Source organism: Achromobacter sp. NPDC058515, assembly GCF_042721735.1.
In the GTDB taxonomy this organism is placed as follows: Bacteria; Pseudomonadota; Gammaproteobacteria; order Burkholderiales; family Burkholderiaceae_B; genus Achromobacter.
The window spans coordinates 543,195-596,370 of record NZ_JBHXNI010000002.1 but is presented as its reverse complement, the minus strand read 5'-3'; the positions used below and the strand labels follow the sequence as shown (position 1 = coordinate 596,370).

Sequence of the window (53,176 nt, the reverse complement as noted above, 5' to 3'; positions counted from 1 at the left end):
CTCACACGGGTGTCAGACACCTGGCTTGCAGACATCCTCCGCTGATGGGTGTCTGACACCCTTGAGGCGTTGCCGCAGGCTGACGGTTGTCTCACTCGGGTGTCTGACACCTGGCTTGCTAGCGAGCCTTGCCGCGCGCGGTTTTCTTGGCGGCGCCGGCGCGCGGCGCGTCCTTGGCCGGCGGCGCGGTCGCCGCGGCCATCTGTTCCATCCACATCAGCGCATCGGTGTACGACAGGAACTGCTGCAGGTACCCCGGCGACAGTTCGCGCATCAGCGACAGGGCGCGGTGCACGAGCTGGTTGGAGTTCAGCGGCCCCGCGTTCTTGTGCACCTGCTCTTGGGACTGGCGCACCTGGCGGTCGGCGCTGACCCGGGACCAGACGGCCCGGAAGTAATCGAGCATCTGCACTTCGGGGTAGCCGGCGCGCAGGCCCATCGCGTCGTCGCGGCCGGCCGGGCCATTGCCGTCCGCCGAGGCCGGGTTGGCGATGTCGTCGATCAGCGCGGCCAGCGGTCCGCGTTCGGGGGAGGCCGGCAGGCCGGCCGCGCCGGGCTGGGCCGCGGCGCTGTCCAGGTCGGCTTCATACGCCTGGATCAGCCTTGCCAGCTTTTCGTCCAGCAGTTGCCGGGGCTGGCCGCTGTACGCGGCGGCGCGCCGGTCCAGCGCGTCCATGAAATGGAAGCGGACGGGATTGACGCGGTCGGCGCCGCATTCGCGCCAGAGGTCCAGCGTCGCGCGCGCGTCCAGCAGTTCTCCGCGGGTGCCGTCACTGCTCACGCGGCTTTCCCATGTCGTTGGACGGCTTGGGGATGGGCGTGATTTCCACCCGGCGGTTCCTGGCCCGGCCTTCCTCGTCGGCGTTGGACGCCACCGGCTGCTCGGCGCCAAAGGCGGCCGCGAACACGGCTGAAGACGCGACGCCCTCGTCGATCAAGGCGCGGGTCACTGTCAAGGCGCGCTGGGCCGAGAGGTCCCAGTTGTCCGCAAAGCGGCGGTTGCCCTCGCGCACCTGCTGGTCGTCGGTGTAGCCGCTGACCATCAGGATCTCGTCGTGGGATTTCAGGTACGCGGACAGCGGCTCGATCAGGCTCTTCAGGATCTCGCGGCCTTCGGGCTGCAACTGATCGGAGTTCAGGGCGAACAGCACGCTGCCGCTGATGCCGATGCGGCCGTTGATCAGCGTCACGCGGCCGGCGGCCAGCGGGCCCGCCAGCGCCTGCTCCAGCGTTTCCCGCCGCTGCGTTTCCGCCTGGCGCTGCTTGACCTCTTCTTCCAGCTGGTTTGAAAGCTGCAACTGCACGGCCACCACGCTCACCAGGATCAGGACGAAGGCGCCCAGCAGCACCGACATCAGGTCGCCAAAGACAGCCCAGGCCGGCGCTGTCGGCTCCACGCCGCCGTCGATGTCCTCGCTCATGCCGCTTCCACTCCGGCCGCGGCGCGCTGGCTGGCGAGCTGCTGCAGGTTCTCGACGATCTGCTTCTGCGACATCATGCTCAGGTCAACCACCTCGCGGGCCTGCGCCACGTAGTAGGCAAGCTGCTCGTCGCCGCGCGCGATGGACTTGTCCAGCGCGGCTTCGATGCGCTGCAGGTGCGCCATCAGCTTGTCGTTGGACTCGCCGAAGGACTGCACCGCCACGCCGAAGGATTCGCCCAGGCTGGCCACTTCCACGGCGCTGCTGGTGACCAGCGCGGCCACGTCGGTCAGCTTGCCGGTTTCGGCGTCGACCTTGTCGGTGAATTGGGCGCCCACGCGCTCCAGCATGTCCGCCGACGACGCGACCAGCGCGTCCACGGCGGTGCGCTGCTCGGCGGCGGTGTGGTTCACGGCGTCCAGCAGGGTGCCCAGCGTTTCCAGCAGGCGGTTGCGTTCTTCCAGCATCTCGTTGTCGCGCACCATGCTGTCGGACAGCTTCTGGCGCAGCTCGCCGATGACTTCGGCGGCGGCGCGCGGGGCCTCGGACGCGGCCTGCACCAGGCGGCCGATCTCGGCGATGGTGTCGCTGGCATGCGCCTGCGTCTGGGACGTGATGTCCTGCGCCGTCAGGGCCAGCGTGTCGCAGATCTGCTGCTGCTGGCTGGCGGTGGTTGCGCCCGCCTGTTCCCATTCCGCGCGCAGCGCGTCGGCCATGGCGGCGAGCTTGCCGGTCCAGGCCGCCAGGCGCGTTTCGTCCTGGGCCGACAAGGCCGCTTGCAGGTCCGCATGCGACTGGTCCAGCGTCTGCAGCAGCGCCGCCGAATGTTGTCCGAAGGCGGCCGCCGCGGTTTCCAAAGCCTGGCGGTTGCCGGTGGCCAGTTGTTCGCCGACCTGTTCCTGGCGCGCTTGCGCGTCGGTCCAGGCTTGGGTGACGCTGCCGGCCGCGGTTTCCAGGCGGGTGGAGACGTTCTCCAGCAAGCCGGCTTGCGCCTGCGTCTGGGCCGTGATGTCGCGCGCGGTCTGGGCCAGCGTGTCGCTGATTTCCAGTTGGCGGATGGCGGCCTGCGTGCCGGCCTGTTCCCAGGCTTCGCCAAGCGTGGCGGCCATCGTTGCCAGCGTGCCGGTCCAGGCGGCCAGGCGTTCCTGGTCGCGCGAGGCCAATGCCGCCTGCAGGTCCGCGTGCGACTGGTCCAGCGTGCGCATCAGCGATTCGGCATGCTGTCCGAACGCCGCCGCGGCGGTTTCCAGGGCCTGCTGGTTGTCGCTGGCCAGCTTTTCGTTGGCGCTTTGCTGGCGCGACTGCGCGTCGGTCCAGGCCTGCGTGACGCTGCCGGCCGCGGTTTCCAGGCGGGCGGACACGTTGTCCAGCAGGCTGGCTTGCGCCTCGGTCTGGGCCGCGATGCCGCGGGCGGTCTCGGCCAGCGTGTCGCTGATTTCCTGCTGGCGGGCCACGGCATGCGTGCCGGCCTGCTCCCATTCCTGGCTCAGCCTGGCGGCCATCGCGCCCAGCGTGCCGGTCCAGGCGGCCAGGCGTTCCTCGTCGCGCGAGGCCAATGCCGCCTGCAGGTCCGCGTGCGACTGGTCCAGCGTGCGCAAGAGCGAGGCCGAGTGCTGCTCGAAGCTGGCGGCGGCCGCGGTCAGGGCTTGCAGGTTGTCGCCGGCCAGCTTCTCGCTGGCCTGCTCCTGGCGGGACAGCGCCTGCGTCCATTGATCCGACACGCCGTTGGCCGCGGCTTCCATGCGCGCCGACACGCCTTCCAGCAGGGCGGCTTGCGCCGCGGCCTGGGTAGTGATGTCGCGCACGGTCCGCGCCAGGGTTTCGCTGATTTCCTGCTGGCGGGCGGCGGCTTGCGCGCCCGACTGTTCCCATTCCTGGCGCAGCGTGGCGCCCATGGCGCCCAGCGTCTCGGTCCAGGCGGCCAGGCGCTGCTGGTCGCGCGACGCCAGTTCCGATTGCAGCGCCGTGTGCGATTGGTTCAGGGTGCGCAAGAGCGACGCCGAATGCTGCTCGAAGCTGGCGGCGGCGGCAGTCAGCGCCTGGAGGTTGTCGCCGGCCAGTTTTTCGCTGGCTTGCTCCTGGCGGGACAGCGCGTGGGTCCATGCCTCGGACAGGTTGCCGGAGGATGCTTCCAGGCGCGCGGAGACGCCGTCCAGCAGGGTGGACGAGCGCTGCTCGAAGGTTTGGGCGAACCGGTCCAGCGACGCGCGCAGGTCCTGGGTCATCGCTTCGCTGGCGCGCTGTTGGCCCGCCACCGCCTGGGCCCAGATGCCGGCGACGTTCGTGGTCGTGGCCTGCAGGCCCGTCGTCAGGCCGTCCAGCTGCTGCCGCACGGCCTGCGCCACGGTGTCCTGCAGGGTAGCGGTCTCGCGCGACAGGCTGGCCATCGTCGCTTCCACCACCGGCTGCAGGGCCTCGCCCGCCGAGCGCGCGCTATGCGCCACGCTTTCCTTCATGGACTGCTCCATGACGGACGCCAGGCGCGCGTAGGCCGCCTCGGCCTTGCCCTGGAACACGTCCTGGCTGGCCAGTTGGCGGTCGTTCAGCGTCTGGCTTTGCTGCTCCATGCTCTTCATCATGGCCTGCAGTTGGCCGACCAGCGTCGGCATGGCTTCGGCCTGGCGCTGCATGACTTCGGCCTGGCGCTGGAGCAGCTTGAAGGACTCCTCGCGCTGGTAGCTTTGCGAATAAACGCGCAAGGTGGTCGCGGCCTTGCTGTCCAGGAGTTGCGCCGCGTGGACGCGGTCGCGTCGGCACAGGGCGGCCAGCAGGCCCAGCATGGCGGACGTGGCCACCCCGGCGATCGAGGTGCCGAAGGCAAAGCCCAGGCCCTTCACGGGCGCGGCCAGGGATGCCCGGATGGCGCCCAGGTCCGTGGCGCTTTCCAGCGCCAGGCCGGTGCCGCGCAGCGTCACGACCATGCCCAGGAACGTGCCCAGCATGCCTAGCAGCACCAGGAGGCCCACCAGATAAGGGGCGAGCGCCGGCCCGGGCAGGCCCACGCGCTCGCCTTCGACGCGCAGGCGCGCCGCGTTGCGCAGGCCGGCGGGCAATTGGTCCAGCCAGGAACCCAGGCTGCCCGGCGCTTCGGACAGGCCGGACACGGCCCGCGTGAGCGATGAGGTGGCCTGCTGGTAGCGCAGCAGGTCCCATGCGCCCGCCAGATAGCAGACGCCGATCAGCAGCGTGACGGCCAGCGCCAGCGGGTTGGTGCCCGCATAGCCCGCGCCGATCCAGCCCACGACGGCCAGACCGGCCAGGAAAACAACGAAATTGATCAGATACTTGGACATAGTGTCCCGGTTAGCTGGCGCGAAGGGCGGCAAGCAGCCCTTCGACCGGTTGTAAACGAACATCCAATTCGGCAAGCAGGATGCTGCGCATGTCCTTGCGGAACGTGTCCAGCCATGCGCCCGCGGGCGCCGCCGCCGCGGGCGTTTCCTCGACGGGCGCCTCGGACCCGGCTGGCGCTTCGGCGCCGGCCTGCGCCTTCGCCAACGCCGCTTCCTCGGCCAGCCGCAGACGGTCAAAGTGACCCTGCAGCAACTTGGGAATCGCGCCCAGCAGGGCCCGTTCCTTGGGCAGCAGGGCGCGGTCCATGATGGCGTCCACCACCGCCAGGCGCGTCATTTCGCCATTTCTGGCCGCCACCATTCCGCGCAGCCGGCTGCGCAGATTGCCAATGCTGGTTTCCATCGTGTGCTGCAACGACAGATAGCGCTGACGAAAATTCGAGTAATCGGCGTCGGCCAGCGCCGCCGGCTTCTTCACCGGCGCCTGCCCCGGCGTCAGCCGCTTGGCGGCCGTGGCCGCGGTATCGCTGGCGATGGCGTCGGCCAGCGTGGTCCGGACGCGCGCGCACTCGCGCTCTTCGGCGCTGCTGAACATGCGCGCGCCGGGCGCAATCACCGGCGGGCTGGTGTTCAGGGCCGCGGACAGCGCGATCGCGTCCGTCCAGCCAAGCCACTGGCTCAGATGGTCAGAAAGCGATTGCCGGGATTCCTGGACATCGGCATCCGTCAGGCGAGTCAGCAAGCGAATGAGCGTCGGGCCGCTTAAACCTGTGCGCTGTGGGGCTTGCAACATACCACCAGAGTCAAAAAGGGGGGAGTTTACACGCTGCGGCGGCCCGACAGGGCGTGGGAAGGGGGGCGGACGGCGGGCTCGGGAGAAAAAAGGGGCCGCATCATCGCCGGCCGCGCAACACTGTGACGGCCGCCTTGGGGGGAACCGCCGCGACGCCGGCACGTCGAACCTTTCATGGACGCCCGCACCCCACTGCGCATTGCCCGACGCCTGCTCGTTCTTGCCGCGCTGGCCGCGATTGCCGTCTGGGCCTGGCCGCGGCTGCCCGACGCGGCCCGCGCGCCCTGGCACATGGCGCGGCTGGCCTGGCAGGAGGCGCCCGCCTATCTGCCGGTGCCGGTGCAAGGCATTGCGCCCTTTCGGCTGGCCGATACGTGGGGCGCGGCCCGAGCCGACGGACGCCGGCACGAGGGCATCGACATCTTCGCCGCGCGGGGCACGCCAGTGCTGTCCACCACCGAAGGCGTGGTCACGCGCGTCGGCGTCAACAATCTGGGCGGCCAGGTGGTGTGGGTGATGGGTCCGGGCCGCCAGATGCACTACTACGCGCACCTGGACGGCTACGCCGACATCCGCCGCGGCCAGCTGGTCGCGCCCGGCGACGTGCTCGGCTACGTGGGCAATACCGGCAACGCCAGCGGCACGCCGCCGCACTTGCACTACGGCATCTATGCCGCCGGCGGCGCGCTCAATCCCTATCCCTTGCTGAAGGCGTCCGCGCCGCTGTAGCCCGGCACCCGTCCGATGCCGGCCGTCACGGCATCGGAAGGCCAGGCGCATTGGTGTAGATTAGTTTTCTGACCAGGCGCCGGGAGTGACCCCGTGAGGGAATTTTCATGGATTTTCTGATCGCATCCGCGGCGCGCGCGCTGGCCGCTGGCGACCCGCTGGCTGCCCTGAACCACGTGGCGCTGCGCGACGACGCGGCGGCGCTGGCGCTGCGGGGCATCGCCATGGCGCAACTGGGCGACTTCCTTCGCGCCCGGACCTTGCTGCGCGCCGCGGCCCGCGCCTTCGGCCCGAAAGACGCCGCCGCCCGCGCCCGCTGCGTCGTCGCCGAAGCCGAGATCGCGCTTGCCTCGCGCGACCTGGGCTGGCCCGAAAAGGCGCTGGAGGCCGCGCGCGCCACGCTGCTCACGCGCGGCGACCTGGCCAACGCCGCGCACGCCCGCCAATTGCAGGCCCGCCGCCAGCTTCTGATCGGACGGCTGGACGAGGCCGAACGCGCGCTTGCCGGATTGGACCCGGACTCCTTGCCGCCCGCGTCCCGCGCCGTCCATGAATTGATCGCCGCCGGCATCGCCATGCGCCGGCTTCGCGCCAAGGCGGCGAGGGCGGCGCTGGCCCGCGCCGGCGCAGCCGCCCGCCAGGCCGGCATCCCGGCGCTGGCGGCGGAGGTGGAAACGGCGTCCCTGGCCCTCGAATCAACCGCGGCGCGGCTGATCGCGCGGGGCGACGAGCGGCCCTTGTCGCTTGCCGGCGTCGAATCCTTGCTCGCGTCCGGGACGCTGGTCGTGGACGCCTGCCGCCATGCCGTGCGCGGCGCGGACGCGGCGATTCCGCTTGCCAGCCGCCCGGTGCTGTTTGCGCTGGCGCGCGCGCTGGCCGAAGCCTGGCCCCAGGACGCGCCCCGGGAAACGCTCATCGCGCAGGCCTTTCGCACCCGGTACTTCGACGAAACGCACCGCGCGCGCCTGCGGGTCGAGATCGGCCGGCTGCGCGCCGCGATCCGCGCGCTGGCCGGCGTCAGCGCAACGAAGCGGGGCTTTGTGCTGGAGCCGGCCGCCGGCCGCCAGGTCGCCGTGCTGGCCCGGCCGGCAGAAGACCTGCAGGCGGACCACGAGGCCGTGCTCGCTTTTCTGGCCGACGGCGAATCGTGGTCCAGCTCGGCCCTGGCGCTGGCGCTCGGCGCCAGCCAGCGCACCGTGCAGCGGACGCTGGACGCGCTGTCCGCGGCCGGCAAGGTGCAGCCCCTGGGGCGCGGCCGCGCGCGCCGCTGGATGATGCCGCCGGTGCCCGGTTTCACGACAAGCTTGTTACTCCCGGCGATCCTGCCCGGCAATTAGCATGGACGAACCAACTCAAAGGACGCCACCATGAAACGAACGCAAGCGCAGATCATCCGGGAATATGGCCCTTTCCCGGGCATTGATACCGTGCACGGGCTCACGTATGACGGCAAGCAGGTGTGGTTTGCCACCGGAGACAGCCTCGTCGCCCTGGACCCGGCCACCGGCGCGACCTCCCGGTCGCTGAAGGTCGTCGCCAACGCGGGCACCGCGTTTGACGGCAAGCACCTCTACCAGATTGCCGACGGGCGCATCCAGAAGGTGGACCCGGAAAGCGGCAAGGTGCTGGCCACCATTCCCTCGCCCGGCGGCGGCAACGACTCCGGCCTGGCCTGGGCCGACGGCAGCCTGTGGGTGGGCGAGTACCGGCAGCGCAAGATCCACCAGATCGATCCCGGCACCGGGCGCGTGCTGCGCACCATCGCTTCCGACCGCTTTGTCACCGGCGTGACCTGGGTGGACGGACAACTCTGGCACGGCACCTGGGAGGAAGGCGAAAGCGAACTCAGGCGCGTGGAGCCGGCGACGGGTGAAGTGCTGGAAGCCGTCGAGATGCCCGCGGGCACCGGCGTGTCGGGGCTGGAGTCCGACGGCGCCGGGCAGTTCTTCTGCGGCGGCGGCGAAAGCGGCAAGGTGAGGGCGGTGCGGCGGCCGGGCTAGGAGGCGTTGCCAGAAGTTTTTGGGCAAGGGGCCTCCTGAACCCATCGCGGGCGCCCGAGGCTAGGCCATGACGGGGGCTGTGTAAACAGGGTCATGTCACTATGGCCATAACGCAACATTACATGGATATGAGAAGTATTTGCATTTAAACTTCGTGCCGATTTGTCGTTCCCGTTTCAATTCGGTAGGAAGCCACATGCAAGATCACCGGCCAGGCGGCCGCAGCCCATTTGTTCAACGTCGTTTCGTGCTGCGCCGCACGTCCGGTCTGGTTCTTCTGGCGTTTGCCTCGGGCGCAGCGATGGCGCAGGACGGCGGCGTCGCCACGCTGCCCACCGTGCAGGTGGTGGGCGATACCGCCAGCACCACCACGGAAGGCACGGGCTCCTATACGCCCCGCGCCACGACGGCCGGCACCGGCCTGTCGCTCTCGCTGCGCGAGACCCCGCAGTCGGTCACCGTCATGACCCGCCAGCGCATGGACGACGAAGACATGCGCTCGCTGGCCGATGTCATGGGCAGCACGCCGGGCATCTCCGTGCAGAACTTCGACAGCGAACGGTACTCCTTCAATTCGCGCGGCTTCAGCATCAGCAATTACATGTATGACGGCATCCCCACGTCGTTTGACGTGGGCTACGCGGCCGGCGAGTCGTCCATTGACCCCATCATCTACGACCGCGTGGAAATCGTGCGCGGCGCCACGGGCCTGATGACCGGCGCCGGCAATCCGTCGGCTTCCATCAACCTGGTGCGCAAGCATGCCGACAGCCGCGAGTTCAAGGCCGACATGAGCGTGAGCGCCGGAACGTGGGACACCTATCGCGCCACGGTCGACCTGTCCACGCCGCTCAATGCCGAGGGCAGCGTGCGCGGCCGCATCGTTTCCGCCTACCAGGACAACCATTCATTCCTCGACCACTACGAGAACCAGAAGAAGGTGTTCTACGGCGTGGTCGACGCGGACCTGACTTCGCGCACCACCATGAGCGTCGGGTTCAATTACCAGGACAACGATCCGCAGGGCAGCAGCTGGGGCGGGTTCCCGCTCTGGTACGCCGACGGCGGCCGCACCGACTGGCGGCGGTCGTTGAACACGGGCGCGAAATGGACGTCGTGGGGCAGCACGACGCAGGGCGCCTTCGCCAGCCTGGAACACCGCTTCGACAACGAATGGCGCATCCAGGCCGTGGGCTCCCATTCCAAGAACGAAATGGATGCCAAGCTGCTGTACCTGTACGGCTGGCCCGACCGCACGACGGGCGAAGGCATGGGCGCGTCGCCCGCGTGGTACCTGGGCGACCGCAAGCAGAACAGCCTGGATCTCAAGGCGTCCGGGCCGTTCACGATGTTCGGGCGCCGCCACGAAGCCGTCGTGGGCGCGAGCTTCAACCGCCAGGACGGCGATTTCGATTCCCGTTCGCCGCTGTCCGTCGCGGAGGTGGGCAATTTCCTGAACTGGAACGGCTCCTATCCCGAACCCGACTGGAGCGACACGTCCGTCACCGCCAGCCGCTACACCACCACGCAGACCGGCTGGTACGGCGCCTTGCGCCTGAACCTGGCCGATCCGCTCAAGCTCATCGTGGGCGGGCGCTACAGCACCTGGAAGACGAATTCGGTCGGCTTCGGCGGCGAGGGACGCTCGGAATTCGACAAGAACGCGTTCACGCCGTATGCCGGCCTGCTGTACGACATCAACGACACGTACACCGCCTACGTCAGCTACACCGGCATCTTCAACCCGCAGAGCTACCAGGACCGCAACGCCAACTGGCTTGATCCGCTGGAAGGCAAGTCCTACGAGGCGGGCATCAAGGGCGAGTTCCTGGAAGGGCGCCTGAACGCCAGCGCCGCCGTGTTCCAGATCGACCAGGACAACGTCGCACAGGCCGATCCCGGCCAGATGGTGCCCGGCACGACCAACCAGGCCTACACGGCGGCGCAGGGCACGCGCAGCCGCGGCTTCGACCTGGAGGTCTCGGGCGAGGTCACGCCGGGCTGGAACGTGGCCGCCGGCTGGTCCCACTGGACCGCAAGCGACGGCGCGGGCGATGCCATCCAGACCGACCAGCCGCGCAGCCTGGTGCGCGTGTTCACGACCTACCAGCTGCCCGGCGATTGGAACCGCCTGACCGTGGGCGGGGGCGTCAACTGGCAAAGCAATGTCTACACCATCGCCAGCGGCCCCAACGGCGACGAGCGCGTGGGGCAGGGCAGCTATGCCATCACCAACCTGATGGCCCGCTATCGCTTTAACCGCAGCCTGTCGGCGCAGTTGAACGTGAACAACGTGTTTGACCGCAAGTACTACAGCCAGATCGGCTTCTATAGCCAGGGGGCGTGGGCCGCCGGCAGAAGCGCCATGCTGACGATGCGCTATCAGTATTAAGGCCTGCGAATGACGCGCAGGCGGCCGCGCAATGCGGCCGCCAGGCCAGTACCGCTACTGGCCTAGTCCTTTCTCTAGGGTAATTCCTGACTAAAAGCTGATTGTCAGTACTTAGTCAGGAAGGTTTAATCACTGCACAGTTGCGCGTCGAGCGCACCAGGCGTTTCACCCGGAACCGGGAGCTCGCAGCAGGCGTTTCCATCCCGCTTCCACGCAGGAGTAGTAACTACAAGCTGGTCCGTGTAGTCCACCCAGGAGACAACAAGCCATGCAACACGTTACAAAACCCCGCCGCAAGTTCATCTCCGGCGCTGCCGTGGCCGGAGCCGCAGCGCTTGGATTTCCAGCGGTCACCCGCGCGCAGAACGCGCCCATCTCTTTCCGGTTCCAGAGCACCTGGCCCGCGACCGACATCTTCCACGAGTTCGCCCGCGACTATGCGGCCAAGGTCAACGAGATGGCCGGCGGCCAGCTGAAGATCGAGGTCCTGCCCGCCGGGGCCGTGGTCAAGGCGTTCGACCTGCTGGACGCGGTGTCTGCCGGGACGCTGGACGGCGGCCACGGCGTGGTGGCGTACTGGTATGGCAAGAACACGGCGGTGGCGCTGTGGGGCTCGGGGCCGTCGTTCGGGATGGACGCCAACATGCTGCTGGCCTGGCACCAGTACGGCGGCGGCAAGGAGCTGCTGGTCGAAATCCAGAAGGCCATGGGCGTGAACGTGGTGTCGCTGATGTACGGGCCGATGCCGACCCAGCCTTTCGGGTGGTTCAAGCGGCCGATCACGAAGGTGGAGGAGGTCAAGGGCGTGAAGTTCCGCACCGTGGGCCTGGCCATCGACATGTACACGGCGATGGGCGCGGCGGTGAACGCGCTGCCCGGCGGGGAAATCGTGCCGGCGCTGGACCGCGGGCTGCTGGACGGCGCCGAGTTCAACAATGCGTCGTCGGACCTGGCGCTGGGCTTTCAGGACGTCTCCAAGATCTGCATGCTGCAGAGCTTCCACCAGAGCGCGGAGCAGTTCGAGGTGCTGTTCAACAAGGCAAAGTACGACGCCTTGCCCGAACACCTGAAGCACATCCTGAGCTACGCGGCGCAGGCCGCCAGCGCGGATATGTCCTGGAAGGCGGCCAACCGCTATTCGCAGGACTACATCAAGCTGCAGAAGGACCACAACGTCAAGTTCTACAAGACGCCGGATGCGATCCTGCAGCAGCAGCTCAAGATCTGGGACGAGATGATCGCCAAGCGGTCGGCCGAGAACCCGCTGTTCAAGAAGGTGCTGGATTCGCAGCGGGCATTCGCCGAGCGGGTCGGGCGCTGGCACGGGGACACGTCGGTCAATTTCCGCATGGCCTACAACCACTACTTCTCGCGCAGCACCAAGCCGGCCTGACGCAATCCTCCGCCGTGCCCGCGCGCCGCCATGCCGGCGCGCGGCGCTCCTTGCGTCTTGACCTGGACCTTCGATGATCCGAATCGTACGCTTCATAGACCGCATCTCCACGTTCGTCGGGAAGACCTTTGCCTGGTTGATCGTGGCGCTGACGCTCCACGTTTGCTGGGAAGTCGCGGCCCGCTACATCCTGAACCAGCCCAGCGCCTGGGCTTTCGACCTTCAGATGATGTACTACGGCATCCTGTTCATGATGGCGGGCGCCTACACCCTGGCCAAGAACGGGCATGTGCGCGGGGACATCCTGTACGGCTTCCTGCCGCCGCGGGTGCAGGGCGGGCTGGACCTGGTTCTGTTCATCGTGTTTTTCTTTCCGGGAGTGATCGCGCTGGTGTGGGCGGGCTGGTACTACGCCGGCTACTCCATCGCCATCCGCGAGCACTCGTCGCTGATGGCCAACGGGCCGCCGATCTACCCCTTCAAGGCCTTCATCCCGATTGCCGGCGCCGTCCTGCTGCTGCAGGGCGTGGCCGAGGTCATGCGCTGCATTCTCTGCCTGCGGCAGGGCGCTTGGCCGTCGCGCGAAGAAGACGTCGAGGAAGTGGACGTCGACAAGCTCAAGGAGATGGTGCATGTGAAGGACGAAGACATCGCCCAGCTCGACCGCTATGTGAAACCCGAGGAGCCCCAGCGATGAAGATCCACAAGGCATTGTGGTTTGGCCTGTCGTGCATTGCGCTTGTGGTGCTGATGATTGCGTTCCTGACGCCGTGGGATGACCTCACCACCGGCCATATCGGCCTGCTGATGCTGGCGCTGATCGTCGTGGCCATCATGCTGGGCTTTCCGACCGCGTTCACGCTGATGGGCATGGGGGTGCTGTTCACCTTCCTGGCGTACTACATGCAGAGTTCCGATCCGGGCCGTTCGCTGGGGCAGACGCTGGACCTGATGGTGCAGCGCACGTACGCCACCATGACGAACGATTCGCTGATCTCGATTCCGCTGTTCGTCTTCATGGGCTATCTGGTCGAGCGCGCCAACCTGATCGAAAAGCTGTTCAGGTCGATGCACCTGGCGCTGGCGCGCCTGCCCGGCGCGCTGGCGGTAGCCACGCTGGCGACCTGCGCGATCTTCGCGACGGCAACGGGGATCGTCGGCGCGGTGGTGACGCTGATGGGCCTGCTGGCCATGCCCGCCATGCTGAAGGCGGGCTACAGCGTGCGCCTGACGGCCGGCTCCATCACGGCGGGCGGCTGCCTGGGGATCCTGCTGCCGCCGTCCGTGATGCTGATCGTCTATGGCGCGACCACGGGCGTGTCGGTGGTGCAGCTGTATGCGGGCGCGCTGTTCCCCGGCATCATGCTGGCCATTCTGTACATGGTCTACGTGATCATCGTGGCCAAGCTGCGCCCCGACATGGCGCCGCCGCTGCCCATGGAAGAGCGGGGCGTGCCGTTGTCGCCCGAGTCCGCCAAGCTTGCGGCCGGCCCGTACACGCGCGCCGTGTCCGGCATGCTGGCCGCCATGTTCAAGGGCAGGCGCAACCACGGCGTGCCGTTCGGATTCCTGCTGCGCAACCTGGTGATGGCGCTGGCGCCGCTGGCCGTTACCGTGCTGATGGTGGCGGTGGTGCATCATGCGCTGACGCGGCCGGCCGTGGTGTACGAGATTCCCGCCGAGCTTCGGCTGGGGGCGAGCGACTTCGATTCGGGACTGGCCGAGCCGCCCTCCGGCGGATTGGCCGAGCCTCCCTCGAACGAGCTGGCCGAACCGCCGTCGAGCGACCCCGCCGCCGCGCCCGGCGTGAGCGAACCGCCGGGAACGCCGGCCGCGCCGCCTGCCGCCGCGCCCGCACCCGCGGCGCCCGCGGCGGCGGACACCTCCATCGCCGCGCCAACCGGGTTCTGGATATTCGCCGGAATATGCGCCGTGATGCTGGCCGTGTTCTATGCGGCGCTGACCTGGGCGCGGCTGGAAATCTTCAAGATGCTGATGGCCTCGTTCTTCCCGCTGGCGGTGATGATCGCGGCGGTGCTGGGGTCGATCGGCTTCGGGCTGGCCACGCCCAGCGAGGCCGCCGCCATGGGCGCCATGGGCGGCGCGCTGCTGGCCCTGGCGTACCGGCGCCTGAACCTGCCGGTGCTGCGGGAATCGGTGTTCCTCACGGCCAAGACCAGCGCGATGGTGTGCTGGCTGTTCGTGGGGTCTTCGATCTTCTCGGCCGCTTTTGCGCTACTGGGCGGCCAGCGCATCATCGAGGAATGGGTGCTGTCGCTGGGACTGACGCAGATCCAGTTCCTGCTGCTGGCGCAGGTCATCATCTTCCTCTTGGGCTGGCCGCTGGAATGGACCGAGATCATCGTGATCTTCATGCCGATCTTCGTGCCGCTGCTGAACACCTTCGGCATCGACCCGCTGTTCTTCGGGCTGCTGGTGGCGCTGAACCTGCAGACGGCGTTCCTGTCTCCGCCGGTGGCCATGTCGGCCTTCTACCTGAAAGGCGTGTCCCCGCCGCACGTGAGCCTGAACCAGATCTTCCTGGGCATGATGCCGTTCATGGGGATCCAGGTGGTCGCGATCTTCCTGCTGTACATGTTCCCGGCGATCGGGATGTGGCTGCCGACGGTGCTGTACCGGTAGGGCTGCGCTTATCGTGGCGCGGGTTCATGTGGCCGCGGCAGCGCATAGACGGCGGTGCCGCGGCCATAGTGCTGCGCGTGCGCGCTGAAGGCGAAGCCCAGCTTTTCCAGGACGCGCGCCGACGCGTGGTTGTCGGGCCAGACCACGGCCACGAGTTCCGGCGCGTCCAGCCTTTGCCATGCGTAGTCGCATAGCTGCGCTGCGGCCCGGGTGGCGCAGCCCAGTCCCCAGGCGTCCCGGCACAGGCGATAGGCGAGCTGGATGCGGCCGGTGTCTTCAAGCGGCGTCAGGCTGACCCAGCCAACGGCTTTTCCGTCCGCGACGATGGCCCAGTGACCGATGTCCGTTTGCGGCTCGTTCAGCCACGCCAGCAATTCCCGCCGGCGCGCTTCGTCGGCGGGCTTCACGCCGGTGCTGTGGCGCATGACTTCGGGGTCGGACTCCATGGCAAGCATCATGGGCACGTCGGATTCCTGCAGGCGGCGCAGGGTCACGCGAGGGGAGGCAGTGGGCATGGGCGGCGGGGCTATCCGGAAGGGACCGGAATCGATGATACCGGGTTGGGGCCCGCGCTTGCGCGAAAATAGTTAGCCACCATACTATATGGCGGTCAATGATTCCCCGGACGCAATCTCATGCCCGACATGTCGCCCATGCTCGAACCCAAGCACCACGCTCTGCTGAACGAGGCCGACCGCCGCGGACTGGCGGCTACGGACGGGATCCGGCTGTGCTTCCAGGTGCTGGCGCTGGCCGGCGCCATCGACCGCGATTGCGCGGCGCGCCTGGCGCCAAGACAGTTGTCGGAAGCAAAGTTCGTGTTGCTGTTCCTGCTGCACGGCGAGGCGCAAGGGCTGTCCCCCCATGAGCTGGCCGAGCGGGCCGGCGTGACGCGGGCGACGGTCACGGGCCTGGTGGACGGGCTGCAGCGCGATGGCTTTGTGCTGCGCGAGGCCGGCCAGGAAGACCGCCGCAAGGTCGTCGTGACGCTGACCGGCAAAGGCAGGACGGCGGCGGCGAAGCTGTTCAAAGAGCACACTGCCTGGATCGGCTCGTTGTTCGCGGGCCTGAGCGGCGCGGATCAGCGGCAATTGGGCGAGTTGCTGACGCGGGTGTGGCGCGCCACCGATGCGGGGCGCGCGTCGACGACGGGAGCAGGGCGATGAGCAAGGCGATCGGCAAGAAGATCCCGGCCGCCGCAAAGCCGGCGGGGCGCGGGGTGAAAGACATCAGCGCCGCGCGTCTGGCGCAATTGAACGCGGGCGAGCCGGCCACCACGCTGACGGAGTGCCTGGCGGTGGACTTTGCGGCGCTGATGCGGGCGGTGGCGCCGAAGGTGGGCGCGGGAGGCCTGGCGCTGATGCAGGCGGAGGCCGCCACCGGAATCTCCAGGCGCATGGCGCTGGCGGCGCGGATTCTGCTGGACCGCCTGGGGCCCGAGGCGCTGGCGGGGATGCAGGCGCACGGGTCGGACACGGCGCGCGGCTGGGCCTGCTTCATGGTGGGCGCCATGCCGGGCCTTTCAGTAGAAGCGCGCCTGGACCTGATCCGCCCCTTGGCCGACGACGCGCATTTCGGCGTGCGCGAATGGGCCTGGCTGGCGGTCCGGCCGCAACTGGCGGCTGAACTGGAAACCTCGGTCAAGCGCCTGCGCCCCTGGACCAGGGATGCGTCGGAGCGGGTGCGGCGCTTTGCCAGCGAGTCCCTGCGCCCGCGCGGGGTGTGGTGCGCGCACATCGCGGCGCTGAAAGCCGATCCCGCGCTTGCGCTGCCGCTGCTGGAGCCGCTGCGGGCGGACCCCGCCGTCTATGTGCAGGACTCCGTGGCCAACTGGCTCAACGACGCCAGCAAGGACCGGCCCGACTGGGTGCGCGAGGTCTGCGCGCGATGGCTGGCGGGCAAGCCCGCGGCGGCAACCGAACGCATCTGCAAGCGCGCGCTGCGTTCGGTCGGCGCCTAGGAAGACCGGCGGTCCGGCCCGGGATCAATAGCTCAGCGGCGCGCCCGTGACGACTTCGTACAGGAAGCGGTCCAGCGTTTCCGTCAGGCCGTCGGGCCGGTCGAAGTACGGCGCCTTTTCCAGCTCGGGCAGCGTGGTTTCGATGTAGGCGTGGATCAGCGGATACCGAGGCCCGTGCTCGGCTTCGCCCGCCGCCATCTTGATGGCCAGCAAGTGGTTGATCTCGTCGCGCAACGCGGCGTCGGTGATCATCGCGTCGGCCAGGTCGGCAAAGCGCATCGGCGGAATGCCGCGTCCTGCGTCGATCCATTGCGCGGCCAGGATCGGCCGCAGGACATACAGATATTTCTTCGGGCGCACGGTGTCGCCCTGCAACGACTCCCTGAAGTTGCGTCCGGCCATCGCCACGTAGTGCCAGCGGCCCTTGGTGCTGGAGAAATACTCGGTGCGGAAGTGGCGCAGCCAGGCGCTGACGGCCTCGTCCTGGCTGTAGATCACGGGCGAATCCAGCCACTCGAACAGGGTGGGGTTGGAGGCGCGCAGCAGTTGCAGCGACTTGCGCAATTCCCAGCCGGACACGTCCAGTTCGTCGTCGATGGGAAGCTCGATGACGTCGCGCTGCGGGGCGACGCGCAAGTACCAGTCCAGCTTGTGCACATACAGGAAGCGCACGTCGTAATCGCTGTCGGGCGAGGGAAAGCCCCAGCCGCGGCTGCCGGATTCGCAGGCGAGCAGCACGCGGACGTCGTGGCGCCGCTCGATGCCTTGCAGGGTGGCCATGACGCGCTCGCGGATGGCGGGATCGATGGGATGGGCATGCAGGATGGAAGTCATGTGGGAATCCTAGCACTGCCCGCCCGCGTCGTCCTTCATAGCTGGCTCATCCCGCCGTCCACGATGATCTCCGTGCCCACGATGAAGGCGGATTCCCGCGCAGCCAGGTGCAGCACGGTGGCCGCGATTTCCTGCGGCGTGCCGAAGCGGCCCAGCGGCACCTGCGCCTGGATGCTGGCCGCGGTCTTCTTCAGCGTGTCGGCATCCAGGCCCAGCTTGTCGTAGATCGGCGTGGCGACCGGCCCGGGGCTGACGACGTTGACCCGGATGCCGCGTGGCAGCAGTTCGGCGGACAAGGTCTTGGCCAGCGAGATCAGGGCGGCCTTGCTGGCGGAATAGATGGAAGACGCCGGCATGCCGATATGGGCGTTGATGGAGCCGTTCAGCACGATGGACGCGCCGGCGTTCAGCAGGGGGTCCAGCGCCTGGAGCTGGAAGAATACGCCCTTGATGTTGGTGTTGAAGGTCTGGTCCCACAGGTCTTCGGTGGCCTCGGACAGCGTGGCGAACCGGGCGACGCCGGCGTTGATGAAGACGGCGTCCAGCCGCGCGCCGGCGGCATCGAGCGCGTCGGCCAGGGCGGCGGCCGCGCCGGGGGCGCCGACGACGTTCTGGATGGCCAGGGCGTTGGCGCCCAGCGTGGCGCGGGTCCTTGCCAGCGCGGCGGCGTCGCGGCCGGTGACGATGACGCGGGCGCCTTCGGCGGCGAAGGCCTCGGCCGCGGCCAGGCCGATGCCGCTGGTGCCGCCGGTGATAAGGACGGTTTTCTGTTCAAAGCGGTTCATGACGGATTCCTTTGGGGTGAGCGATCAGGTGTAGTCATGGTGCGCCTTGGCCGGCGCTTTGTCGTACGATCTTTCGGACGAACACGTTCGAAGGAATTGCACATGTTGAGCCCGAATGAACTGGCGCTGCTGGAGGCCATCCGCGACAGCGGCAGCCTGTCGCGCGCCGCGGCGAAGCTGGGCAAGGCGCCGTCCTCGGTGTCGCACGCCGCCAGGCAGCTGGAAGAACGGTTCGACGCCCTGCTGTTCGACCGCCGCCGCTACCGCCTGCAATTGACGCCGGCCGGCCAGTTGCTGGCCGGCGAGGCCGGGCGGCTGATGCAGGACGTGGCGCGCCTGACGCAGCGCGTGCGGCAGGTGGCCAGCGGCTGGGAGGACCGCCTGCACATCGTCAGCGACGAGATCCTGGAATTCGAACTGATGGCGCCGCTGATCCAGGACTTTGACAAGCTGGATTCCGGCGTGACCTTGCGCTTCACGCATGAGGTGCTGGGAGGCACATGGGAAGCGTTGCGCGAAGGCCGGGCGGACCTGATCGTGGGCGCGACGAACGAGCCGCAGGCCATGCCCAACCTGCAGTGGGCCGAATTGGGCGTCATGGAGTGGCTGTTCGCCGTGTCCCCGCGCCACCCGCTGGCCAAGGCCAAGGCGCCGCTGCGGCAAGACCAGATCCAGCAGCATCGCGCCGTGGTGGTGGCCGACACCGCGCGCGGGGCGGCGCTGCGGGGCTACGGCGGGGTGGGCGGACAGGCCACCCTGGCCGTGCCCAGCATGCGCGCCAAGCTGCTGGCGCAGCGCGAGGGCCTGGGCGTGGGGTGGGTGCCGCGGCACCGGGCGGCGTCCTTGCTGGCGCGCGGCGAACTGGTGGAAAAAGCCACCGAGACCCCGCGCGAGCCGAACCTGCTGTATCTGGCCTGGCGCGGCGACCATGAAGGGCGGGCGCTGCAATGGTGGCTGGAGCAGTTGCGCCGGCCCGGGATGGCGAGCGCCTTGATGCGGGGGGTGGACGCGTTCAGGTAGCATTGGCCGCCGGGCGCCTGCCCAGACGCCAGCGCCCGGCATACGAATCTGCAGTCGAGGAGACGGGCATGGAAGAGACAAGACAGGAAACCCCCCTGAACTGGGCGTCGCTGGTCGACGACCTGAACAAGCTGCTGCGCCTGAAGACCACGGTCATCGGCATGAAGCTCTACGAGCGCGAAGCCGACATGGCCGGCGTCAAAGGGCTGCGGCGGCCCCAGGCCACGCATACGACGGATCAGATCGTGGGCATGGCGGCGCGCCTGGGCTGGACGGTGGGCATCACCGGCGACGACCTGGTGGGCTCGCAATGCCGCGCCGTCATCGGCCTGGGCCCGCAGGACGAAGCCTGGAAGAGCGGCAAGGACTACGTGGGCGTGTGGCACGCGACCGAAGCGGACGCCCGGGCCCGGCAGGAGGCCCTGTCCTGTGTGCCGGCGGGCAAATACCGGGCGATGGTGGTGTCGCCGCTGGCGTCGGGCCGGCTGGACCCGCCGGATATCTGCCTGGTGTACGCGACGCCGGGGCAGATGATCATCCTGATCAACGGCCTGCAGTGGAAGAACTACCGGCGCTTTGACTGGAGCGTGGTGGGCGAGACGGCCTGCGCGGACTCCTGGGGCAGGGCGCTCGCCACCGGCGAGCCCAGCCTGTCCTTGCCCTGTTTCGCCGAGCGCCGCTACGGCGGCGTGCCGGACGAAGAGATGCTGATGGCCTTGCCGCCACGCTATCTGCCCATTGCCATCGAGGGCATGAAGGCCCTGTCGGCCAATGGCTTGCGCTATCCCATCGCGCCCTACGGCATCCAGAACGATGTGCGGGCGGGCATGGGCGTGAGCTATGCGCAGCCGCCCAAGGCTCAAGGCTGATCCGGGTCGCGCAGCGCCGCCGCGAGGGCGCGCGCGGCGGGGCCCAGCGGCTGGTCGATGCGATGCGCAAGATAGGTTTCCGTCGCGACCTGGCTGTCGCGGCCCAGGCTGCCCGTGGGCAGGCGCAGCAGCCGGCCTTCGGCCAGGTCGCGCTCCACCTGCCACAGCGGCAGCCGGCCCCAGCCGACGCCGGCCAGGATCAGCGCATGCTTGGTGTCCTGTCCGCTGACGCGGCAGGTCTGCGGCGACAGGACGGCGAAGTCGCGGCCTTCGGTCAGGGTGGAGGGATCGGATTGCACGATCTGCAGGTGGTCCGCCAGTTCCGGCGCGGCCAGCGCGGCGCGCGCCTGCACGCCTTGCGCAAGCGGATGCGCGGCGCCGACCACGGCCACCATCTGCACGGATCCCAAGGCCTGCACCGCGATGCGGGGATGGCGGAAATGCTCGCCCGCGAGGATGCCCAGCGTGTGGGTGCCGGCCAGCAGCGCCTCGACCGGCCCGCCCAGGGGCAGCACCGAAATGCGCATGGCCACGGACGGGTAGGCCGCCCGCATGCGGTTCAGCGCGGCGCCCACCTGCGCGATGGGAAACAGTGTGTCCACCGCCAGCGACAGCTCCAGCTCCACGCCTTCGCCCAGGCCCAGGGCGCGGGCGCGCATGGCGTCCACCCGCAAGAGGATGTCGCGGGCATTGGCCAGCAGGGCCTGGCCCTGCGCGGTCATGACGGGACGGTGGCCGCCGCGGTCGAAAAGCGGCACGCCCAGCTGCGCTTCCATGTTGGCGATGGCGTGGCTGACCGCCGATTGCACGCGCGACAGCCGGCGGGCGGCGGCGCGAAAGCTGCCGGTATCCGCCACGGCGGCGAACACGCGGAGCTGGTCCAGGGTCAGGGCGTCTATCATCGGGCAGGCTGATCTATTTATTCGATCAAGTTCGTCAAAAGATTATCACTTATCAGGATAGGTTCCGGCGGGCATGATGCCGGGATCGTGGACCAGGCGAGGACGGGATGGACAAGGTTGAAAACACGCCGGCGGCGGACCGGGCGGCGCAAACGCGCTGGGGCGCGGTGCTGGCGATCGTCGGGGCGGGAGTGGTGGCCGCGCTGCAGGTCGGCAAGGTGATCATCGCCGCGCCCTTGCTGCGCCGGGACATGGGGCTGGACATGGCGTCCATCGGCACGCTGACGGCGGTGTTCTCGGTTCTGGGCATGCTGGGCGGCATTGCGGCGGGCGGGGTGATTTCGCGCTTCGGCGCCAGGCGCATGCTGCTGCTGGGCCTGGCGGCGACGGCCGTGGGCACGGTGACCGGCGCGCTGGCCCCGGGGTATGGCGTGCTGCTGGGCTCGCGGGTGATCGAAGGCCTGGGCTTCCTGATGATCACGGTGGCGGGGCCGGCGGCCCTGCAGCGCATCGTGTCGGCGGGCAACCGGGATTTCGCCTTTGCGCTCTGGAGCTGCTACATGCCGGCGGGCATGGCGGTGGCCATGCTGGCGTCCCAGGCCTTTGGCGACTGGCACGCCTACTGGTGGTGCGCCGGCATCGCGGTGGGCGTGGCGTTGATCTGCGTGGCCCTGCTGGCGCCGCCCACGCCGGCCGGGGCCAGGCTGTCCTGGCGCGGCCTGCGCCAGGACACGGCGGACACGCTGGGCGCGGCGGGGCCGGTGCTGCTGGCGCTGTCCTTCACGCTGTACAGCCTGATGTTCTTTGCGCTGTTCACCTTCCTGCCGGTGCTGCTCACTGAGCAGCTGGGATTGCCGCTGGCGACGGCGGGGCTGTACAGCGCGATCGCCAGCGCCGCCAACATCATTGGCAACCTGGGCGCGGGCGTGCTGCTGGCGCGCGGATGGCGGCGGTCCACGCTGATCGCCTGCGCCAGCGCGACGATGGGCGCGGTGGCGCTGCTGATCTTCGGGTCGGCGCTGCCGGCGATGCCGACGTTCCTCTTGTGCGTGCTGTTCTCGGCCGTGGGCGGGCTGATCCCGGCCACCTTGCTGGGCACCGCGCCGCTGGTGGCGCCGCGTCCGGCCCTGACGGCCGCCTCGGTGGGGCTGGTGATGCAGGGCAGCAACCTGGGGCAGGTGATCGGGCCGGTGGCGGTGGGCGGCGCGATCGACCGCTACGGCTGGTCGTCCGCGGCCTTCATCGTGGCGGCGGCGGGCCTGGGCGGCCTGGCCATCGCGTGGCGCCTGCGGCGGGTCAGGACGGCGCGGCTTTAGGCGGGCCGCGGCTCAAGAATCGTCATGAAGCAGGCCTATCATGGAGGGACTTCCCAATGGAGCTTCCATGCAAACGTCTGCCCCCCGCCTGGTCATCTTCGATTGCGACGGCGTCCTGATCGACAGCGAAATCATCGCGGCGCGCGCGCAGTCGCGCGCGCTGGCCGAACACGGCATTGCCATCACGCCCGAGGATGCCGCGCACCGCTTCGCCGGGATTCCCGACGCGGACATGTGGCAGACCCTGCAAGCCGAAAACGCCTGCTCGCTGCCGGAGGGCTTCGCGCGGCAATACGCCGACCGCCTCGCGCACACCTTCCGCCAGGAATTGCGGGCGCTGCCCCATGTGCATGAAACGCTCAAGACGCTGCGCGAGCGCGGGCTGGACATCTGCGTGGCGTCCAGCAGCACGCCGCCCAAGCTGGAGGCGGCGCTGAAGCTGGTGGGCTTGTGGGACGAATTCGCGCCCAATGTCTTCAGCACGGCGCAGGTGGCTCGCGGCAAGCCGGCGCCCGACGTGTTCCTGTTCGCGGCGCGGCAGATGCGCACGGCGGTGCTGGACTGCGTGGTGGTCGAGGACAGCGTGCCGGGCGTGCGCGCCGCCCGCGCGGCGCGCATGCGGGCGGTGGGCTTCGTGGGCGCCTCGCATAGCGGCCCGGAGCAGCGGCAGCGCCTGCTCGACGAAGGGGCTTTCGAGGTCATCGACGACCTGCGGCGGCTGCCGGACGTGATCTAGCGGCCACGCAGGCAGGGTCTCACGCCGCCGCCGGCAGCGGCTCGGGCTTGACCCGCACGGCGCGCAGCACGCCGACGACCAGGCAGGCGATGCCGGCCAGGGTCAGGGGCTCGGGCATGGCGCCGCGCAAGATGAAGGCATAGGCCAGCGCGGCCAGCGTTTCAAACACGATCAGCTGGCCGGCCAGGGCGGTGGGCAGGCGCTGGCTGGCTTCGTTCCAGCACAGCGTGCCCAGCCAGGAGGCGAACAGGCCGATGGCGATCATCAATCCCAGGAAGACCTCCGGACGCGGCCCCAGCGGCATGGCGAACCCGCTGCCCGTGGCCGCCATGCCGATCCAGAGCAGTCCATAGCCCGCCAGCGCCAGGGGCAGGGTGGCCACGCCCTGGGCGGTGGCCCAGGTGCGCGGACTGCGGCCTGGGTGGTCGCGCAGCCAGTCGGCGTTGCGCAGCGGATACCAGGTCCAGCACGCCACCGCGCCCAGCGCGAGCAAGGCGCCGATGGCGTAGCGCGACATGTCGGCGTCGGCGTCCTGGCGCAGGGCCTGCAGCTCGACCTGGTTCACGCAGGCGATGCCCAGCGCGATGAGCGCCAGCGACGGCGCCAGGCGCTTCCAGGGCAGCTTGCCGTCGCGCCGGGCGTTGCGCAGGTTGGCGCAGACGGCGATGACCACGGGCAGCGTGCCGATGATCATCGTCGGGACGGGGCCGCCGGCGCGCTGGATGGCGCTGGCCAGGCACAGGTAATACAGCAGGTTGCCGATGGCGGCCAGCTTGACGGCCTCGATCCAGTCGGCGCGCGTCAGCAGCCGCAGGTTGCGGCGGTCCAGCCAGGCCAGCGGCAGCGCGATCAGGCCGAACGCCAGGTAGCGCGCCACCGACTGCAGGGCCGCCGGATACTCCGGCAGCAGCAGGGGCCCGACGAACACCAGCCCCCACATCAGGCCGGCGGCCAGGGCGTAAAGGGTTCCAGCCCACATACATCTTGCTCCAGGTCACGAACGCCGCAGTCTAGCCAGGGCGCGCCGGCCGGGTCTTGTACCAGATTGCGCCGCCTACGCGCGCACCTGCTTCTGGTAGCGCGCCGGCGTGACGCCATAGCGCCGCGAGAAGGCGCGCGTCAGATGGGCCTGGTCGGTCAGGCCCGCGGCAAGCGCCACCTGGGCGGGCGCCTGGCCGGCCGCCAGCAGGCGCTTGGCCTCGAACAGCCGCAGCGCCATCAGCATCTGCTGCGGCGTGGCGTGGTGGTGCGCCTGGAAGCTGCGCAGAAAATGGAAGGGGCTCAGGCCGGCCACCGCCGCCAGCTCGTCCAGGGTCAGGCGGCGCGACAGGTGCGCGCGCAGGTAGTCGATGACGGGGGCGAAGCGCGGCGCGCCTTCGGCCTGCGCGGGGCGCGGCACCTGGGCATGGCGGCGGAACTCGCCCAGCAGCATGAGCAGGGCGCTGTCGAAGGCCAGCGGTTCGCGCGCGCTCCAGAGGGTGTCGAGCAGCGCGGTGACGCGCCGCGCGCCCGGCGCGTCGTGGCCGACGGCGGCGCCGAACCACCAGCCGGCTTCCCCGGTGACGCGCGCCGCGACGTCCGGGTCGATATAGGCCATGCGGTAGCGCCAGCCGCCCTCGGTTTCGGCGCGTCCGGTGTGCAGTTCGTCGGGATTCATCAGCACCACCGAGCCCGAGGGCGCCAGGTGGTCGGCGCCGCGATAGCGGAAGCGCTCCACGCCGGATTCGATGGCGCCCAGGCCGAAGGCCTCATGGGTGTGGGGCTCGAAGGCGTGCCGGACGATGTGGGCGCGGTACAGCTCCACGCCGGGCAGGTGCCCCGCATGCCGGAACTGCGCGCGGTCGTTGGGATGGTCGAACGCGGCCGGCACGCCCTTCATGCCGGGCGCACCCGGGTCGGACGAGGCGGCGTCGGCGGGATGCATGCCTGGAATTTAAGCACACGCCCGCGCCCGCTCCAGCAGCAGTTCACGTTCGCGGGCGTTGCGCGTCATGCCGGCCGCGCGCTCGAATTCGGCGCGGGCTTCGGCGTTGCGGCCCAGCTTGGCGAGCAGGTCGGCGCGCACGCTGGGCAGCCAGTGGTAGTTGGCCAGCGACGGGTCGGCCGCGAGCTGGTCGGCCAGGTCCAGGCCCGCCTGCGGGCCGAACGCCATGCCGACGGCCACGGCGCGGTTCAGTTCGACCACCGGCGAGGGCATGGCCTGGGCCAGGGCGTCGTACAGCGCCACGATGCCGCGCCAGTCCGTGTCGGCGGGCGTGCGCGCCCGCGCGTGGCAGGCGGCCAGCTCGGCCTGCAGCGCATAGGGGCCGCGCGGTCCGCCCAGGGCGTCCGAGCGCGCCAGCGCCGCGATTCCGCGCCGAATCAGCAAGGGATCCCAGCGGGTGCGGTCCTGATCCATCAGCAGGACCGGCCGGCCCTGCGCATCGGTGCGCGCATGCAGGCGCGACGCCTGCAATTCCATCAGCGCGACCAGCCCGTGCACCTCGCTGTCCGCGGGCGTCAGTTCGGCCAGGATGCGGCCCAGGCGCAGGGCCTCGTCGCATAGCCCCGGGCGCATCCAGTCGTCGCCGGAGGTCGCGGAATAGCCCTCGTTGAAGATCAGGTAGATGACTTCCAGCACGGAGGCCAGGCGCGGCGCCCGGTCCGCGGCCGCGGGCACCTCGAAGGGCACCTTCGCCGCCGACAGGCTGCGCTTGGCGCGCACGATGCGCTGCGCGATGGTGGATTCCGAGGCCAGGAACGCCCGCGCGATCTCGCCCGTGGACAGCCCGCCCAGCAGCCGCAGCGTCAGCGCCACGCGCGCCTCGGTGGACAGCAGCGGATGGCAGGCGGTGAACACCAGGCGCAGCAGATCGTCGCCGATATCGTCCTGGCGCGCCGCGTCCAGCGCGTCGACGAAGTCGGGCTCCACGTCGGCCTGCAAGGCTTCCAGCTCATGGCCGATCTGTTCGTGCTTGCGGGTGTGCAGGGCATCGAGCCGCAGTCGGTCACGGGCGCGGTTTTTCGCGGTGGTCATCAGCCATGCTCCGGGATTGTCCGGGACGCCGGCCTCGGGCCAGCGTTCCAGGGCGGCGACCAAGGCATCCTGCGCCAGCTCTTCGGCCAGCCCGACGTCGCGCACCAGGCGCGCGACGCCGGCGATGACGCTGGCGGCTTCTATCCGCCAGACCGCCTCGATGGCGCGATGCGTGGCGGCCTGGGTCATGCGTCCGGCGCGCCTTCGGGCACCATGTACAGCACCTCCCAGATGTGGCCGTCCAGGTCCTCGAAGCCATGGGCATACATGAAGCCGTGGTCTTGCGGCTGGCGCGGCGCGGCGCCGCCGCCGGCGATCGCCCGGGCGACCAGGTCGTCGACTTCGGCGCGGCTTTCGCAGGACAGCGCGATCAGCACTTCCGTGCTTTTCGTGGCGTCGGCCACGGGCTTGCCGGTAAAGGTCTGGAAGTAGTCCTTGACCAGCAGCATCGCGTAGATGTTGTCCCCGATGATCATGCAGGCGCCCTGGTCATTGGTGAAGTCGGGGTTGAAGGTAAAGCCCAGGCGCTTGAAGAAATCCTGCGACTTCTGCATATCGCTGATGGGGAGGTTGACGAAGATCTGCTTGTGCATGGCGTGTCTCTCTTTAGTTTGTGGCCTGGGTTTTCAGCATGATGGCGTCGGCCTGGGGTCAGTGGCCGGCCGAGGGCAGGCTGCGGAAGCGGTCCACTTCCTTGCTGGGCTCGAAGTCTTCCAGCTCGAAGACCTGGCGCACTTCGATCGCGCAGGACTGGCCGGGAAAGGGCGATGGAAAACGCATGGCCCACTGCATGGCTTCCTCGCGCGAGCGCACCTGAATCATGGTGTAGCCGGCGATGAGTTCCTTGGTGTCGGCGAAGGGGCCGTCGATGACCTTGCGCTGGCCGTTGTCGTACTGGATGCGCCATCCCTTGGACGAGGGCTGCAATCCGTTGGCGTCCAGCAGCACGCCGGCCTTGGCCAGGGCTTCGTGGTAGGTCGCCATCGAGGCAAGCAGGGTGTCGTCCAGCATCATGCCGGCTTCGCTGTCGGGCGTGGCCCGGACGATGATCATGAATCGCATCTGAGGTCTCCTGGGGTAGGAAGGCAAAACCCGGAAGGGGGCTTGTACAGAGACGACGAACAGGGAGGGGCCGGATCGACAGGAAATGTCTGGAACCAGGGTAAGTACCTAGTAAATAGCGATGTATTCGACGATATCAGCTGGTTACGAACGTCCAGCCCTGGTTGCAGGGGCCTCCCATACACTCCCAGCGTTCTTAACTCGAAAGTCACGATATGCGAATCCTGTGTAGTTTTGCCCTGCTTGTTTCCCTGCTTTCCGGCTGTGCGGTCTATACGCCCAGCGGCTCGGTGGTTGTCGATCCGCATGACGGAGGCGGCCGCGGCGGCTTCTGTCCGCCCGGTCAGGCCAAGAAGGGCAACTGCTGATACGGGGGGGCGGCGCATCTGGCCTGGCGGCCGGCGTTTTTCATTCCCCGGCCATTCGGCTGGCCGTCTACATGAAGCACGGCCCCAGCTCCCTGACCTCCACCGTGGCCCACTGGGCGGCGGGACATTCGGCCGCCAGGGCCAGCGCCTCTTCGCGCGTCTCGCAGGTCAGGAGGAAGAAGCCGCCGATCATTTCCTTGGCCTCGGCATAGGGGCCGTCCACCAGCGAGCGTTCGCCGTCGCGGATTTGCAGGCGGACGCCTTCGGATTCGGACTTCAGGGATTCGGCGCCGGTCAGCAGTCCGCGCGCCTTCAGGCCTTCGGCATAGCGCAGCATCTGCGCATAGGCCTCGCGGCCCTCTTCGGGGGTGCGCTGGGCGCGCTGGCCCACCGGTTCGACGATCAGCAGCATGTAAGGCATGGGGACTCCAATGGCTCTTCGGGGCGCCGCGATGGGCGGGTCCGCCAGATTACCGCCGTTCGCCGCGCCCGCGCCATCCCGGACCGGAACGCGCGCCGCGCGCTGGCGCTCAGCCTTCCTGGAAAATCGACTCGATGGTGGTCTCGAACACGCGGGCGATGGCGAAGGCGAGCGGAAGGCTGGCATCGTAGCGGCCCGTCTCGATGGCGTTGACGGTCTGGCGCGAGACTTCCAGCCGTTCGGCCAGCGCGGCCTGGCTCCACCCGCGCTCGGCGCGCAACTCGCGGATGCTGTTCTTCACCGGTGGCGCAGGTGGTCGACGACGGAGACGCCGGCCCAGACCGCGCCCATCAGCGGCCAGACGACCGTTCAGGATCTGGCGGCAGCGGCCTCGGGCGCCGGGGCGGCGGGGGCCGCGGCCGGGCGGGCGGCCGGCGCTTGCGGCGCGGCCTGCGCCTGGGCCGGCTTTTGAGGCGGCGTGATGTCCATGATCAGCTCGACGCGGCGGTTGGCGGCGCGGCCCGCGGCCGTGTCGTTGGATTCGATGGGGCGCGTTTCCGCGTACCCCACCGCGCGCAGCCGTTGCGCCGCCACGCCATCGTGCACCAGTTCGCGCAGCACGCTGGTGGCGCGGCTGCTGGACAGCTCCCAGTTGGAGGCGAACTGCTTGGTCAGGATGGGCACCGGGTCGCTGTGGCCTTCGACGGACACCTGGTACTCGTTCTTGTTCAGAATGCCGGCCAGGCGCTTGATCACGTCCAGGCCGCCGGCGCTGAGCGTGGCCTGTCCGGAGGCGAACAGCAATTCGTTGCTGATGCGAAAGCTGACGGACTGCTCGTTGATGATCACGTCCACCGACTTGCCCAGGTCGCCCAGGCCCAGCGATTCCTTGGATGGCGCCTTCAGCGGCGGGGCGGCCTCGGCCACCACCACGCCGTCCGTGGGCGGCGCGGCTTCTGCTGCAGCCACGGCGGGCGCGGCCGGCTCCGCCCAGCTGGCGGGAATCGGCGTGGCGTCGAACTCGGCGTATTCGCCGTCGTAGGCGGGCATGCCGCTGGCGGCCAGCGTGCCGACCAGCTCCACGGGCTGCTCCGACTTGTCATAGCCCATGCCGTGCAGGCGCGATACCGCCAGCATGACGACCAGCATGGCCAGCAGCAGGGTGATCAGGTCCAGGTAGCTCAGCAGCCAGTTTTCGGAGTCCTGCTCGACCGTTTCTTCGACGTGCCAGCGGGCGTAGCGGTCCTTGCGGTCGCTCTCGCTGGGGCGCCAGCCGCTGTTGGCCGCCACTTTCTGTGCGCGCAACTGGGCCTGGCGGGCCTGTTCGATCCGCTGAGCCAGGGAGGGGGAAATCAGGCTCATTGACGTGCGGGGGCCGGACGGGCGATGGAGACGGGGGCGCCCGCGGGAGAGGCGGGCTTGACCTGGCCTTCCGTCTTGGGCTTGGGCTCGGCGGCGACGCCGCCGTCGTAGATTTCGTCTTCGACGTGCATGACGAAGGAATTCAGGGTCTCGCGCACCATGGCCGGACCGCGCTTCTCGCACATCATCGAGATGCCTTGCAGCACCATGTTCATGGACTCGACGCGCCGCGCGGTGCGGCGCTCCAGCTTGAGCGCGATGGGCTTGCAGACCAGGTTGGCCAGCAGGATGCCGTAGAAAGTGGTCATCAGGCCGATGGCCAGTTGCTGGCCGATCGTCTGCATGCTGCCGTCGCCCAGCACGGCCATCAGGTTGATCAGGCCGACCAGCGTGCCCAGCATGCCGAAGGCGGGCGCGAAGGTGGCCATGACCCGGAACATCTGCGCCTCGGCCTGTTCGCGGGCGCGCAGGCGGGCGACGCGCCACTGCAGCAGCTCGATGATCTGTTCTTCGGGCGTGTTGTCGATGATGAGCTGCACGCCCGTGCGCAGGAAGGGGCTCGAAACTTTCTTGAGTTCTTGCTCGACCTTGTGGACGTCGGCGTTCATCCAGAGCTGCGCCATCGAGACCAGCTCCTCGATGTCGCGCTGCTGGTCGTGCTGGTCGTTGCGAAAGACGGTGCGCACCAGCCTGAAGACGCGCACCACCTCCTGCAGCGGATAGGCGATGAACAGCGCGGCGCAGGTGCCGCCCAGCACGATGGCCAGGCCCGGCAGGTTGAAGTACATGCTCGGGTCGGTGGCCGAGAGCGCCACGACGATGACCAGGGTGAGCAGGCCGACAACGGCGCCGATGACGGTAGACGGATTCATGGATCTTGCCCGATAACAAAGGCATCCCACGCGCGGAATGCCGGATTTTCGGGAATTCTAGCCAGGAGCGGCGCCGGTCAATCGGCCGGAAAGCGGGGCGAAAGGGGCGGTAAGCGCGGGCTTAACGCGATTGTCAGGCGGGCGCCTGCGCGGTGGAAATCGGGGCCGGATAATGCGGGGCTCAGCCTGCGCGCCGGGCGATCCATTCCTCGCGGGTGATCTCCCAGATTTCGCTGGGATGGCGGCCGCTGACGAAGCCGCGCTCTTCCGTCCTGACCATGCGCATGCCGCCTCGCTCGGATATTTTCCGCGACGCGGTGTTGGCGATGGCCTTGGGCGCGCGCAGCACGGGCTTGCCCAGCACCTCGAACCAGTAGCCCGTGGCGGCTTCGCTGGCCTCGGTCATGTAGCCCAGGCCCTGGTGGGCGGGGTCCAGCCAGAAGCCGCGGTTGTTGCCGGATTCGTCGTCCATCAGGCTGACGATGCCGATCAGGCGGCCGGGCTCGGCCCGCGTGCGGATGGACCAGTGCCACTGCGCGCCCCGGCGCATGGCCGGCAGCGCGACGTGTTCAATGTAGTTGCGCGCGCCGTCCGGCGGATAGGGCCAGGGCACCTGGTCGGCAAGGAAACGCACCACCTCCCACTGCGGAAAGATGCGCTGGACGGCATCGGCATCCTGCAGGCTCAAGGGGGGCAGGACGAGGCGGGCGGTGGCCAGGACGGGGAGCGGCGGGGCGTCGGACACGGAGGGCGGGGCAATGATGCCGAGGGCGTTTAACGGGATATGTATATCATGGGCGAAATCTGGCGGCGCATTGCCTCGTATTGCTTCAGGCGGCCGCAGCATTGGAGAAGAACATGAACAACCCCAACGAAAACGTCAGCATGGCGCTTTTCTGCGACTTCGAGAACGTGGCGCTGGGCGTGCGCGACACCAAGTACCAGAAGTTCGACATCCGGCCGGTCCTGGAGCGCCTGTTGCTCAAGGGCAGCATCGTCGTGAAGAAGGCCTATTGCGACTGGGAACGCTACAAGGAATTCAAGGCGCCCATGCACGAGGCCAATTTCGAGCTGATCGAAATTCCGCATGTGCGCCAGTCAGGCAAGAACTCGGCCGACATCCGCCTGGTCGTGGATGCGCTGGACTTCTGCTACACCAAGTCGCACGTCAATACCTTTGTGATCATCAGCGGCGATTCCGACTTTTCGCCGCTCGTGTCCAAGCTGCGCGAGAACAACAAGAAGGTGATCGGCGTGGGCGTCAAGCAGTCCACCTCGGACCTGCTTATCGCCAACTGCGACGAATTCATTTTCTATGACGACCTGGCGCGCGAAGGCCAGCGCACCGCCGACGCGCGGCGCGACAACCGGGGCGGCGGCGCCGCCGCCCAGCGCCGCACGCCCGACGAAGAGCGCCGCCGCAAGGAAGAACTGGAGGCGCGCAAGACCGAGGCCGTCGAAATGGTCGTCGAGACCTTCGAGGCGCTCATGGCCGAACGCGGCGACAGCGGCAAGATCTGGGCATCGGCCCTGAAGGACGCGCTCAAGCGCCGCAAGCCGGATTTCAACGAGTCCTACTACGGCTTTCGCGCCTTCGGCAACCTGCTGGAAGAAGCGCAGTCGCGCGGCTTCCTGGAAGTGGGCCGCGAGGAAAAGTCCGGCACCTACGTATACCGCGACAGCACCGGCGTCGAGCCGGCCGTCCGCAGTGGCGGCGCCCGGCCCGCCGCCGCGCGCCAGCCGGCGGCCGATGCCGCCGACGCCCAGGCGGGCGTGGCCCAGGAAGGTTCCGGCGGCAGGCCCGCCCGTAAATCGCGGGGCGGCCGCAAGACGGCGGGTGGAGGCAGAGGGGCCGGCCAGGGCGCCGACGCCGCCGCGCGGGAAGAGGGCGCCCAGGCGTCGTCCGAAGCCTCCGCGCAGGCGGATCTTCCCTTGCAAGGCGATGCGCCCCAGCAGGCCGGCGCGCCGCGCCAGGCAGATGTTCCGCGCCAGGTAGACGCGCCGCGCCAGGCTGATGTTTCGCGGCAGGCAGACACGCCGCCCCAGGCGGAGGTTTCGCGCCAGGCCGGTACGCCGCCCGCCGATGCGCCCAAGCGGTCCCTCATCCCCGTTCCCATGCCCAAGCCGTTCCAGCCTCCCCGGCACACCGCCGTCGTGGCCGGACCGCCGCCGGTCGTGAATGTTGCCGAGTGGACTTTCGTGGCGCCCACGGCGGATACGCCCCGGGAACGGCCCGCCAAGGCGTCCGATCCCTTCGCCGGCGGGGCGCCGAGCCCGGCCGCCGAACCGGCGCCCGCTCCGTCCGCCCCTGCCAAGCGTGGCCGCAGCGCCAGCAAGACGGCAACGGCCAAGTCCGGCGCAAGCGGCGCGGGCAAGACCTCGCGGGCCGCGGCGGCGAAAACCGCGGCCACGCCGGTCGAGTCCGCCGCCAAGCCGGCCGCCGCTTCCGCGCCGGCCCCCGAGGCCGAAGCGCCCGCCAAGCCCGCGCGCAAGACCGCCACGCGCGCGCGCCGTCCCAAGAAGGCCGACACGGAGTCCTGACGGGCGCGGTGTCCTGGCGCCCGTGACGGGCTTTTTCTACGGAGACAGGCCAGGGTCTCCCGGGCCGCCGTAGCGGCCCGGCGTGGCGCCCAGTTCGCGCTTGAACATGGCGATGAAGGCGCTGACGTTGTCATAGCCCAGTTCCAGCGCCACCGTGGTCACGGCGGCGCCGCCCGCCAGCATTTCCTGCGCCCGCATCAGGCGGGCCTGCTTGCGCCATGCGCCCACGCTCAGGCCGGTTTCCGCCAGGAAGCGGCGGGCCAGCGTGCGCGGCGCCATGCCGATGGCGGCGGCCCACGCATTCAAGGATCGCGTGTCCGCGGGCGCATCCGACAGCGCCAGCGCCAGCCGCTGCAGCCGGGACTCTCGGGGCAGGACCAGCGCCGCCCCGGCGCGCGGCAGGGTGCGGATCTCGTCGCGGATCAGCTCGACGATGCGGCTGCGCGCCGCGTCGGCGGCGTTGTCCGGCCAGGCGGTCGCCCGCTCGACGGCCGCCAGCAGCAATGCCGAGGCCTGCAGCACGCAGGGCGTGCGCGGCAGCCCAGCGCAGGCGGCGGGGCTCAGGTACGCGCTGTAGCCGGCATAGGGGCCGTGCGAGCGCAATCCATGCGACTGGTCGGGCGGAATCCAGACGGCATGCACGGACGGCACCACCCATTGCCGGTCGCCGGCGTAGACGGTCAGCAAGCCTTGGTACGCGCCCAGCAACTGGCCGCGCGCATGCCGATGCATGGCGGTATGGCGCAGCGCGCCATCATGGCGGCGCACCGCGATCAGCCGGGGGCCGCCCCGCGACCGGGCGCGTTCAGGCGCCAGCAGGGGCTGGGCCAGGGCGGAAGGCAAAAGTGGCTGAAACACGGTATTGAATGACCCAAACAACGCAGACTTGCCGGCATGGCGCGTCTATCGTAACGCCAGTGTCCAACAACCAGGAGCAAAGCATGCGAGCAGAGGACGTCTTGCCGGACGGCAGGGACCAGGGCGATTTCAACGGCGTGGCGGTGCGCAAGGGGACGGTCGGGGCGTTCCTCGCGAATGCGCGCGCCTGCAGCGACCCGCAAGCATCGGCCGAGGCCGTGGCGGCCGCGCGCCGGGATATCCGGGAGGCCTTGCCCGCCTTGCGGGCGCTGGGCCTCTTCGAGGTGCTGCAAGTGCGCGACCCGGCGCTGCGGGCCTGGATGCAGGAAGAGGGCGCGGGCGCGGCCTGAGGCGGCGGGGCCGTTCCCCGGGGCGTCCGGCGCGGGTGTTCTATCATTCCACGCTTCGAATCCGGGTCTTGCGGCGCCCAGCGCGCGCCACAGCCCTTCCTGCCGGACTACGCATGCAATACGTTTTGGTCAGTTCCTGCCTGTTGGGCAAGCCCGTGCGCTACGACGGGCGCGGCGTGCCCAATGGCGATGCCGTGCTCGCCCGCTGGCTGGACGAAGGCCGGGTCGTCGCCGTCTGTCCGGAAGTGGCGGGCGGCATGCCCGTTCCCCGGCCGCCGGCCGAGATCGAGCCCGGCAAGGACGCGGCCGCCGTGCTGGCCGGCCACGCGCGCGTCGTCGCGACGACGGGCGAGGATGTCACGGCGCCGTTCGTGCGCGGCGCCCGGGAGGCGCTGGCGGCGACGCAAGGGCGCGGCATCCGCATGGCCGTGCTGAAGGAGGGCAGCCCGTCCTGCGGCAGCGGCTATGTGTACGACGGCCATTTCGCCGGACGCCGCCGGCCCGGCGTGGGCGTGACGGCGGAACTGCTGCGGCGCGCCGGCCTGCAAGTCTTCAGCGAAAAGCAATGGACCGAGGCCGGCGCGTGCCTGGCGGACCTGGAGGACGGCAATGGGCGCTGACGCGGGCGATTGGCTGGCGCTGCTGGGCTTGGCCGGATGCGCGGTGCTGGCCTGCAAGGCTGCCGCGCGCGCCGGCCGCAGCAGGGGCCTGGCGCGCATGGCGGCGGCGGCGAGCCTGGCCTTGTCGGCCTTCTTCTTCTACGCCTGGTACGCGCAGTACCTGAAGTGGGACTTCAATGAACTGGGCCGCTACTACGACCCCGTCGACCAGGTGGTCTACACGGACGCGGGATTTGTCTGGGTGCTGCCGGCAGGCATGCTGCTGATCGTGGGCCTGCTGTACGCCTGGCGAGGCTGGCGGCGCTGAACCGCCCGCCCGCCGGCGCGGCGGTCATTCGCCGCGGATGTTCGCCTGCTTCACGATCCTGCCGTTGTCGGCGTATTCCTTTTGCACCTGGGCCGTGAACTGCTCAACCGTGCCGGAAGACATGATGTTCAGGGCGTCGGTCAGGGGCTTATTGATATCGGGCATGGCGGCCACCTTGTTGATGACGGCGTTCATGCGGGCGCGGAAATCCGGGCTGGTGGCGGCCGGCGCGAAGAAGCCGAAGGTGGACGTCATGTTGGCCATGGGATAGCCCAGTTCGGCCAGCGTCGGCGCGCCGGGGCGGCCCGGCAGCCGGGCCGGCGAACCCACCGCCAGCAGCTTGAGCTTGCCCTCGTCGATCAGGGTGTTGACGGGGCCGGAGGCATTGACCAGCATCAGCGTGAACTGGCCGCCCAGCGCGTCCGGCACCATCTGCGCCATGCCCTTGTAGGGCACGTGCGGGATGCGCACGTCCGCCTGGCCGTTGATCTGCTCCAGCATCAGATGCCCCAGAGATCCCACGCCCGCGGTCGCCAGCGACAGGCCGCCGGGATCGGACTTGGCCTGCTCCAGCATGTCCTTGAAGGTCTTGCCCGTGAACTTGGGCCCGCCCACCAGATACACCGGCGAATACATCACGGCCGCCACCGGCGCCAGGTCCTTCAAGGGGTCGTACAGCGTTTTCATCACGTGGGGAGACAGCGTGACGGGGCTGACGGCGGTAAACGCCAGGGTGTTCTCGTCCTGGGCGCGGGCCACGGTGTTCATGCCTATCATGCCGCCCGCGCCGCCCCGGTTCTCAACCACGACGGGGCGGGCCAGCTCCACCGCCAGCTTCTGCGCGAACGCCCGGGCCGTGTTGTCGACGATGCCGCCCGCGCCATAGGGCACGACGATGGTCATGGCTTGCGCCTTGGCGTCGGCCTGGGCCTGCACGGCGGCGGAAAATGCGCATGCGGCGCCGACCGCGAACAGCCCGGCGATCCGCTTGAACTTGAACATGGTTTCCCCTTGAAGCCCGGCGTCATGGCCGGCGCGTTATTGCGGCGGGCCAATGCGGCGCGCCGGCATGCAGTGTGTGCAGGCCGGCGCGCGGGGGCAATCGGGAATACCCGGGATTGCGGCGTCAGTTGGCGCGGTAGCCGCGGCTGGCCATGCAGGAATCCAGCATGCGGTTGTAGGTGTCCACCGTGACCTGGGTGGTCCATCGCGAGATGGTGGCCGGGTCGTAGCCGCTCTGGTTCATGGCCCAGCGCTGGCAGTCGGTGGCGGCGCCGGCCTGGGCCATGTCGACGGGCGGCGCCGGCTCATACTGCACCGGCGCGTATTGCGGCTGCGGCGCCGCGTAGGCCTCGGGCGGCGCTTCGTACATCGGGGCAGCCTGGTAGACGGGCGCGCCGTAAACCGGCGCGGCATAGAAAGGCGGACTGGTGTAGCCCACGCCCGACGAGTACACGCCGGTCTGCACATAGGACGGACCGGAGTTCGCCGCCAGCAGCAGGCCCACCGTGGCCAGCGCGAAGGCCCCGCCCACCCACCAGCCGGTGGAGCTGCTGCCGCCGCCGCCATGATGATGATGGTATCCGCCGCCGTGCCCGCCGCCCCAATTACCGCCACGCCCGCCAGCCATCGCCGGCGCGCCGGCTACCGCCAGCGCCAACGCCGCAATGGCCACCCGGCCTGAAAACCGCTTCATGATCTTGCTCCTAGGCCGCCCGAAGCCGGCACATTGCAATGGCCCGGGCGATAGCCTTACTTTACTGCTCGGTCGCCGCAATAAGTTGTCTCAACCGATACGGGGATTTCAACTGATTTCAGGATCGCGGCGATTTCCCGGGGCATCCGGCTGCCGCGCCCCTGCGGCTGCCCCGAGCGCGACAAATTGGTCGTGGAAATAGTGGCGAAAAGCGTGGATCGGTAGTACCTTCTCGCGATGATTACGGCACTACCCACTTCATCATCGCAAGACAAGCGTCTCACCAAAGGTGAACGCACACGGTTACAGCTTTTGGAGGTCGCCGCGGCGGAGTTCGCGGAGCGCGGGTTTCAGCACACCCGCATCAGCGACATCGTCGCCCGGGCCGGCGTGACCCAGCCTGTCTTCTATCAGTACTTCACCAGCAAGCAGGCCGCCTACGACGAACTGGTCGGCATGTTTTCCCAGCGCCTGCGCCAAGCCATCAGCCAGGCGCGCCTGCCCGACGACCTGAAGGTATCCGAACTGGCAAGCCGCATCCGCCAGGGCGTGGGCGGGCTGCTCGCCATCCTGCAGGAAGATCCCAACCTGACGCGCATCGGCTTCTTCCAGGTCGACGCCGCCGAGGCCCTGAAGGACGAGCTGGTGGCGATGATCGCCGACAACGTCCGCGCCGAGCAGCAGGCCGGCCTGTTCCGGCCGGAGATCTCCGCGGACTGGTTCGCGCAATCGCTCATGGGCATCATCGAGCGCTTCACCCGCCAGACTCCCGATGCTGCGCAGCAGCAAGCGTTATCGGAATTCATCACAAACCTGCTGCTGGAAGGCATACGACAACGAACAGCCCCTTAGCCGGGGCTTTTTTTTCGCCGGGCGGCCCAAGACTGGACTATTCCACGCGCGCCCCAGACGCCGCGACCACCTTTCCAGCCGCCTCCCAATCCGCCTTCAGCAGATCCTGGAACTGCGCGGCGGACTTGGCTTCGGCTTCGACGCCCAGCGATGCCAGGCGCGCCTGCACCTTGGGATCGGCCAGCACCTTGTTGACGGCGGCGTTGATCTGGTCGCGGTCGGCGGCGGCGATGCCGGCCGGGGCCAACAGGCCCAGCCAGGAGTCGAAGGCGTAGCCCGGCAGGCCGCTTTCGGCGACGGTGGGCAGGTCCGGCGCAAAGCGCGAGCGGCTCTTGCCGGTGTAGGCCAGGAAGGTCACGCGCGGATCGTTGCGGTACGCCGTCACGCCGATGGTGGCGGCGGTCACGGCCTGGACGCGGCCGGCCAGCAGTTCGGTCACGGCGTCGCCCGTGGACTTCATGGGAATGTGCTGCATCTGCGCGCCCGCGGCGGTCAGGAACGAGGCCATGCCCAGGTGCGAGGCGCTGCCGTTGCCGGCCGAGGCGTAATCGTAAGCGCCCGGCTTGGCCTTGACCGCCTGGACGAACTCGGCGGTGTTCTTGGCGTTCAGGGCGGCGGACGCCAGGATGATGTAGCCGGTGTTGCCGATGTAGGCGACGCCGGTGAAGTCCTTGTAGGGGTCGTAGCTCAGGTTCTTGTACAGGTACCCGGCGATGTGGTGGCTGGCCGCGGCCAGCACCAGCGTATTGCCGTCCGGCTGGGAGCGGGCCACCTGGGCCGTGCCCACCGTGCCGCCGGCGCCCGCGCGGTTCTCGATCACGATGGAGGCGTTGAGCGCCTTGCCCAGTTCATCGCCGATGGCGCGGGCGATCGTGTCCTGGACCGCGCCGGTGCCGTAGGGCACCACGATGCGGATGACGCGTTGTTCGGCTTGGGCCGCGCCCATGCCGGCGACGGCCAGAGCAAGGGCGAGCAGGGTATTGCGGCGTGCAGCTTGGAATCGGAAAGACATGGAGCGGACTCGTGGTTGTGGCGCGCGGGCGGAATGCGGCGCGCGCTTGCTTGGCGGCGTTGGACTCTAATCACTCGCGGTGCGCCGGACAACGATTTATTCGCGTCTTGTTTATTTCTTCCGGCGATATGGCTTCGGGCCGCGGGCCGGAAGCCCGCGCGCCGGGATTGGGGGGGGGCGGCTCCGCGGGGCTTTATCATGTGGTCAGCAGCGGCGTTGCGGCCGTGATCGCGCACCGCCTTTTTTTCCGGGATCACAAAGGAGATTCATTAGTGGTTCGATCAGCAACGACAGCATCCATTTTCGTCCCGCCCCGCAACCATGCCGCCAGTCTCTGGCGGCGCCGGCGGGAGAGACCCTGGCTGGCGGCCTTGGTGCTGGCGGCGATGCTGAGTTGCCTGTCGTTCGTCTGGCAAGCCCAGGCCGTGGCCGCGTCCCCGCTGCAACCGCAGGAGCCGGCCGCCGCGTCCCCGGCGCTGAGCCCGGCCGCGCTGGCCGACCTGCTGGACAATCCCGAAGTCCGCAAGGCCCTGGTGGACGCCTTGCGCACACAGGCGTCCGGGGCCAAGCCGGCCCCGTCGCCTGCGGCAGCGCAGCCGGCGCAGCCCGGCCTGCAGGAACGCATCGCCGACGGCGTGCAGCGTTTCCTGACCGGCGTGGCCGCCGAAATGGGGCAGGGCGTGGACGATATGCGCGCGCTGGCCTCGGGAGGCAGCCTGAGGATGGCCAGCGGCACCGCGGGCAGGGCCTTGCTGCCGCTGGCGCTGGCCGCCGCGGCCACGATCATTGCCTTCATCCTGCTGCGCATGATCGCCATGCGCATCTACACGCGCATCGACCGCTGGGTGGCGGAGCAGGGCTGCGAACCCGCGGTGCCGCCGAAACGCGGTGTGCCCGCCTCCATGCGCGTGCTGTATCGGCGCGCGGGGGGCATCGTGGGGGCGCTGGCCATCGATGTGGGCGTCGTGCTGCTCGCAGCCATGGCGGGCGCCGCCGCGGCCCTCTGGAGCACGCCCGGGCGCGGCGCGCTGGACTCGCTGGCGGCCGTGTTCCTGCAGGCCTTCGTGGCGGTGGAGATCGTCAAGGTGCTGATCCGCACGGTGTTCGCCGTGCGGCATCCCCACCTGCGCCTCTTGCCCATGTCCGACGAGCTGGCCAGGTACTGGAACGCATGGCTGGTGCGCGTTGCCGGGGCGGCTGGCTACGGCACGCTGCTGGTCGGTCCCGTGATAGCGGCGTCGCTGTCGCCGGCGCTGGGCCGGCTGGCCAGCATGATCATCATGCTGGGGGTGTATGTGTATGCCGTGCGCGTCATCTGGCAGAACCGCCAGCCGGTGCGCGAACGCCTGGACCGCCGCGCGGCCGGCGCGGCCACGTTCCTGGGCTCGCGGCTGCGCTTCCTGTCGCGCGTGTGGCACGTGCTGGGCATCGGCTACTTCACGATCCTGCTGGTCGTCAGCCAGGTCGACCCGACCAATGCGCTGCCCTTCATGGCCCGCGCCACGGCGCAAACCCTGCTGGTCATGGGCGTGGGCAGCCTGCTGATCCTGCTGCTGAACGCCGTGCTGGCCAAGCCCATCCGCCTGTCGGAAGACCTGCGGCGGCGCCTGCCGCTGCTGGAGGCGCGAGTCAACGCCTACGTGCCGGCCACCCTGAAACTGATCGGCTGGATCATCCGCATTGTCATGGTCCTGCTGATCCTCGATGCGTGGCACGCCTTTGACCTGTCGCGCTGGCTGGCCTCGGATGCCGGCGGGGCCGCCATCAGGATGGTGCTGAACATAGTCATCGTGCTGCTCATCGCGACGCTGGCCTGGACCGTGATCGCCAGCATCATCGAACACCGCCTCAGCCAGAGCGAAGAGCGCGGCATGCCCACCGCGCGCGAGCGCACGCTGCTGGCGCTGTTCCGCAATGCCGCGCTGATCGTCATCGTGACGATGACGGCGATGGTGCTGCTGTCGCAGATCGGCATCGACGTGGGGCCGCTGATCGCCGGCGCCGGCGTGGTGGGCCTGGCTATCGGCTTCGGGGCGCAGAAGCTGGTGCAGGACATCATCACCGGTGTCTTCATCCAGCTCGAGAACGGCATGAACGAGAACGACGTGGTGCAGGTCGCGGGCGTGTTCGGCACCGTCGAGAAGATGACGATACGCTCGGTGGGCATCCGCACGCTGGACGGCGGCTATCACCTGGTGCCGTTCTCGTCGGTGGACGTGGTGGCAAACCACATGCGCGACTTCTCGTACCACCTGGGCGAATACACCATCGCGCACCGGGAAAGCGTGGACGATGCGATCGAGCATCTGCGCGCCGCCTTCGCGGAGCTGATGACCGACACGGTGCTGGGGCCCGAGATCCTGGAAGAAATGACGGTTGCCGGCGTCACGGCGGTCAACGACAAGGGCGTGACCATCCGGATCCTGATCAAAACCACGCCAGGCATGCAGTGGGCCGTGCAGCGCGGCTACAACCGGCTGCTGAAGAAGCACTTCGACGCCGCCGGCATCGAGCTGCCGTATCCGCACACGGTGGTGTATTTCGGGCAGGACAAGCGGGGCTACGCGCCGCCGGCCAATGTGGCCTTGCAGGCCGAACCCCGCGACGAGGGCGAGAATGCCCGCGCCGCCGGGCACACGCGCCGCCGCCTGAAGCCGGAAACCGCCGGAGAGGATTCGGCCGAGGTGTTGGGCAACGAACTTGAGGCGCGCGAGGAGGCCGGTGCTGAGGCGCCGCGCACATAGCGGTTCGCGCCCGTCCGGTCATTCGGGGCTTCTGATCGCAGGCGTGTCGCCCGCGCCCATGTCCCAGTACAGGCCGGTCATCAGGCACAGCCCCTGGCGCAGCAGTTCCGGCGGCAGGTGCTCGTTGGGCGCGTGCTGCGAGCACCCCGGGTAGGAATGCGGCACCCAGATCGTGCGCAGGCCCAGCACGTCGGTGAAGATGTCGTTGGGCAGGGAGCCGCCCAGGTTGGGCAGCAGCGCGGTCTTCTCGCCGGACGTGCGTTCCAGCGAATCCACGGTCCAGCGCACCCAGGCGTCGTCGGGATCGATGCGCGTGGCGCGGAACATGGACTCGCGCGTCAGCGCGATCTCGACCATCGGAAAGCCCTGGCGGTCCAGGTGGCGGCGCAAGGCGGGAATCAGGTCGTCGGGGTCCACGCCCACCACGAAGCGCAGCTGGCAGCGCGCCCAGGCGCGCGGCGGGATGGCGTTGACGGGCGTTTCCGGGTTGCCGGTCTTGTAGGCCAGCACTTCGAAGGAACACCAGCCGAACACGCGCTCGGCGGGCGACAGGCCGGGTTCGCCCCAGTCCGGCTCGATGTCGGGGCCGTCCGCGCCTCCGTCCACCTGGCAGTCGGCCAGGGCCCGCCGCACGGCGCCGGGCAGTTCGGCGGGCACCCATTCGGGGATGCGGATCTGGCCGGTGGGCGACACGAGCGTGGAGATCGCATGGGCAAGCTTGATGCCGGGGTTGGAGATCAGGCCGCCCCAGTTGCCGGAGTGGTGGCCGCCCGCGCGCGCCTCGATGCTCAGGTCGAAGTTCAGGCTGCCGCGCGCGCCCAGGAACACGGTGGGGCGACCGGCGCTCAGCCGGGGCCCGTCCGAGGCGATCAGCAGGTCGGCCGCCAGCAGCTCGCGGTGCTCCGCGCACAGTTCGCGCAGCCCCATGGAGCCGGTTTCCTCGCCCATTTCTATCAGGTACTTGGCGTTAAAGCCCAGCTTGCCGCGCGTCTCCAGCACCAGGCGCATGGCTTCCATGTTGACGGTGTGCTGGCCCTTGTTGTCGGCGATGCCGCGGCCATACCAGCGGCCTTCGGACTCGGTCAGCGCCCACGGCGACAGGCCTTCCTTCCATTCCCGCTCCAGCCCGCGGATGACGTCGCCATGCCCATAGCCCAGCACGGTCGGCAGCGCGGCGTCTTCGATGCGTTCGGCGTACAGGAAGGGCGCCAGCGCCTTGGGATGGGTCAGCGTGCGGCAGGCGAAGCCCAGGGCCTCGAAGGCCGGGCGGATCTCGGACTCCAGGTAATCCGCCAGCACGGCGGCGCGCTCGGGGTTCTGGCTTTCCGTGGGCAGCGCCAGGCGGCGCGCCAGCAGGGCGCGGAACGCGCCGGAATCAAAACACTGTTCCGCTTGGGCGATGGCGTGGGCGCGGGTCATTGTTGTCGGGCTCCATTGGAAGAAGAGGGGGCGGGCGGGTAGAGGTGGCAGGCCGCCACGGATTGGTCGCGCAGGGCCAGCGCGGGCCGTTCGGTCTTGCACTGCGCCATGGCATGCTGGCAGCGCGGGTGGAACGGGCAGCCGGGAGGCGGGCGCAGCGGGTCGGGAAACGACAGCCCCAGGCCCATGTCGGGTATGCCCAGGCCGGGCTCGGGCGTCAGCACCGACGCCAGCAGCGCCTGCGTGTAGGGATGGCGCGGGTCGTGGAACAGCCGGGCGGTGGGCGCCGATTCCACCACGCGGCCCAGGTACATCACCGACACATGGGTGGCGATATGCTCCACCACCGCCAGGTTGTGGCTGATGAAGACATAGGTCAGGTTGAACTCGCGGCGCAGGTCCATCAGCAGGTTCATGATCTGCGCCTGAACCGAGACGTCGAGCGCCGAGGTGGGCTCGTCGCAGATGACGATCTCGGGATTCATCACCAGCGCCCGCGCGATGGCCACGCGCTGCCGCTGGCCGCCGGAGAGCTGGCCGGGCGTGTTGTGGGCCAGCCGCGGCGGCAGGCCCACGCGCTCCAGCATCTCGATGGCCTTGTGCAGCTTGGGGTTGGCGATGCCGTGCACCTCCAGCGGCAGCGACACGATGGACGCGATGGAGCGGCGCGGGTTCAGCGACGAATACGGGTCCTGGAAAATGGGCTGCACGCGGCGGGCCAGGGCGCGCCGGTCCATCTGGCGGATGTCCTGCCCGTCCAGCCGGATGGCGCCGCCGGTGGGCGGGGTCAGGCCCAGCAGCATGCGCGCCAGGGTGGACTTGCCGCAGCCCGACTCGCCCACGATGCCCAGCACCGCGCCGCGGTCCACCGACAGGTCCACGCCGTTGACGGCGTGCAGCGTGGTGCGCGGGCGGAACATGCCCGAGCGGATGGAGAACTGGCGGCTGACGGCCTCGGCTTGCAGAAGTGCGCTCATGCGGGGACTCCTTGCGCCTGGCGGATGCAGCGCCATTGCTGGCCGGGCGGCTGGCCATGGACGGGCACCGCCTGCCGGCATTGCGGCTGCGCATAGGCGCAGCGGTCGATGAAGGCGCAGCCGCGCAGGTCGCCCACCAGCGAGGGCACCACGCCAGGTATGGTGCCCAGGTGTTCGCCGGGCGCCGTGCGGCCCGGCACCGGGATACAGCCCAGCAGCCCCTGCGTGTACGGGTGGCGCGGCGTGGCGAAGATGTCGGCCACGGGGCCTTCTTCCACGATCTGGCCGGCATACATCACCGCCACCTGCCGCGCGATGCGCGCGACCACGCCCAGGTCATGGGTGATCAGCACCATGGCGATGCCCAGCTCGGCCTGCAGGTCGGCCAGCAGCCGCAGGATCTGCGCCTGGATGGTGACGTCCAGCGCGGTGCTGGGCTCGTCGGCGATCAGCAGCTCCGGGCCGCACATGAGCGCCATGGCGATCATCACCCGCTGGCGCAGGCCGCCCGACAGCTGGTGCGGATACTGCGTCAGCCGCTGGCCGGCCGAGGCGATGCCGACCTTCTCCAGCAGTTCCACCGCGCGGTCGCGGGCCTGTTGCCTGCTGGCGCGGCGATGGTGGATGTAGTGTTCCGTCAGCTGTTCTCCGATGGCGTAGGCGGGATTCAGCGCCGTCATCGGCTCCTGGAAGATCATCGCCATCTTGCTGCCGCGCAGGGCGTTGATGCGCCGCCCGCGGGCCTTGGAGAGGTCTTCGCCCAGCACCGCCAGCCGGCGCGTGCTGCGCTGCGCCGCCTTGGGCAGGAGGCCCATGATGGCCAGCGAGGTCATGGATTTGCCGCAGCCCGATTCCCCCACCAGGCACAGCGTTTCGCCGCGCCTGACCTGGAAGGACACGTCGCGCACCGCGTGCAGGGCGCCGCGCGGCGTGGCGATGTCGACTGTCAGTCCCTGTACGTCCAGGACGATATCCGTGCCGTTCATGCTCAGGCCCTCTCTTCAGGCGTCAGGAGTTGGTGCAGTCCGTCGCCGGCCAGGTTGATCGCGAAGATCAGCAGCGCCAGCGCCGATCCGGGAATGGCGATCAGCCAGAACGAGAAGAACATGTAGGCCTTGGCCTCCGAGATCATCAGGCCCCACGACGGCAGCGGCGGCTGCACGCCCAGGCCCAGGAACGACAGCGAGGCTTCCAGCAGGATGGCGCTGGCGGCTTCCAGGGTGGCGATGACAATCAGCTGCGGCGCCACGTTGGGCAGCACCTCGCCCCAGACGATGCGCCAGGTGGACGCGCCCGCGGCCTGCGCCGCGGCCACGTATTCCAGCGAGCGCACCTGCTGCGTGGCGCTGCGCATCACCACGGCGTAGCGGTCCCACTTGAGCAGGCCCAGCACCAGGATCACGACCCACAGCGAGCCGCCCACGATGGCCACGGTGGCCAGCGCCACCAGGATCACGGGCATGGACAGGCGGGTGGTGATCAGGAACGATACGGCCATGTCGACCTTGCCGCCGAAGTAGCCGGCGGCCATGCCCATGGCGGTGCCGATCAGGCCGGATATCAGCGCCACGCTGATGCCGATCAGCAGCGAGATCCGCGCGCCGTAGAACAGCCGCGACAGGTAGTCTCGCCCGAGCTGGTCGGTGCCCAGCGGATGCAGCCACGTGCCCTTGTCGTACCAGACGGGAGGCGCCGTGCGGTAGGCCAGGTCCTGGAAATAGGGATCGTGCGGCGAGATCCACGGGGCGAACAGCGCGATCAGCACGATCACGAACAGGATGCCGCCGCCGGCCAGCAGCGCCTTGTTGCGGCGCAGCCGGCGCCAGCGCAGCGTGGCGGCGGACAGCTCCAGCGGGGCGGGAGTGGGCGCGCCGGGCACGGAAGGGGTGAGGGTAGGCGTGGTCATGTCAGGACACCCGGATGCGCGGGTCGAGCCACGCGTTGGCGATATCGGCGGCAAGCGTCAGCAGCACGTACAGCACGGACAGCAGCAGCACGATGAGCTGCATCACCGGATAGTCCTTGTACGTGATGCTCTGGTAGGCCAGGTAGCCCAGCCCGTCCAGCGCGAAGATGGTCTCGATCACGACCGAGCCCCCCAGCAGGTAGCCCAGCTGCACGGCGGCCAGCGCCACCACCGGCACGATGGCGTTGCGCAGCGCGTGCTTGAAGATGATCGTGCGCGCCGGCAGGCCCTTGGCTCGCGCGGTGCGGATGTAGTCGGCGCCCAGCACCTCGATCATGCCGGCGCGGATCAGCCGCATGAAGGCGGGCGCCACGTAGTAGCCCAGCGCGATGGCCGGCATCACGAAGTGCTGCCAGGTGCCGCTGCCGGACACGGGCAGGATGCGCAGCGAGATCGAGAACAGCATGATCAGGATCAGCGCGAAGAAGAAATTCGGCAGCGCCTGGCCCAGCACCGCGATGGCCAGGCAGGCGCGGTCGATGACGCTGCCCTTGTAGATCGCGGCCAGCACGCCCAGCGGAATGGAGATGGCCAGCGCGAAGGCCAGCGCGCCCATGCCGAGCTGCAGGGTGGTCGCGAGCTTGGACAGGATCAGCGGGCCCGCCTCGGTCTTGAAGTACACGGAGGTGCCGAAATCGCCCTGCAGGATGTGCCAGAGCCAGTCGGCATACTGCACCGCCAGCGGCCGGTCCAGCCCGTAGGTCTTGCGGATCATGTCGATGTCGGCCTGGCGCGCGCCTTCGCCGGCCAGGGCCAGCGCCGGATCGCCGGACAGGTGCAGCAGCAGGAACGCCAGGACGGATACGGTCAGCGCCACCAGCGCCGCCAGGCCCAGGCGCCTGATCGTGAAATAAAGCATAGGACTTCCTCTATGTTCAGCAACGCCGGGCCGGCGCGATGCCGGCCCGGCGCGAACCGCGCCTTACTTCCAGCTCATGTCCCAGAAGCGGACCAGCTCGTCCGAGTAGGGCTTGAAGTTCACGTCCTTGGTGGCGACGTAGTAGGCGGGCAGCGTCCACAGCGGCACGGCATAGGCCTTCTGCGCGATCTGGTCCAGCGCCTGCTTGTAGGCCGCATTGCGCGCGCCGGTTTCGATGGTGTGGTCGCCCTTGTTGAGGAGGTCGCGCACCTGCGGGTCGCGGGTGATGTCGTCGTTGCCGAAGGCGAAGTACACGGGCGTGGACGCCGACACGTCGTTGACCAGGTTGGAGGCCCAGGTCTGGTGGGTGAGCGAGGCCTTGTTGCCGCGGATCATGTCGCGCATGGCGGCGTACTGCAGGAAGTTCAGCTTGGCGCGGATGCCCACTGCCTGCAGGTAATTGATGATGGCTTCGGTCTGGTTGCGCTCGCGGTAGGCCACGATGTCGATGTCGAAGCCGTTGGGGTAGCCGGCTTCGGCCAGCAGCTTCTTGGCCAGGGCCGGGTCGTACTTGTATGTCGGGGCGCCTTCCTGCGTGCAGCCCGCCTGCGACGGCGTGCAGATGGTGTTGATGAGCCCGCCGCCTTCGCCCACGATGTTCTTCAGCATGGCGTCGCGGTCGATGGCGTGGATGATGGCTTTGCGCACCCGTTCATCCTTGAGCTGCGGCGCCGGCGTGCCTTCCAGGATGTTCATCTGCATGAAGACGATGCGCATGGTGTTGCCGGCGATCATCTGCAGCTGCGGCATCGTGCCCAGCTGTTCGGCCTGGTCCTTCGGCACGCTCATGATCAGGTCCTCGCCGCCCGAGATGACCTCGGCCATCTGGGTCTGGCGGTCGGGGATGAAGCGGATCACGACCTTCCCGATCTTGGGCTGCGCCTTGGGCGAATCCTTGAAGTAGTCGGCATTGCGCTCCAGCGTGATGGACTTGCCGGGCTGGTAGTCCGCCACCTTGTACGGGCCCGAGCCCACCGGCTTGGCGTTCATGCCCTTGGGGCCGACTTCCTGGTAGTACTTGGCCGGGTGGATGGCGGCCGTGGTGGACAGGTATTCCTTGGCGCCGGGGAAGGGCTCCTTGGTGGTCAGGCGCACTTTGTACTTGTCGATCTTCTCGACCTTGTCGATCCACGCCACGTTCTGCTGCGTGACGGCCTTGTTCTTCGGGTCAGCCACGAAGTTCAGCGTGTAGACCACCGAGTCGGCGTCGAACTCCTCGCCGTTATGGAATTTCACGCCTTCGCGCAGCTCGAATTCCATGGTCTTGTCGTCGACCTGCTTCCAGCTCTTGGCGAGCTGCCCCTTGTACTCGTTGGTGACCGGGTCGCGGTAGAGCAGGGTGTCCCACACGTTGGCGGCGATGATGACGCCGATGCGGACGTTGTTGAAGTAGGGATCCACGCTTTCCGGCGCCTGGTCGTAAGCCATGCGCAGGGTGTCGTCCTTCTTGCCGGCCAGCGCCGGCTGGGCAGCCAGCGTGGCGCAGGCCAGCAGGGCGGCGGCCAGGGCCTTGAGCGGAGTGATGCGGCGGGAGGACAACGCGGGTGAGACGGGTGTGAAGCGACAATCAGCCATGGTGAAGGCTCCTCTGGAAGGACACTACGTGTGTTGCGTATCTATCGTCTCGCTCCGGCTTTTCAGCGCCGCCTCGCATTTGCGCTGCAGGTGCTGCCGCATGATGGCTGCGAGCCGGTCCGCATCGCGCGCGTCCAGGGCCTCGGCCATTTCTATGTGTTCGCGCATCGCCAGATCCCATTTCTGGCGGTTCTCGTTCGAGACAAAGCGCAGGTTCTGGATCCGCGCGTTCTGCGCGTCGTAAAGCTGCTTGAGCAGGCTGTTGTGCGCGGCCAGGCTGATGCGTTCGTGGATCTCGCGGTTCGTCCGGAAATAGGCCGGCAGGTCATGGCGGGCATGGCTGGCCATCATTTCGTACGTGAGCGCGCGGATCTCGGCGACCTCCTGGTCCGTGGCGCGTTCGCAGGCCATGCGGCAGGACATGGATTCCAGGCCGCCGATGACCTCGAAGGCCTCGCGGATGTTCGCCTCCGACAGCGCCACCACCTGCGCGCCGCGGTTGGGTTCGATCTGCACCAGCCCTTCGGCGGCCAGCACGCGGAAGGCCTCGCGCAGCGGGGTGCGGGACACGCCCAGCAGGTCGCAAAGCATGCGTTCGTTCAGGCGCGAACCGGGCGGGAATTCCCCCTGGATGATGCGCTCGCGCAGCTGCCCGGCCACCGTGTCCGGCAGCGTGCGGCCGGCGCTGGCGCCGGCGGCGCGCACCGCCGGCTGCGGCGCGGGATCGGCGGCGGCGCGGGCCGCGGCGAGATCCGGCATCAGGCTAGGATCGCTGCTCATTGGTATACAAAAATTCCCCTTGTTTTGCCAGACTATAAACCTGTCGCGCAGGCTTGAATGATGGGTGTATACCCTAGGTTATCGACGTAAAAACAATGGGATAGAGTGACGCATGCCGCAAGTCCGCATGCCCGGCATACGCCGTTTATCCGCCGCGCATCTCTCATTGGTATACAAAAAAATTCCACTTTGGGGCTACGCATGCTTTCCCTGAACACACACCTGTCCGGCCGGCACTTCCTGCAGATTCCCGGGCCCACCAACGTGCCCGACCGCGTGCTGCGCGCCATCGACCTGCCCACCATCGATCACCGCGGGCCGGAGTTCGGCGCGCTGGGGCTGGCGGTGCTGTCGGGCATCAGGCAGGTCTTCCAGACCGAGGCCCCCGTGGTGATCTTTCCGGCCTCGGGCACCGGCGCCTGGGAAGCGGCGCTGGTCAACACGCTGTCGCCGGGCGACCGCGTGCTGATGGTGGAAACCGGGCATTTCGCCAGCCTGTGGCGCAAGCTGGCGGGGCGCCTGGGCCTGGAAGTGGATTACCTGGAAGGCGACTGGCGCCGCCCCGTGGACGCGGCCGCGATCGGCGCCCGCCTGGCCGAGGACGCGCAGCGCCGCATCAAGGCCGTTTGCGTGGTGCACAACGAAACCTCCACCGGCGTCACCAGCGACATCGCCGCCGTGCGCGCGGCGATCGACCGCGCCGCGCATCCGGCGCTGCTGATGGTGGATACGATCTCGTCGCTCGGTTCCATCGACTACCGCCACGACGAATGGGGCGTGGACGTGACGGTGGCGGGCTCGCAGAAGGGCCTGATGCTGCCGCCGGGCCTGTCGTTCAACGCGGTCGGCCCGCGCGCGCTGGCCGCCGCCGAGACGGCGCGCCTGCCGCGTTCGTACTGGGACTGGCGCGAGATGCTGGGCCCCAACGCCAAGGGCTATTTTCCGTACACGCCGTCGACCAATCTTCTGTATGGCCTGCACGAGGCGCTGGCCATGCTGCAGGCGGAAGGCCTGCCCCGGGTGTTCGCGCGCCACGAGCGCCATGCGCGGGCGGCCCGGCTGGCGGTGGCAGGCTGGGGGCTGGAGCTGCTGAGCCTGGACCCGGCCGCGCACAGCCCCGCGCTGACCGCCGTGCTGATGCCCGACGGGCACAGCGCCGACGCGCTGCGCAAGATCATCCTGGACCGTTTCGACATGTCGCTGGGGCAGGGCCTGGGCAAGCTGGCCGACCGGGTCTTCCGCATCGGCCACCTGGGCCACTTCAACGACCTGACGCTATGCGGCGCCCTGGCCGGCGTGGAGTTGGGGCTGGCCGCGGCCGGCGTTCCGCACCGCCCGGGCGGGCTGCAGGCCGCCATGGAATTTCTGGCCCGCGCGCCCGCAAGCGCGGCGGCCTGACACCAGACAACCACGAGGGAAACCATGAACACGCTTATGCAGCAGGCGATCCAATTCGCCAACGACCACGAATCCGCCTGGGACCGCAGCGTCAAGGGCAACTTCGGCGTGCACCTGAACGATCCGCCGCCCTGGAACCGGCTGCTTGGGCCTATCCATGACCGCGGCCCGGTGTCGGGCGTGGTGGTGGTCGACGGCAAGACGGTCGCGTCCTGGGGCGAGCCCGAGCGGGCCGACCTGACCTTCAGCGTCGCCAAGCTGTACCTGGCCATCCTGGCCGGCGTGGCCCATGACCGCGGCCTGCTGCCCGACGTGGACGAGCCCGTCGGCAAGCGCGTGCCGGGCATCGGGTTTGACGAAGGCCAGAACGCCGGCATCACCTGGCGCCACCTCCTGCAGCAAACCAGCGAATGGGAAGGCGAGCGCTTCGGCGTGTCGGACCAGGCCGACCGCTATCGCGCCGTGACCTTCGGCGTGCCGCCCGACGGCAAGAAGGGCGACGCGCGCCCCTTGCAGTCTCCCGGCACGTACTGGGAATACAACGACGTGCGGATCAACCAGCTGTCCTATGCGCTGCTGCACCTGTTCCGCAAGCCGCTGCCCGAGGTGTTCCGCGAAGCCGTCACGCGCCCCATCGGCGCAAGCGAAAACTGGCAATGGGTGGGCTACGACGAGGCGTGGGTCGAGATCGACGGCCAGCGCATGCCGTCCGTGCCGGGCGGTTCGCACTGGGGCGGCGGCATGTCCATCAGCGCCCGGGACCAGGCGCTGATCGGGCAGATGCTGCTGAACGACGGCCAGGCCAACGGCCGCCAGGTGCTCTCGCGCGAGTGGATACAAGCCATGCGCACGCCCTGCGCGATCGCGCCGTACTACGGCTACCTGATCTGGCTGAACCACGAAGGCCGCGTGTTTCCCAGCGTGCCGGCCTCCAGCTTCTTCGGCGTGGGGGCGGGCAGCTCGTTCACCTGGGTCGAACCCGAACGCAAGATGGTGGTGATCGTGCGCTGGCTCAATTCGGCCCACGCGGACGAGTTGTTCGGGAAGATTCTGGCGGCGGTGGACGCAACCGCTGCCTGACGCCCGCGACGATGCGGTCGCAACGTTCGCCGTCGAACGAGAAGGCGTCGGCCAGCGCGACATCGATCTGGCTGGCCAGGCCCTCGCGCAGCAGGCTGCGGGCGCGGAAGAACCGGGTCCGCACGGTGGACTCGGGAATGTCCAGCGCCTGGGCCACCTCTTTCACGCTCATTTCCTCGACCGCCCGCAACATGAAGACGGTGCGGAAGTCCTCGGGCAGCAGATCGATGCGGGCTTCCAGCAGCGCGCGCATCTGGGCGCGCATGGCGGAATGCTCGGGCCGGTTGTCGGGATTGTCGGTCAGCGACGCTTGAGTGTCGGGGTCGATGGCGTTCATGGCGGCATCCAGGGGAATGACTTGCGCGTCCCGCCGCCTCAGGCGCCCCAGCGCCTCGTTGACGACGATGCGCACCAGCCAGGTCGAGAGCCTGGCGTCGGAACGAAAGCCCCCCAGCGCGCGCCAGGCGCGCAGGTAGGCTTCCTGGAGGGCATCCTCGGCCTCCGTGTCGCTCTTGAGGATGCTGCGCGCGGTGCGGAACAGCAGCCGGTTGTTGCGCCGCATGATCGCCTCGAAAGCCGCTTCTTCCCCCAGCGCCGCGCGCGACACGAGTTCGGCCTCGGCGGTTTGCGGCGAAATGGGCGCCGGCGCCTGATGTCGGGTGTTGAGCATGTCGCCTCCAGGCCTAGTCGCGGGCGCGCCCGACGCCGTAGTGATAGACCAGTGTGCCGCCAAGCCAGCCGCCCGCGGCCAGGCAGATCAGGCCGGCGGCATCCAGCAGCAAGGACACCGCGTCGGGCTCCAGCGGGCGCATCTCTTCCAGCCGCAGCAACAGGCGCAGGCTGAACAGCACGCTGGCCAGCAGCATCGCGCCCATGTGCCAGTAAGCCACCCGCAATGCTGAACCTTGGGGCACGCGGGGTAACTCGATCAGGCCGGCGAGCATGGCCGCGAGCGCCATGATGCAGCCCACGGCGAGCAGCCCGCCTGACCAGCGCCAGGCGGCCTCGCCGAACCAGAGTCCGGCGTAGTCCGCCGCCACCGCCAGCGACCAGCAGGCGATGGGAAAGTGCACGAGCGCCGGATGCAGGGGGTGGCGCGACATCACAGCAGCACGCTGGCCAGGGTCAGAAAGCCCGCGGCGGCGACGGCTGCGTGTATCACCACCACTGCCTTGGGCGGCAGCTTCTTGCGCATATGGAACGAGGCCAGAAAGAACCCGCCCAGCGCAGCCAGCAGCAACAGGACGAAGCCGATCATCACTTGCTGCGGCGCATTGCCTTGCACGAGCAGGGTGATCAGCAGAATCAGGCCCGCCGCGCCCAGCAGCGCGTGCAGCACCGACAGCGCCCAGGGGGCGAACTTGTTGCGCAGCACATGCGCGGCAAGCACCAGGCCGCCCAAGGCGCCGACCCCAAATACCACGATGGCGTAGTTCAGCATGGGTATTCTCCGAAAGAAGTGGGGACATTGGAAAGCAATGCACTGCCGCAACATCGCGAGCGGGTGCGCAGCGTTTCAGCGTGTCTGCCTGACTTGCTTTCGCGCGCACCTGATCATTGGATGGCGCGAACCGCCACTACGTTCCCGGCGGCAGGGTTATCTCCATGGGCGTGGGCGGGCGCAAGCATGGGTGTCAGACACCTACGGGTGTCTCGCAAGCATCGGTGTCTGACACCCGTGAGAGACGGGCTTCGGCTTGCGGCGGCGTTTCGGGGGGTGTCAGACACCTACGGGTGTCTCGCAAGCATGGGTGTCAGACACCCGTGAGAGACGGGCTTCAGCTTGCTGCGGCGTTTCGGGGGTGTCAGACACCTACGGGTGTCTCGCAAGCATCGGTGTCTGACACCCGTGAGAGACGGGCTTCGGCTTGCGGCGGCGTTTCGGGGGTGTCAGA

53 protein-coding genes are annotated in these 53,176 nt (G+C 68.9%); 21 read left to right on the top strand and 32 right to left on the bottom strand.

The genetic code is table 11. The features are described from left to right. Window positions 1-118: 118 nt before the first annotated feature. The 4 genes from ACFWP0_RS05995 to ACFWP0_RS05980 are packed head-to-tail and all read right to left on the bottom strand — an operon-like array spanning window position 119 to window position 5,507. Window positions 119-781: a DUF2894 domain-containing protein gene (locus ACFWP0_RS05995; RefSeq protein ID WP_377840428.1), complete on the bottom strand. Its 663-nt coding sequence runs from the start codon at window positions 779-781 to the stop codon at window positions 119-121. Beyond that, the gene (locus ACFWP0_RS05990) at window positions 771-1,421 is read right to left on the bottom strand and encodes an OmpA family protein (protein ID WP_377840426.1); all 651 of its coding nucleotides are present in this window, start codon (window positions 1,419-1,421) and stop codon (window positions 771-773) included. The genes ACFWP0_RS05995 and ACFWP0_RS05990 overlap by 11 nt, the downstream gene beginning before the upstream one ends. Further along, window positions 1,418-4,714 carry a DUF802 domain-containing protein gene (locus ACFWP0_RS05985; protein WP_377840425.1) on the bottom strand — a complete coding sequence of 1,099 codons (3,297 nt, stop codon included), beginning with the start codon at window positions 4,712-4,714 and terminating at the stop codon, window positions 1,418-1,420. The genes ACFWP0_RS05990 and ACFWP0_RS05985 overlap by 4 nt, the downstream gene beginning before the upstream one ends. A 10-nt stretch (window positions 4,715-4,724) precedes the next feature. Then, window positions 4,725-5,507, bottom strand: a complete 783-nt coding sequence (locus ACFWP0_RS05980; protein ID WP_377840423.1) for a DUF3348 domain-containing protein — start codon at window positions 5,505-5,507, stop codon at window positions 4,725-4,727. Between the two features lie 174 nt (window positions 5,508-5,681). Between ACFWP0_RS05980 and ACFWP0_RS05975 the strand changes: the two genes are divergently transcribed. The 7 genes from ACFWP0_RS05975 (at window position 5,682) to ACFWP0_RS05945 (ending at window position 14,664) form a co-directional block, all read left to right on the top strand. Beyond that, complete coding sequence (locus tag ACFWP0_RS05975; protein WP_377840422.1) at window positions 5,682-6,236, top strand: M23 family metallopeptidase; 555 nt, start codon at window positions 5,682-5,684, stop codon at window positions 6,234-6,236. 107 nt (window positions 6,237-6,343) lie between these two features. Beyond that, entirely contained in the window at window positions 6,344-7,573 is a 1,230-nt protein-coding gene (locus ACFWP0_RS05970; RefSeq protein ID WP_377840420.1) for a helix-turn-helix domain-containing protein, read from the top strand. A 30-nt stretch (window positions 7,574-7,603) separates the two neighbouring features. After that, window positions 7,604-8,236 carry a glutaminyl-peptide cyclotransferase gene (locus ACFWP0_RS05965; RefSeq protein WP_377840418.1) on the top strand — a complete coding sequence of 211 codons (633 nt, stop codon included), beginning with the start codon at window positions 7,604-7,606 and terminating at the stop codon, window positions 8,234-8,236. Window positions 8,237-8,432: 196 nt separating this feature from the next. Further along, window positions 8,433-10,628 (top strand): ferric-rhodotorulic acid/ferric-coprogen receptor FhuE, encoded by a 2,196-nt coding sequence (fhuE, locus tag ACFWP0_RS05960; protein ID WP_377840416.1) that lies wholly within the window; start codon window positions 8,433-8,435, stop codon window positions 10,626-10,628. A 268-nt stretch (window positions 10,629-10,896) separates the two neighbouring features. Further along, a complete protein-coding gene (locus ACFWP0_RS05955) occupies window positions 10,897-12,021 on the top strand; it encodes a TRAP transporter substrate-binding protein (RefSeq protein ID WP_377840415.1) in 1,125 nt (374 codons plus the stop codon). Between the two features lie 73 nt (window positions 12,022-12,094). Continuing rightward, on the top strand, window positions 12,095-12,718 hold the full coding sequence (locus ACFWP0_RS05950; protein WP_377840413.1) for a TRAP transporter small permease subunit: 624 nt from the start codon (window positions 12,095-12,097) through the stop codon (window positions 12,716-12,718). Further along, window positions 12,715-14,664 carry a TRAP transporter large permease subunit gene (locus ACFWP0_RS05945; RefSeq protein WP_377840411.1) on the top strand — a complete coding sequence of 650 codons (1,950 nt, stop codon included), beginning with the start codon at window positions 12,715-12,717 and terminating at the stop codon, window positions 14,662-14,664. The genes ACFWP0_RS05950 and ACFWP0_RS05945 overlap by 4 nt, the downstream gene beginning before the upstream one ends. 8 nt (window positions 14,665-14,672) lie before the next feature. Here ACFWP0_RS05945 and ACFWP0_RS05940 read toward each other — a convergent pair whose 3' ends face one another. Further along, window positions 14,673-15,179, bottom strand: coding sequence for a GNAT family N-acetyltransferase (locus ACFWP0_RS05940; RefSeq protein ID WP_377840410.1), 507 nt, complete (start codon window positions 15,177-15,179; stop codon window positions 14,673-14,675). A gap of 120 nt (window positions 15,180-15,299) precedes the next feature. On the opposite strand from ACFWP0_RS05940, the gene ACFWP0_RS05935 reads away from it, so the two are divergent. Both ACFWP0_RS05935 and ACFWP0_RS05930 read left to right on the top strand, forming a co-directional pair. After that, a complete protein-coding gene (locus ACFWP0_RS05935) occupies window positions 15,300-15,830 on the top strand; it encodes a MarR family winged helix-turn-helix transcriptional regulator (protein ID WP_377840408.1) in 531 nt (176 codons plus the stop codon). Then, window positions 15,827-16,624 carry a DNA alkylation repair protein gene (locus tag ACFWP0_RS05930; protein WP_377840407.1) on the top strand — a complete coding sequence of 266 codons (798 nt, stop codon included), beginning with the start codon at window positions 15,827-15,829 and terminating at the stop codon, window positions 16,622-16,624. Before ACFWP0_RS05935 ends, ACFWP0_RS05930 begins: the two co-directional genes overlap by 4 nt. Before the next feature lie 24 nt (window positions 16,625-16,648). Here the strand turns inward: ACFWP0_RS05930 and ACFWP0_RS05925 are convergent, their stop codons facing one another. Then, window positions 16,649-17,458, bottom strand: a complete 810-nt coding sequence (locus ACFWP0_RS05925) for a nucleotidyltransferase domain-containing protein (protein WP_377840406.1) — start codon at window positions 17,456-17,458, stop codon at window positions 16,649-16,651. A 35-nt stretch (window positions 17,459-17,493) separates the two neighbouring features. Then, window positions 17,494-18,243: an SDR family oxidoreductase gene (locus tag ACFWP0_RS05920; RefSeq protein WP_377840404.1), complete on the bottom strand. Its 750-nt coding sequence runs from the start codon at window positions 18,241-18,243 to the stop codon at window positions 17,494-17,496. 102 nt (window positions 18,244-18,345) lie between these two features. On the opposite strand from ACFWP0_RS05920, the gene ACFWP0_RS05915 reads away from it, so the two are divergent. Both ACFWP0_RS05915 and ACFWP0_RS05910 read left to right on the top strand, forming a co-directional pair. Beyond that, window positions 18,346-19,263: a LysR substrate-binding domain-containing protein gene (locus ACFWP0_RS05915; protein WP_377840403.1), complete on the top strand. Its 918-nt coding sequence runs from the start codon at window positions 18,346-18,348 to the stop codon at window positions 19,261-19,263. Between the two features lie 68 nt (window positions 19,264-19,331). Further along, window positions 19,332-20,132 (top strand): DUF169 domain-containing protein, encoded by an 801-nt coding sequence (locus ACFWP0_RS05910; protein ID WP_377840402.1) that lies wholly within the window; start codon window positions 19,332-19,334, stop codon window positions 20,130-20,132. Here ACFWP0_RS05910 and ACFWP0_RS05905 read toward each other — a convergent pair. Then, on the bottom strand, window positions 20,123-21,034 hold the full coding sequence (locus ACFWP0_RS05905; RefSeq protein WP_377840400.1) for a LysR family transcriptional regulator: 912 nt from the start codon (window positions 21,032-21,034) through the stop codon (window positions 20,123-20,125). The two genes, ACFWP0_RS05910 and ACFWP0_RS05905, sit on opposite strands and share 10 nt — an antisense overlap. Window positions 21,035-21,141: 107 nt before the next feature. Between ACFWP0_RS05905 and ACFWP0_RS05900 the strand changes: the two genes are divergently transcribed. Then, window positions 21,142-22,350, top strand: coding sequence for a CynX/NimT family MFS transporter (locus ACFWP0_RS05900; protein WP_377840398.1), 1,209 nt, complete (start codon window positions 21,142-21,144; stop codon window positions 22,348-22,350). 67 nt (window positions 22,351-22,417) lie between these two features. After that, entirely contained in the window at window positions 22,418-23,086 is a 669-nt protein-coding gene (locus ACFWP0_RS05895; RefSeq protein WP_377840396.1) for an HAD family hydrolase, read from the top strand. 19 nt (window positions 23,087-23,105) lie between these two features. Here the strand turns inward: ACFWP0_RS05895 and ACFWP0_RS05890 are convergent, their stop codons facing one another. The 10 genes from ACFWP0_RS05890 to ACFWP0_RS05845 form a co-directional block, all read right to left on the bottom strand. Continuing rightward, window positions 23,106-24,065 carry a DMT family transporter gene (locus ACFWP0_RS05890; protein WP_377840395.1) on the bottom strand — a complete coding sequence of 320 codons (960 nt, stop codon included), beginning with the start codon at window positions 24,063-24,065 and terminating at the stop codon, window positions 23,106-23,108. Window positions 24,066-24,140: 75 nt separating this feature from the next. After that, a complete protein-coding gene (locus ACFWP0_RS05885) occupies window positions 24,141-25,010 on the bottom strand; it encodes an AraC family ligand binding domain-containing protein (protein WP_377840393.1) in 870 nt (289 codons plus the stop codon). Window positions 25,011-25,019: 9 nt separating this feature from the next. Then, a complete protein-coding gene (locus tag ACFWP0_RS05880; RefSeq protein ID WP_377840392.1) occupies window positions 25,020-26,291 on the bottom strand; it encodes an RNA polymerase sigma factor in 1,272 nt (423 codons plus the stop codon). Beyond that, window positions 26,288-26,695 carry a VOC family protein gene (locus tag ACFWP0_RS05875; RefSeq protein ID WP_377840390.1) on the bottom strand — a complete coding sequence of 136 codons (408 nt, stop codon included), beginning with the start codon at window positions 26,693-26,695 and terminating at the stop codon, window positions 26,288-26,290. Before ACFWP0_RS05875 ends, ACFWP0_RS05880 begins: the two co-directional genes overlap by 4 nt. Before the next feature lie 58 nt (window positions 26,696-26,753). Continuing rightward, window positions 26,754-27,164, bottom strand: coding sequence for a YciI family protein (locus tag ACFWP0_RS05870; protein ID WP_377840388.1), 411 nt, complete (start codon window positions 27,162-27,164; stop codon window positions 26,754-26,756). Window positions 27,165-27,599: 435 nt separating this feature from the next. Then, on the bottom strand, window positions 27,600-27,953 hold the full coding sequence (locus ACFWP0_RS05865) for a YciI family protein (RefSeq protein WP_377840387.1): 354 nt from the start codon (window positions 27,951-27,953) through the stop codon (window positions 27,600-27,602). A gap of 109 nt (window positions 27,954-28,062) precedes the next feature. Then, window positions 28,063-28,254 (bottom strand): helix-turn-helix transcriptional regulator, encoded by a 192-nt coding sequence (locus ACFWP0_RS05860; RefSeq protein WP_377840385.1) that lies wholly within the window; start codon window positions 28,252-28,254, stop codon window positions 28,063-28,065. Between the two features lie 68 nt (window positions 28,255-28,322). Continuing rightward, the gene (locus ACFWP0_RS05855; RefSeq protein ID WP_377840384.1) at window positions 28,323-29,315 is read right to left on the bottom strand and encodes a flagellar motor protein MotB; all 993 of its coding nucleotides are present in this window, start codon (window positions 29,313-29,315) and stop codon (window positions 28,323-28,325) included. After that, the gene (locus ACFWP0_RS05850; RefSeq protein ID WP_377840383.1) at window positions 29,312-30,187 is read right to left on the bottom strand and encodes a motility protein A; all 876 of its coding nucleotides are present in this window, start codon (window positions 30,185-30,187) and stop codon (window positions 29,312-29,314) included. The genes ACFWP0_RS05855 and ACFWP0_RS05850 overlap by 4 nt, the downstream gene beginning before the upstream one ends. 181 nt (window positions 30,188-30,368) lie before the next feature. Next, window positions 30,369-30,932 (bottom strand): GNAT family N-acetyltransferase, encoded by a 564-nt coding sequence (locus tag ACFWP0_RS05845; protein WP_377840381.1) that lies wholly within the window; start codon window positions 30,930-30,932, stop codon window positions 30,369-30,371. 113 nt (window positions 30,933-31,045) lie between these two features. Between ACFWP0_RS05845 and ACFWP0_RS05840 the strand changes: the two genes are divergently transcribed. Further along, window positions 31,046-32,728 carry an NYN domain-containing protein gene (locus ACFWP0_RS05840; protein WP_377840380.1) on the top strand — a complete coding sequence of 561 codons (1,683 nt, stop codon included), beginning with the start codon at window positions 31,046-31,048 and terminating at the stop codon, window positions 32,726-32,728. A gap of 36 nt (window positions 32,729-32,764) precedes the next feature. Here ACFWP0_RS05840 and ACFWP0_RS05835 read toward each other — a convergent pair whose 3' ends face one another. Next, window positions 32,765-33,571: an AraC family transcriptional regulator gene (locus ACFWP0_RS05835; protein WP_377840378.1), complete on the bottom strand. Its 807-nt coding sequence runs from the start codon at window positions 33,569-33,571 to the stop codon at window positions 32,765-32,767. A 98-nt stretch (window positions 33,572-33,669) separates the two neighbouring features. Between ACFWP0_RS05835 and ACFWP0_RS05830 the strand changes: the two genes are divergently transcribed. The 3 genes from ACFWP0_RS05830 (at window position 33,670) to ACFWP0_RS05820 (ending at window position 34,863) form a co-directional block, all read left to right on the top strand. Continuing rightward, window positions 33,670-33,936: a hypothetical protein gene (locus ACFWP0_RS05830; RefSeq protein ID WP_377840376.1), complete on the top strand. Its 267-nt coding sequence runs from the start codon at window positions 33,670-33,672 to the stop codon at window positions 33,934-33,936. Between the two features lie 113 nt (window positions 33,937-34,049). Beyond that, window positions 34,050-34,556, top strand: a complete 507-nt coding sequence (locus ACFWP0_RS05825; protein ID WP_377840375.1) for a DUF523 domain-containing protein — start codon at window positions 34,050-34,052, stop codon at window positions 34,554-34,556. After that, window positions 34,546-34,863 carry a hypothetical protein gene (locus tag ACFWP0_RS05820; RefSeq protein WP_377840373.1) on the top strand — a complete coding sequence of 106 codons (318 nt, stop codon included), beginning with the start codon at window positions 34,546-34,548 and terminating at the stop codon, window positions 34,861-34,863. The genes ACFWP0_RS05825 and ACFWP0_RS05820 overlap by 11 nt, the downstream gene beginning before the upstream one ends. 24 nt (window positions 34,864-34,887) lie before the next feature. Here the strand turns inward: ACFWP0_RS05820 and ACFWP0_RS05815 are convergent, their stop codons facing one another. Next, complete coding sequence (locus tag ACFWP0_RS05815) at window positions 34,888-35,865, bottom strand: Bug family tripartite tricarboxylate transporter substrate binding protein (RefSeq protein WP_377840372.1); 978 nt, start codon at window positions 35,863-35,865, stop codon at window positions 34,888-34,890. Between the two features lie 124 nt (window positions 35,866-35,989). Then, window positions 35,990-36,559, bottom strand: a complete 570-nt coding sequence (locus ACFWP0_RS05810) for a hypothetical protein (RefSeq protein WP_377840370.1) — start codon at window positions 36,557-36,559, stop codon at window positions 35,990-35,992. A 237-nt stretch (window positions 36,560-36,796) separates the two neighbouring features. On the opposite strand from ACFWP0_RS05810, the gene ACFWP0_RS05805 reads away from it, so the two are divergent. Then, window positions 36,797-37,411, top strand: a complete 615-nt coding sequence (locus ACFWP0_RS05805) for a TetR/AcrR family transcriptional regulator (RefSeq protein WP_377840369.1) — start codon at window positions 36,797-36,799, stop codon at window positions 37,409-37,411. 37 nt (window positions 37,412-37,448) lie between these two features. Here the strand turns inward: ACFWP0_RS05805 and ACFWP0_RS05800 are convergent, their stop codons facing one another. After that, window positions 37,449-38,423 (bottom strand): tripartite tricarboxylate transporter substrate-binding protein, encoded by a 975-nt coding sequence (locus tag ACFWP0_RS05800; RefSeq protein ID WP_377840367.1) that lies wholly within the window; start codon window positions 38,421-38,423, stop codon window positions 37,449-37,451. Window positions 38,424-38,809: 386 nt separating this feature from the next. On the opposite strand from ACFWP0_RS05800, the gene ACFWP0_RS05795 reads away from it, so the two are divergent. Next, window positions 38,810-41,167 (top strand): mechanosensitive ion channel domain-containing protein, encoded by a 2,358-nt coding sequence (locus ACFWP0_RS05795; RefSeq protein ID WP_377840366.1) that lies wholly within the window; start codon window positions 38,810-38,812, stop codon window positions 41,165-41,167. Between the two features lie 18 nt (window positions 41,168-41,185). On the opposite strand, the gene ACFWP0_RS05790 is transcribed toward ACFWP0_RS05795, so the two are convergent. The 7 genes from ACFWP0_RS05790 to ACFWP0_RS05760 form a co-directional block, all read right to left on the bottom strand. After that, window positions 41,186-42,586, bottom strand: coding sequence for a M20 family metallopeptidase (locus ACFWP0_RS05790; RefSeq protein WP_377840364.1), 1,401 nt, complete (start codon window positions 42,584-42,586; stop codon window positions 41,186-41,188). Beyond that, window positions 42,583-43,563: an ABC transporter ATP-binding protein gene (locus ACFWP0_RS05785; RefSeq protein WP_377840363.1), complete on the bottom strand. Its 981-nt coding sequence runs from the start codon at window positions 43,561-43,563 to the stop codon at window positions 42,583-42,585. The genes ACFWP0_RS05790 and ACFWP0_RS05785 overlap by 4 nt, the downstream gene beginning before the upstream one ends. Next, window positions 43,560-44,549, bottom strand: a complete 990-nt coding sequence (locus tag ACFWP0_RS05780) for an ABC transporter ATP-binding protein (RefSeq protein ID WP_377840361.1) — start codon at window positions 44,547-44,549, stop codon at window positions 43,560-43,562. The genes ACFWP0_RS05785 and ACFWP0_RS05780 overlap by 4 nt, the downstream gene beginning before the upstream one ends. A 2-nt stretch (window positions 44,550-44,551) precedes the next feature. Next, window positions 44,552-45,469, bottom strand: coding sequence for an ABC transporter permease (locus tag ACFWP0_RS05775; protein ID WP_377840360.1), 918 nt, complete (start codon window positions 45,467-45,469; stop codon window positions 44,552-44,554). Between the two features lies 1 nt (window position 45,470). Continuing rightward, window positions 45,471-46,388, bottom strand: coding sequence for an ABC transporter permease (locus ACFWP0_RS05770; protein ID WP_377840358.1), 918 nt, complete (start codon window positions 46,386-46,388; stop codon window positions 45,471-45,473). Between the two features lie 63 nt (window positions 46,389-46,451). After that, window positions 46,452-48,023 (bottom strand): ABC transporter substrate-binding protein, encoded by a 1,572-nt coding sequence (locus ACFWP0_RS05765; protein ID WP_377840357.1) that lies wholly within the window; start codon window positions 48,021-48,023, stop codon window positions 46,452-46,454. Window positions 48,024-48,047: 24 nt separating this feature from the next. After that, window positions 48,048-48,782: a GntR family transcriptional regulator gene (locus ACFWP0_RS05760; RefSeq protein WP_377840477.1), complete on the bottom strand. Its 735-nt coding sequence runs from the start codon at window positions 48,780-48,782 to the stop codon at window positions 48,048-48,050. Between the two features lie 222 nt (window positions 48,783-49,004). Here ACFWP0_RS05760 and ACFWP0_RS05755 point away from each other — a divergent pair, with 222 nt between their 5' ends. Together ACFWP0_RS05755 and ACFWP0_RS05750 are read left to right on the top strand one after the other, a co-directional pair. Beyond that, window positions 49,005-50,201, top strand: coding sequence for a pyridoxal-phosphate-dependent aminotransferase family protein (locus ACFWP0_RS05755; protein WP_377840356.1), 1,197 nt, complete (start codon window positions 49,005-49,007; stop codon window positions 50,199-50,201). Between the two features lie 24 nt (window positions 50,202-50,225). After that, window positions 50,226-51,281: a serine hydrolase domain-containing protein gene (locus tag ACFWP0_RS05750; protein ID WP_377840355.1), complete on the top strand. Its 1,056-nt coding sequence runs from the start codon at window positions 50,226-50,228 to the stop codon at window positions 51,279-51,281. Here the strand turns inward: ACFWP0_RS05750 and ACFWP0_RS05745 are convergent. Genes ACFWP0_RS05745 through ACFWP0_RS05735 form a run of 3 tightly spaced genes read right to left on the bottom strand, consistent with a single transcriptional unit; the run spans window position 51,214 to window position 52,722 of the window. Continuing rightward, window positions 51,214-51,951: an RNA polymerase sigma factor gene (locus ACFWP0_RS05745; protein ID WP_377840353.1), complete on the bottom strand. Its 738-nt coding sequence runs from the start codon at window positions 51,949-51,951 to the stop codon at window positions 51,214-51,216. The two genes, ACFWP0_RS05750 and ACFWP0_RS05745, sit on opposite strands and share 68 nt — an antisense overlap. A gap of 13 nt (window positions 51,952-51,964) precedes the next feature. Next, on the bottom strand, window positions 51,965-52,384 hold the full coding sequence (locus tag ACFWP0_RS05740; protein ID WP_377840352.1) for a DUF2231 domain-containing protein: 420 nt from the start codon (window positions 52,382-52,384) through the stop codon (window positions 51,965-51,967). Then, window positions 52,384-52,722: a hypothetical protein gene (locus tag ACFWP0_RS05735; protein ID WP_377840351.1), complete on the bottom strand. Its 339-nt coding sequence runs from the start codon at window positions 52,720-52,722 to the stop codon at window positions 52,384-52,386. Before ACFWP0_RS05735 ends, ACFWP0_RS05740 begins: the two co-directional genes overlap by 1 nt. Window positions 52,723-53,176: the final 454 nt, after the last annotated feature.

What these genes read in the sequence shown, in the direction of transcription:
- ACFWP0_RS05990 (WP_377840426.1), bottom strand. Translation starts at nt 1,421, where the DNA reads ATGAGCGAGGACATCGACGGCGGCGTGGAGCCGACAGCGCCGGCCTGG.
- ACFWP0_RS05985 (WP_377840425.1), bottom strand. Translation starts at nt 4,714, where the DNA reads ATGTCCAAGTATCTGATCAATTTCGTTGTTTTCCTGGCCGGTCTGGCC.
- ACFWP0_RS05980 (WP_377840423.1), bottom strand. Translation starts at nt 5,507, where the DNA reads ATGTTGCAAGCCCCACAGCGCACAGGTTTAAGCGGCCCGACGCTCATT.
- ACFWP0_RS05975 (WP_377840422.1), top strand. Translation starts at nt 5,682, where the DNA reads ATGGACGCCCGCACCCCACTGCGCATTGCCCGACGCCTGCTCGTTCTT.
- ACFWP0_RS05970 (WP_377840420.1), top strand. Translation starts at nt 6,344, where the DNA reads ATGGATTTTCTGATCGCATCCGCGGCGCGCGCGCTGGCCGCTGGCGAC.
- ACFWP0_RS05965 (WP_377840418.1), top strand. Translation starts at nt 7,604, where the DNA reads ATGAAACGAACGCAAGCGCAGATCATCCGGGAATATGGCCCTTTCCCG.
- fhuE (WP_377840416.1), top strand. Translation starts at nt 8,433, where the DNA reads ATGCAAGATCACCGGCCAGGCGGCCGCAGCCCATTTGTTCAACGTCGT.
- ACFWP0_RS05955 (WP_377840415.1), top strand. Translation starts at nt 10,897, where the DNA reads ATGCAACACGTTACAAAACCCCGCCGCAAGTTCATCTCCGGCGCTGCC.
- ACFWP0_RS05950 (WP_377840413.1), top strand. Translation starts at nt 12,095, where the DNA reads ATGATCCGAATCGTACGCTTCATAGACCGCATCTCCACGTTCGTCGGG.
- ACFWP0_RS05945 (WP_377840411.1), top strand. Translation starts at nt 12,715, where the DNA reads ATGAAGATCCACAAGGCATTGTGGTTTGGCCTGTCGTGCATTGCGCTT.
- ACFWP0_RS05940 (WP_377840410.1), bottom strand. Translation starts at nt 15,179, where the DNA reads ATGCCCACTGCCTCCCCTCGCGTGACCCTGCGCCGCCTGCAGGAATCC.
- ACFWP0_RS05935 (WP_377840408.1), top strand. Translation starts at nt 15,300, where the DNA reads ATGCCCGACATGTCGCCCATGCTCGAACCCAAGCACCACGCTCTGCTG.
- ACFWP0_RS05930 (WP_377840407.1), top strand. Translation starts at nt 15,827, where the DNA reads ATGAGCAAGGCGATCGGCAAGAAGATCCCGGCCGCCGCAAAGCCGGCG.
- ACFWP0_RS05925 (WP_377840406.1), bottom strand. Translation starts at nt 17,458, where the DNA reads ATGACTTCCATCCTGCATGCCCATCCCATCGATCCCGCCATCCGCGAG.
- ACFWP0_RS05920 (WP_377840404.1), bottom strand. Translation starts at nt 18,243, where the DNA reads ATGAACCGCTTTGAACAGAAAACCGTCCTTATCACCGGCGGCACCAGC.
- ACFWP0_RS05915 (WP_377840403.1), top strand. Translation starts at nt 18,346, where the DNA reads ATGTTGAGCCCGAATGAACTGGCGCTGCTGGAGGCCATCCGCGACAGC.
- ACFWP0_RS05910 (WP_377840402.1), top strand. Translation starts at nt 19,332, where the DNA reads ATGGAAGAGACAAGACAGGAAACCCCCCTGAACTGGGCGTCGCTGGTC.
- ACFWP0_RS05905 (WP_377840400.1), bottom strand. Translation starts at nt 21,034, where the DNA reads ATGATAGACGCCCTGACCCTGGACCAGCTCCGCGTGTTCGCCGCCGTG.
- ACFWP0_RS05900 (WP_377840398.1), top strand. Translation starts at nt 21,142, where the DNA reads ATGGACAAGGTTGAAAACACGCCGGCGGCGGACCGGGCGGCGCAAACG.
- ACFWP0_RS05895 (WP_377840396.1), top strand. Translation starts at nt 22,418, where the DNA reads ATGCAAACGTCTGCCCCCCGCCTGGTCATCTTCGATTGCGACGGCGTC.
- ACFWP0_RS05890 (WP_377840395.1), bottom strand. Translation starts at nt 24,065, where the DNA reads ATGTGGGCTGGAACCCTTTACGCCCTGGCCGCCGGCCTGATGTGGGGG.
- ACFWP0_RS05885 (WP_377840393.1), bottom strand. Translation starts at nt 25,010, where the DNA reads ATGCATCCCGCCGACGCCGCCTCGTCCGACCCGGGTGCGCCCGGCATG.
- ACFWP0_RS05880 (WP_377840392.1), bottom strand. Translation starts at nt 26,291, where the DNA reads ATGACCCAGGCCGCCACGCATCGCGCCATCGAGGCGGTCTGGCGGATA.
- ACFWP0_RS05875 (WP_377840390.1), bottom strand. Translation starts at nt 26,695, where the DNA reads ATGCACAAGCAGATCTTCGTCAACCTCCCCATCAGCGATATGCAGAAG.
- ACFWP0_RS05870 (WP_377840388.1), bottom strand. Translation starts at nt 27,164, where the DNA reads ATGCGATTCATGATCATCGTCCGGGCCACGCCCGACAGCGAAGCCGGC.
- ACFWP0_RS05865 (WP_377840387.1), bottom strand. Translation starts at nt 27,953, where the DNA reads ATGCCTTACATGCTGCTGATCGTCGAACCGGTGGGCCAGCGCGCCCAG.
- ACFWP0_RS05855 (WP_377840384.1), bottom strand. Translation starts at nt 29,315, where the DNA reads ATGAGCCTGATTTCCCCCTCCCTGGCTCAGCGGATCGAACAGGCCCGC.
- ACFWP0_RS05850 (WP_377840383.1), bottom strand. Translation starts at nt 30,187, where the DNA reads ATGAATCCGTCTACCGTCATCGGCGCCGTTGTCGGCCTGCTCACCCTG.
- ACFWP0_RS05840 (WP_377840380.1), top strand. Translation starts at nt 31,046, where the DNA reads ATGAACAACCCCAACGAAAACGTCAGCATGGCGCTTTTCTGCGACTTC.
- ACFWP0_RS05830 (WP_377840376.1), top strand. Translation starts at nt 33,670, where the DNA reads ATGCGAGCAGAGGACGTCTTGCCGGACGGCAGGGACCAGGGCGATTTC.
- ACFWP0_RS05825 (WP_377840375.1), top strand. Translation starts at nt 34,050, where the DNA reads ATGCAATACGTTTTGGTCAGTTCCTGCCTGTTGGGCAAGCCCGTGCGC.
- ACFWP0_RS05820 (WP_377840373.1), top strand. Translation starts at nt 34,546, where the DNA reads ATGGGCGCTGACGCGGGCGATTGGCTGGCGCTGCTGGGCTTGGCCGGA.
- ACFWP0_RS05815 (WP_377840372.1), bottom strand. Translation starts at nt 35,865, where the DNA reads ATGTTCAAGTTCAAGCGGATCGCCGGGCTGTTCGCGGTCGGCGCCGCA.
- ACFWP0_RS05810 (WP_377840370.1), bottom strand. Translation starts at nt 36,559, where the DNA reads ATGAAGCGGTTTTCAGGCCGGGTGGCCATTGCGGCGTTGGCGCTGGCG.
- ACFWP0_RS05805 (WP_377840369.1), top strand. Translation starts at nt 36,797, where the DNA reads ATGATTACGGCACTACCCACTTCATCATCGCAAGACAAGCGTCTCACC.
- ACFWP0_RS05800 (WP_377840367.1), bottom strand. Translation starts at nt 38,423, where the DNA reads ATGTCTTTCCGATTCCAAGCTGCACGCCGCAATACCCTGCTCGCCCTT.
- ACFWP0_RS05795 (WP_377840366.1), top strand. Translation starts at nt 38,810, where the DNA reads ATGCTGAGTTGCCTGTCGTTCGTCTGGCAAGCCCAGGCCGTGGCCGCG.
- ACFWP0_RS05790 (WP_377840364.1), bottom strand. Translation starts at nt 42,586, where the DNA reads ATGACCCGCGCCCACGCCATCGCCCAAGCGGAACAGTGTTTTGATTCC.
- ACFWP0_RS05785 (WP_377840363.1), bottom strand. Translation starts at nt 43,563, where the DNA reads ATGAGCGCACTTCTGCAAGCCGAGGCCGTCAGCCGCCAGTTCTCCATC.
- ACFWP0_RS05780 (WP_377840361.1), bottom strand. Translation starts at nt 44,549, where the DNA reads ATGAACGGCACGGATATCGTCCTGGACGTACAGGGACTGACAGTCGAC.
- ACFWP0_RS05775 (WP_377840360.1), bottom strand. Translation starts at nt 45,469, where the DNA reads ATGACCACGCCTACCCTCACCCCTTCCGTGCCCGGCGCGCCCACTCCC.
- ACFWP0_RS05770 (WP_377840358.1), bottom strand. Translation starts at nt 46,388, where the DNA reads ATGCTTTATTTCACGATCAGGCGCCTGGGCCTGGCGGCGCTGGTGGCG.
- ACFWP0_RS05765 (WP_377840357.1), bottom strand. Translation starts at nt 48,023, where the DNA reads ATGGCTGATTGTCGCTTCACACCCGTCTCACCCGCGTTGTCCTCCCGC.
- ACFWP0_RS05760 (WP_377840477.1), bottom strand. Translation starts at nt 48,782, where the DNA reads ATGCCGGATCTCGCCGCGGCCCGCGCCGCCGCCGATCCCGCGCCGCAG.
- ACFWP0_RS05755 (WP_377840356.1), top strand. Translation starts at nt 49,005, where the DNA reads ATGCTTTCCCTGAACACACACCTGTCCGGCCGGCACTTCCTGCAGATT.
- ACFWP0_RS05750 (WP_377840355.1), top strand. Translation starts at nt 50,226, where the DNA reads ATGAACACGCTTATGCAGCAGGCGATCCAATTCGCCAACGACCACGAA.
- ACFWP0_RS05745 (WP_377840353.1), bottom strand. Translation starts at nt 51,951, where the DNA reads ATGCTCAACACCCGACATCAGGCGCCGGCGCCCATTTCGCCGCAAACC.
- ACFWP0_RS05740 (WP_377840352.1), bottom strand. Translation starts at nt 52,384, where the DNA reads ATGTCGCGCCACCCCCTGCATCCGGCGCTCGTGCACTTTCCCATCGCC.
- ACFWP0_RS05735 (WP_377840351.1), bottom strand. Translation starts at nt 52,722, where the DNA reads ATGCTGAACTACGCCATCGTGGTATTTGGGGTCGGCGCCTTGGGCGGC.